Raw genomic sequence first — 57,671 nt, 5'->3', positions numbered from 1 at the left:
TCTGGATGAAGGACATGTTACAGATAGTTTAGGTAGAAAAATTGATTTCAGAAACACGATCATTATTCTTACTTCAAACATCGGAACAAGAGACCTTAAAGACTTTGGGGATGGTGTTGGATTCGGAACTTCTGCTAAGAAGTCAAATACAGACAACAGAGCAAGAAGCACAATTGAAAATGCCCTTAAGAAAGCATTTGCTCCTGAATTCCTGAACAGAATTGATGACATCGTGATCTTTAACTCTCTTGAACAGACTGATATCAAGAAAATCATTGATCTGGAATTAAATAAGCTTTACACCAGACTTGATAAATTAGGATATAAAGTTGATTTAACTGAAGCAGCTAAAGATTTTATTTCTGAAAAAGGATGGGATAAAGATTTTGGTGCAAGACCATTGAAAAGAGCAATCCAGAAATACATTGAGGATTTATTGGCAGAAATGCTGGTAAACAAGCAATTAAATGAAGGAGAAACAATTGTTCTTGATGTAAATGAAGCTAAAGACGGATTAACCGGCAAGGCTCAAAAGACCAAAAAGACGACTGAAAAGTCTTCTCAATAAATAAATAATTTTGTTAAAATAAAAAGCACGGAAGTATTTTCCGTGCTTTTTTATTATTTAAAATTTTATTAGCTGTCATTCAATAATATCTGAAAGCTTTTTATTCTTCATTTTTAAAAGACGCTTTAAAGAAATAAAATGGGTAAAGCCGGAAAGAGGAACTCCAAATAGCGGAATCATGATTAACGGTAACTGAATAATCGGAGCCATTTCATTATTTTCTGTAATGGTAAGAAAAACCCCCGTTCCTACAGCAATAATAAAATCTAGCGAGCCAATAATATTGAAAATATAATAGCTTAGCTTGGTACGTCCGAAAACAAAAACGGTGGCAGCAAGGATTCCTGAAATAATATCTCCATAAGCCGCATTATTAATAAATGTTTCTGACAGTTTTCCAGTATATGAAATAAAAATCCAGCCCGCAAAAATTCTCCAAACATGAAAAAGAGCAATCCCCTTTAAAGGAATAGAGTCGGAGAAAGTTCTAAAAGAAGGTTTGGACTGATAAATAATAATCAAGACCAAAAGTATTGAAGCAATTAAGACGCCAAAAAGCAGGCGCGGAATAAGGCTGAAAATATTAAAAAAACCTAATAAAAAACTTCCTGCTCCCCAAAAGATCAGAATAAGCGCGATACGCTTTTCCAAGCCCGTCTGTTGAATGTTTTCTGTTTGCATAATGTATCATTTATTATGCAAATTTCAGCTTCATACTTTATAAAAAAATTACCAATTGGCAATTTTTTATATTATTTTCTCAACCGGCTTAAAGAAGTATTTGTAATTCCAAGATAAGATGCAATAAATTTTAAAGGAACATTCCGGAAAATATCTGGCGATTCTAATAATAAATTTTCATATCTCCTTTCGGATTTTTCTTTAATCATGGAAACGGTACGTTGTTTAAGCTCCGTAAATCCTTTCACCAAAATAGCTCTTCCAAATTCTCTAAACTCTGGTAAGGTATGAAAAAGTCGTTGGCATTTTTCGTATTTTCCAATCCAGACAATACATCTTGTAATTGTTTCAATATTTTCATTTGACGGTTTTCTTTGAAAATAAGATTCTACTTCAAAAACCATTTCATTGGGCTTGAATATATTCGTTGTTACCTCATTTCCATCAATATCCAACACATATGAACGCATGTAGCCTGTCTCGAGAAAAATATAATCAGAATTAATACTTCCTTCTCTTAAGGTAAGCTGATGTTTCGGTAAAATTACAGGTTCAAAATTGTCGGCAATAAGATTGGCAGTAAAATCTGATACAGGATAAGTATTTTTAATGAAACTTATCAAACCATTATTTGAAAAATTTTCGCCCTTCATTCCTGTAATATTTTAACAATCCATTTTTTGATGTTGATTAAACCACCGCAATAAAACTACAATCCCACAACGAATCCAATGTTCGGAACCAATCCACTTGAAAAAACACTTGAATTCTCTTTCCATAAAACATTGTACATCAATCCCAGCTGCATAAAGGAATTCCCCCCTATCCTTTGCATATATCCTCCTCCCAGATATAGTGCCGTTTCTTCCCGGTTATCTTTATAATCATAAAATTTATCATGATAATTTATAAAATAATGTTGAAGATTCGCCCCTACATAAAAGGATCTTGCGAAATAGTAATTCACAAAAGGACCAACCCCGAACATCGTTGATCTATAATAGTCTGATGTCTGCCAGGAAACACTTCCCAATACTCCCGCTTCAAGATCATCGGTTAACCTGTATCCTACCCTCGGAGCTGCCTGAAGAGAAAATGCGCTGTTGCTTCCAAAACCTAAACCGATCCCGCCTCCGAAAGTCCATCTGTTGTTTTCAGTCATTGAGGGAGCTCCCACTGTGACCTGGGAAAATATTGATATTGAGCACATCAGCATCAATGGAATAATTATTTTTTTCATACTCTGATATTTAATTATTAATAAAGATAATATGCAATTGCTTTCCTGCGAACCCATAATTCCTTAAAATTCCGGGATTCTACATTACCATCGTTTTTATCAATGCTTAAAATTATGTTTTTTTTGCGAATCTTTTTAGTTGTATTTTTGCCGGATCAAACTAAGAACTCCCGTTAAGAGTTTCGTAAAATTGAAATACAATGAAAATAGTAGTAGGCCTCTCCGGAGGTGTAGATTCTAGCGTTACAGCCTATTTGCTGCAACAGCAAGGGCATGAAGTAGTGGCTTTGTTTATGAGGAACTGGAATGATGCTTCCGTAACATTAGAAGATGAATGTCCCTGGATAGAGGACAGTAATGACGCGTTAATGGTAGCTCAGAAGCTTGGAATACCATTCCAGGTTATTGATATGAGTGATCTTTATAAGGAACGTATCGTCGATTACATGTTTGCAGAATATGAAAAAGGGAGAACCCCGAATCCTGACGTACTATGCAACAGAGAGGTTAAATTTGATGTTTTTATGAAAACAGCAATGTCTTTGGGCGCGGATAAAGTTGCGACAGGACATTATGCCAGGGTAACCTCAACTTTTGATGAAAACGGAAAGGAAATTTTTCATTTACTGGCAGGTAAAGATAACAACAAGGACCAATCCTATTTCCTTTGTCAGCTGAGTCAGGATCAATTATCTAAGGCTTTGTTTCCTATTGGTGAACTTACAAAACCCGAAGTTAGGGAAATCGCAAAAGAAATTGGGCTGGTAACAGCGGATAAAAAGGACTCTCAGGGACTATGTTTTATAGGTAAAGTAAGTCTTCCTCAGTTTTTACAGCAGCAACTCAAGCCAAAAGAAGGTGAAATTGTAGAAATTTTCAGCGATTCTCCTTTATTTTCGAAAGAAAAGCCTTCATTTTCCTCGAAGGAAGAAGAACTCCAGTATTTATCACAAAAGATCAGTTATAAAAAATCTGACGGAAAGGTAATCGGAAAGCATCAGGGAGCTCAATTTTTCACGATCGGCCAAAGTAAGGGGCTTGGTATAGGCGGACATAAAGAAAGCTGTTTTATCGTATCCAGAGACATCGAAAACAATATTATTTTCGTAGGAGAAGGTCATAGCTTCCCCGGACTGCATAAAAAAGCTTTAAAAATAAATAATCCTGAACTTCATTGGGTGAGAGAGGACCTAAGACTTTCCAATGGTGAATCCATGGAAGTAATGGCCAGGTTCCGATACAGACAGCCTCTTCAAAAGGCTACGCTATACCAGTTTGAAGATGCTTTTTATATAGAATTTGAAAATCTGCAGTCTGCAATTGCTGAAGGACAGTTTGCATCATGGTATATGGAGGATGAATTGATAGGAAGCGGAGTTATTGCATAATATAAAATGATTTTTAGGATACTCACCAAAAATTAAAACAAAACAGTATATAATAAACCCGGAGCACTTTGTTTCGGGTTTATCTTTTGTTTGAGGAAATGAGTATTAAGAAAATTGTTTAATTGATTTAATATAATCCATTATAAATCATTGCCTTTATTTAAAATCAACGTTGTATTTTAAGGATAAAAAATATCAACGAAGAACTTAAGAATCCAGAATAAAAATTCCATGAATTGCATTTTATAAGTACATGTATTAGTTTTTAATATAAGAGCTTATTGATCTATTCAAAATTCTTCAAAGAAGAAATTTCAACCTGGCTCAAATAGCTTTCCAATTGGTAGTGGCGTCTTGTCTCCTCATATCAAACAACTTGAAGACACTAATTCTAACCTAATAGATTACAAATAGTTAATATTGATAACTGAATATCAAAATCTTTTATTTTAGCCTACCAACCACTCTTTAAAATCTTTCACACGATCCCGGCTTACCGTAATTTCCTCTCCCGGCTGGAATTCCAGATCAACCTTATAATTTGGAGAAGTATGAATATTTTTGATATAATCAGAGTTAACGATAAATTGCCTGTTCACACGGAAGAATTTTTTCTCATCCAATATCTCTTCCAGTTCATCAAGTGTAAAATCTGAAGGGTATGTTCTTTCCCGTGTCTGAAGGTAGACAATCTTATTTTCACTGAAAAAACAACTTACCTCATTGGTCTGAATAATTTTCAGGTTATATCCTATTTTGACCAAAATTCTGGAAAGGGTGGATTTGTCCTTTTTTATCAGCTGTTTAATTTCTTCAGAACTAACCGGGTTCCCGGAAGGAAGAAAAGATTTAAATTTATCTATAGCTCCTGCCAGGTCTTCTTCCAGAATTGGTTTTAATAAGTAATCAATACTGTTCAGTTTAAAGGCTTTAAGAGTATATTGATCAAAAGCCGTCGTATAGATGATGAATCCTTTTGATGGAACTTTTTCAAAAATATCAAAAGACAATCCATCTCCTAAAACAATGTCTGAAAAGATCAGTTGCGGATGTTCATTTTCAGAAAACCAAGAAAGACCTTCTTCTACCGATTCTATTTTTGCAATTACCTGTATATCAGGAAATATGCTCAACATCCGCTCCAATTTTCTTGAAGCTGGTTTTTCATCTTCAATGATGACAGTTTTGATCATAAATAACGGTTTTAGTTTTTCAAATTAAAGCATTAAAAGTAGATAAAAGAATCCGGTTTTGAACTATATTTTCGGCTTACCCTTATGAAGTTGCTTGTCTAAGGTTCTTTGTTCCCATTCGGAGTCAAAAATAAATAGCCTGACTGCTTTCATAGCTAATATTATTCCCCAAATAAGCAAAAGGATCGATCCATGAAAAGGAGAAAAATCAATTGTTCCGTGCTCAAAATAATCATTGAAAAACAAAATCCCTGCGATAACGCAATACCATGCAAGGCTTTTATAAAAACTCTTCAATCTTTTTACGCGTTCGTAGGCCTGGCTATATTCCATTGTATTTTTATTAAAGTACTTTTCCATGATTTCTTTTGCCTGTTTCCATTAATTCTTTTATTTTTCTCTCCTCCCATTCTTTCCCTATTCCAAAGACGTTTATGGCATGAACAATAATACCTATTCCCCATCCAAGCATCGGCCAATAGAACCACAAGTGGTCAGGTGATGTTAAAAGGTTTAAAACAAATAAAAATGGGATTACTAAACAATAGGAAGTCAGATTCCCATAGAATGCCTTTAATTCTTTTACCCGTCTTACTGCTTTTTTATAAGTCAGATTTTCCTTGTCGAATGATAATGTTTCCATACTATTGAATTTTGATTATTTATTTTCTTGAATCAAATGTATCACGAAAACCACCTTCAAATCAACTATATCTTACTGAGTCGTCGAATATCCCTTCTGAGTAGCAAAAATCCCGACTCAATTGAAATCGGGATTTTTTTATCTGGATTACTTATCAGTCTTTTCCTTAATTATAGTCTTCTAAGTAGCAAACTTTATTTTATTCAGCATTTTATCATTCCGTATTTTTATTATTAATAAATAAATGGAATAAGCTTTTTTGTTGCTTTCCTGTATTGTATATAATCATCACCAAACTGTCCAATGAGCACCTGTTCCTCTATTTTAATCCTGGAACTAAATGCTATACATGGAGGAATAAACGCCAGGGCAAAGGAAATCCAGTTATTTAGATATAAGCCTAGTCCCAGGAAAGTTAACAATGCAAAAGTATAGGAGGGATGTCTCACATAATGATAAAGCCCGTCTTTTTTAATTTTATGATCTTCCCGTATTGTCACATCTACAGTAAAATATTTACCTAAAGACCTGATGATAAGATACCGGCATACAATTCCAATGATAATGAGGGCCTGGCCGGTATATACAATCCAGACTGAATCTGTAATCACAAAATCAGATATATGAGACACCATAACAGCACTTCCGATTGAAAAGATGATAACTATCCAAAGAATACTGAGAGTGGATTGATCTTTTTTCTGATCCTTATCTGCTGATTTCAATTTTTGTTTATAGATGATTTCACTAAGAAACCAGACTGCCATAGAAGCGTAAAATAAGATTTGTAGATTCATTTGTTATTGTTTTTATTCTTAAAAGTAGCAAAATGACGATTCGCTTTTAGCGATTTTACAATTTTTTATCCTTGTTCATCAGCTCCCTGATCTTCTTCTCTTCCCATTTTTTAGCAAAGTCCATTCTTGGCAGAAAAACAGAAAGTGCATGAGCGATAAGTCCTACTCCCCAGAATATCGCTGTAAAGAAGTTTTTAAACTGGAAATAGCTTTCTCCCGGGTCCAGGTTGGAATAATTGAAATAAGCAATTATAATATTTACACCAATGTAAGAGAATAAATGAGCATAAAATCCTCTTAGTCTCTCTACCTGTTTTTTAGCCTGCTGATACCGAATATCATTTTCATCAAACGTTTCCATTGTTTTTGTTTTTTTGTTTATCCATAATTTCCTGAATTTTCTTTTCCTGCCAGGATTCTCCAATGCCGAATACCTGGAAGGCATGAGAGGCAACACCAAATCCCCAACCCAGGAGTGGCCACCAAAACCAATGATAACGGCTCTGAGTATAAAGATTGATAAAGATTAAAAAGGAAATAACAAGGCAGTATGAAATAAGATTGGCATAGAATCCTTTGATCTCTTTTACTCTTTTCTGAGCTTTTTTATAGGCCTTATCTTCATCTTCAGGTTTAATACTGACAACGTTCGGTTTATCTGATAGAACCGGAAGTTTCACTTTAAAATAATCATCCGATTTCTCAATAAAAACATTTCTTTTGGTCAGCAGTGAGTACCTTTGTACAATATTGGCAAGTCCAATTCCGGCACTTTCTTTAATCTGTTCCCGAACCTGCAGATTATTTTCAATACAAAGTGTATCATTCTCCGAAAAAACTTTTATGATCAATGGTTTTGAAGAGGTTGCAAAATTATGCTTGATACAGTTTTCAAGAAGCAATTGAAGAGAAAGCGGAACGACATACCTCCTGTAATCTTCTTTCCGGACATCAAAAATAAAATCTACACTGTCCTCAAACCTTGTTTTCAGCAATTCGCAGTATGTTTTTGCAAATTCTATTTCATCTTCTACAGTAACAAGTTCTTTATCTTTTTGCTCCAGTACATAGCGGTAAATCTTTGACATAGAAGCTGTAAACTTCTGTGCCTGCTTTGGATTTTCATCAATCAGGGCACTTAGTACATTTAATGAATTAAAAAGAAAATGAGGATCGAGCTGATTTTTAAGGGTTTCAAACTGTGCATTGGCAGATTTTGCAATCAATTTCTGTTCTACCACTTCTTTTTTAGAAGTTTTTTTGAGCTCTTCCATGAAACCCCTGGCATGAAGAAAAGCTGAGATAAGAAGAGCAATATTCACCATGAACCAGTTGATGAAATTATATTTCCCAGAAAAGAACTCTTCTGACGTTGCATCTTTCTGGAAAAGAACAAAATTGATGTAATTGCAAATATAGACGAGAATAATATTGGCTATAAGGATCGAAATAACGCTTATAACGGCTCTTTTGGTGGTAGCTTCAGACCATGGAACCTTTTTATTTAAATAATCATTGAGCATGCCATTCCCCATCCCCAGCACAAAAGAATAAAGACCAGAAATAAGAAAGGAAAGCATTAGATTGTCAATGGTCTTCTCCTTTGTAAAAAACAGGAAGAAGAATAATGCCGTTCCTATGGTTACCCAAAGCAGAACAATAAGGTTTTTGCGTTTCATGAGTTTATTTCTTGGTTCAAAATTAGCGGATAATAAATGTACCAAAAATTATTTTTCACTGAACCGTCAATTTCCTTTACTGAAAGGCAACAATAAAGTCTTCCTGAATCGGGAAGACTTTATTTTCTTTTATAGGCTGTTATTTTACGGGCTGGCTTATAAAATATTCTGCCTCTCCTCTTCCCCAGTTAGGATCCATGGAAGATTTTGGCTTGTAAGCATTGTACTGCTCCAATGATTTCTTGAACATTTCGAGGCCTTTTGTTTTACTTCCTCCGTATTGTTCCGGAGTGAAATAAGTATCTTCCGCTTTTATCAGAGCTATTCTGGGATTTCCCGGATCTAGCTTTTCAGCGATTTGAAGTTCTTCAGCAGCCTTCATTCCGTCTGTCATATACCTTTGCTGGGGATTGACCATCATTCTTAAAGAATAAGTCATTTTTCTTAATAAATGAATCTCTGCATTATCGGCGCCCGCAAGATTCTGTGCGTTCGCAAGATGCTTTTCTGCCTGGTTAGCCACCTCATCCAGATCCTGGTTTTTTCCTTCTCTCATCATTACCCTACCCTTCTGGATATAAGAAAAAGCAGCATAATAGCTTGGTAGCCATTTCCCGCTTTCCTTACTTTCTATCCTTTGGAAATCATTTGCTAATGCCTGGAAATCTTCTGGCGTTTTGCAGGTTTCGATCTTTGCGATCTTTTCAGACATTATTTTTTCGTAATCAGACTGAGCAAAAGCAGTTAGGCTCATGCAAACTAAAGCAAAACTTAATAAATACTTTTTCATTGTTTCTTAATTTTTTAGTGTTCGTTTTATGTACTGAAAGGTATGTATTTCATCAGTAGGATGTTCCCTTTCGTTATTTATTATAAGTTATTATTGATGGCATCCTGTGTTTTGTCTACTCCAAAGCTGATAAATGCCCCTACAAAAACAAAGGTATTAATTGGTGGGACAATAGCTGAACTTCTGGATCCGTCCTGTGAAAAATTGTATCCATACATATTCTTGGTTCCGAGCACATTGGAAATACTTAATACAAAAACAGTAAATGCTTTAGCATCTTTTTTACCCAGATTCGGAAGATAATTAAAACTTAAATTTAAAGCATTATAATCTTTCAACCTTCCTTCATTTCTGGTAAAATTAACCACATTTCCATTGATATCTTTTGTGGCAATATCATAATACGGGCGTCCTTTGGCATAGGTGTAAGAAAGATTGACTCCTAATTTCCACTCCGGAATGAATCTTTTACCCACTACTGAAAGGGTATGTTCTGATGCAAAGTTGGGCTTTAAGCTTACCGGATAATTCATAAAATCCCTTTTCGAGTCCAAAAAAGAATAGCTGATCCAGTAGTCAATATTTTCAAATGTTTTTTTATCCCTCCAGAAGAGCTCTAACCCTTTTGCATATCCGAATCCTTCATTATTAATCGCAGTCTGGACCGGTTGATTCTGATTCTCAATATTGGCAATGTTTCTCACTTTTATAAGCTGGTCATATTTTTTATAAAAAGCTTCAAATCTTAAACTTCTGCCTTCTGATGCTCTTTGAACCTGTAGAATATAATGTTGTGATTTTTGAAAATCAAGATGTGCTGGTCCGTTAATGTATTTACTTTCAGGATTCTGGTAAAAAAGGCCATAAGCAAATGAGGTGGTCCAGTTTTTTGCCAGGCGATAAGCTAAGGCAAAACGGGGAGCAATGTTACTTTTATTTAGAAAAGAAGAATTTTCTGCCCTTATTCCTATTTTAGCTGAAAACTCATTACTGAATCCCAGATCTGTTTCTGCAAATACAGAAGAAATAAGATCCTGATAATGTTTATTGACTTCTTCAAATTTCAGCTTTTCGTCAGTATTATTCAATTCAAATCCACCCCGAACAGCGCTTATTTTATTAATTTTTCTTTCCAGAACTGCTTTAAAATTAATATAATTACCATCTGTCAATAGCTGCGTTTTATCAGTTTCTATAGTATTGGTCTCTCCAGAAAAATTCAGGTCGGACCTGTTATAAGAATAAGAAGCGCCTGTATTCAGAAGATATTTTCCAAACTTTTGCTTAAAAGACAGGTTATGGTAGGTATTTTTTCCATTTATTCTTACCAATGCATAATCAGATCCCGGTTCAAGACTTTCTGTTCTTACCCCCATTTTATTTGTGTCATACATTCCGTAATACTTTAAAAATCCTCCTGATTTTGTTTTTATCCTGAAATTTGCATCTCCGTTAAATCCCTGGGGAGCATCTATAAAATCTGTATTGAAATTCAGAACTTTTTGCATCAGGCTCAAAAGAGAATATCCCAGAGTAGCACCATAAGAATGGCTCTTATCTCCACTCAGTTTTTGGAAACCTGCATTCAGGAAGATGGGTGAAATCCCGAAATCATAAGAGCTCTGATCTGGAAGATCTACACTTTCCAACATTAAAACTCCGGAAAGAGCCTGTCCGTACAAAGCTGAATATCCCCCACTTGAAAACACATTCCCTTTAAAAAGAGATGTATTGAAACGATCTCTTCCTGCAATACCTGGTACCGAACTGGAGAAATAGTTATTGATAAGGCTTCCATCCATAAAGATCCTGGATTCCGTTCCGGTACCTCCCCTGATAAATAAACCCTCGGATTCCCCTACTTTTTGCACTCCCGGAAGGTAGGTTAATGCAGAGGAGATCTGGCCATCCGCTCCTGCCGTTGTGTAGATATCGATTGGTGTTAATAATGCTGTTGCTCTTTTCCTATCACTTGCTTCTATCGCTCCTGCTGAGATTACTACTGCATCGATTTCATTGATCTGCTCTTTCAGTTCTGCATCCACAGAGATATCCTGATTCTCAATAACAATCTGTTTTTCAATATCATTATATTTCGGATGGGTAAAAGAAAGTGTATGATTTCCTTTTTCTGATGTTTCAAAAGAAAATTTTCCGTTAGAATCTGTAGTTGCCCCATCATAAGTCCCTTTTAGGGTCACATTTATTTCACCAATCCCTTTATTTCTAAACGTTACCCTTCCTGTAATTTTTACCTGGGCATAGCTCAGACAGAATGATAAAAGGGTGATGAGAAATAATAATCTTTGCTGTCGGGTTTTCATTGTTGTTAATTTTCGGATCAAAAATAGGACAGAAAATACCTTTCAGTGAAAAAAATATGACTGAAAGGTATAGATTGTATACTGAGTGGGAAATTAGTGTATCGGAATGCAAAAATCAACATGCATCTTTCCTTCCGGATGTTCCCTGAAATTCGAATGATACACTTCAAATGGGTAAGATTTCCTAAAAGTATAATGGTTTTCATTCATCCACATAAAAAGGGATACCCAGCATTGTTCAAAATCATCTAATGTAAACTCTCCGCTGCCTACAATGATCCTTCCCGCTTCAATGGTTTCCGGGAAAACTTCTCCATCCTGTTCTTTTAGCTTATCATCCAATAGCATTCCTGCGTGGATCCTTACTTTATCCGGAGGTGTCACTTTAAAACTATCATGATATACCGATATCATTTTTACATCATCTCTAGGAAACAGATGTTTTCGCCTGGCCCATTCTATAAGAATGTCATAAGAAGGTTCAACGTTTTTGATCCCAATGCTCATGACTGAAGCCAGGTGCATTTCTTTAAGGGTGGTTACTTTAATTTCTATATTCATTTTTCTCCAGTTTAGCAGGTTTTCTACATTGCAAATGTACTGGTGAAAAATTGTATCAATTTGTCCGTTCTTGCTCTCTATAGGTAAAATCTTGTGAAAATTTTCCGGGACTGACCTTCGAAATTCGGATGGTGATTTTCCGTAATATTTCCTGAATGTTTTATTGAAAGCCGAATGGTTAGAAAAGCCAAGATCCATATAAATATCCTTAATGCCCAATTCCCTTCTTACCGCAAGATACAATGCGCTTTTTTCTGCTTTTTTTCTGATGACATAGCTTTGAAGCGTCTCCCCTGTAATAAGCTTAAAAACCCTGTGAAAATGAAAAGGAGAATACGCTCCCAGTTCTGCTACTTTTTCAAGACTGAGTTCAGAATCAAGGTGATCTTCTATATACCGGATGATCTTTACGATCCTTTTTTTATACGCTTCCAATGGTTGTTTTCTACAAAAATACCGAGATTATACACATGAGACTTGTCTTTTATTGCGGGATTTCCGAAAACAGACCGGAATCATAAAGTGTTTTAAAAAATTATGTCTAAATTTAGGTAATTATAAAAAATCACTTAAAATCATTTCAAAATGAAGCTACAAAAATTTGTATTATTAACAGGACTGGCTTTATTTGCTGTTTCTTGTGGAACAACAAATACCTATATGGTTAACGCAAAAAGCGGAACACAGACAGGAGGTACAGCCAAGTTTACGCAGAAAGGTGATGAAGTTATCATGAAACTTGATGTAACGAATTTAACACCGGGAATCCACGCTGTACACATCCATGAAAAAGGAGATTGTTCAGCTGCTGACGGAACTTCTACAGGCGGACACTGGAATCCTGCGAAAGATGATCATGGAAAGTGGGGAGCTGAACACTTCCATATGGGAGACATTGGTAACCTTGTAGCGGATCAGAGCGGAACAGCAACACTTACGTTTAAAACCAACAAATGGTGTTTAGGATGTACTGATGAATCCAAGAATATTATTGGAAAAGGTCTGATCATCCATGCAGACAAGGATGATTTCCATACCCAACCAACCGGAAATGCCGGTGGACGTGTAGGATGTGTGGAGATCAAGTAAAATGTAAAGCTTGATTATTACAACACAAATAAGCCGTACGGCTTATTAAATACAAACGGAAACCTAATGGTTTCCGTTTGTATTTTTACCAATTTATTTATGGAAATTCATTGAAAGGTTTATAAAAAATAACCCGGCTATCAGAGCCGGGTTATTTTTTATGATTTTACATTCATATCTGCAATAATGTTCATTGCTTCCTGAAGGTAGGTATCTTTTTTAAGATTTTTGATCCACATTTCAGATTTCTTCTTAAATGCTTCATCTTTTTTCTCTCTTTCGATCTCGTTTGGATACATGGTGAATTGTAACCCGTTTACAAATTTAGTGAGTGCCTTGAATTTTTCAATCTGAGCTTTTCTCTGCTTCATGACTTCATTAAACTTCGTAATATTAAGGGTAATGGTTTCCTCTTTATCCAGCTTCTCTCTCCATTGAGCAGATTCCAATAACAACTGATAGTTTGAGTTTTTAGCCATTCTATCGTTACTAGCCTTCTCTAATGCTTTGATATCAAAATAATTTAACTTTTGGAATTGCGTTCCAGGAATTTTATCCCAAGCCAGCGCAAAATCATCATATCTTTCTCCAATTTCAGCATAAGTAAAGAAGTCCTTCATCTGGATATCGGATACAATTCCTTTTCTTTGGGTAGATTCTCCCGTAATTCTGTAAAATTTCTGAATCGTTAATTTCAGTGATCCGAAATCATCTTCAGTATTTAAGAATCTGTTTAGGTCTACGAATGTCTGAACTGTCCCTTTACCAAAAGATTGTGGAGAACCAATAATCATTGCTCTTCCGTAATCCTGCATTACTCCGGCCAAAATTTCTGAAGCCGAGGCAGAAAGCTCATTCTGCATAATCACCAAAGGTCCTGTCCAGATCGGAGTTTCATTCTTGTTTTTTAACGTCTGAATTTTACCGTTCCCATCTTTTACCTGTACGTAAGGTCCTGCATTCATAAATAATCCCATGATATCACCAACTTCTGTTAATGAACCTCCTCCATTATTTCTCAGGTCTAAAACAATTCCTTCAATGTTCTGAGCCTTTAGTTTAATGATTTCATTTTTAATGTCATCTGAAGCGTTTCTTCCCTTAGCATCTTCGAAATCAGCATTGAAGCTCGGCAGATTGATAAAACCATATTTTTTTCCATTTGGAGCATTAACCACAATACTTCTTGCGAATGTATCTTCAATCGCTACTTCCTCACGGATCATCGTAACTTCTTTAATCGTTCCATCTTTTTTCTGTACCGTAAGAGTTACCGGAGTTCCTTTTTCCCCTCTGATCAGTCTTACAGCTTCGTCAGAAAGCATTCCCACTACATTTACGGCATCTTCTTTTGGCTTGGATTTTACTTTCAGGATCTTATCTCCTTCTGAAAGCTGCTTGGATTTCCAGGCCGGAGCTCCTATGGTTAAAGCCCCCAGATAAAGATTCCCTTTTTTCTCCTGGATAATCGCCCCAATACCAATCACTTTTCCTGCAAACTGAGTATCGAAGTCTTCTTTGTCTTTTGGAGAATAATAGTTGGTGTGCGGATCAAAAACTTCAGTATAAGCATTCATGTATACTGTAAACCAATCCATTTTCTTTCTTTTCTTAAACCTTGTAAAAGTTTCTTTTACAAGATCTTTAACTTCATCTGTTGCTTTTATCCTTTTCTGGTCAGGAGTAAGGATCTGAAGCTTGATGGTATCTTTCAGATTATATTTTTGTACAGAATCTTTTTTCTCTTTCTGAGCCTGTTCCTTACTGTTCATCGACTCAATTTCCTGAAGGATATTGTATTTGATGAATTTTCTCCATTCGTTATACTGCTCTTGCTTATTCGCGGGTACCTTTTTAAGTTTTGGTTCCAGTGTAAGGGTTTCATCTTCTTCCAGATTAATAGGCTTGCTGAAAATGTCCTGGGTAATCTGGTCAATTTCATCCACTCTTTGGTATAATCTGTCGATAGTTAATTTATAGAAAGTAAGGTCTCCAAGGTTCAGATAATCATCCAGCTTTGTTTCGTGTTTACTGAATTCATCCATATCCGACTGAAGAAAATATCTTTTTGCAGGATCTACCAATTCAAAATAATGCTTATAAACATCTTTTGAGTAGGCATCATTAATAGGTTTTGGGCTGTAGTGCAAATAAGAAAGTGTATTTTTCACGCTCACCATTATCGTCTGCATCTTTTCATCGTCATTCTTAGGCGAGTTGAAACAAAACATTAGACTTGTCAATGGAATTAGGAGTAAAAATTTATTAAGTTTAAAATTTTTCCACATAAATCTTTAATGTATTTTATTAATTTTTTTCTAAAATATATAAATTAGTAGTAACATTTAAATTACTGTTACAAACTATCAAATTTAATACCTTATTTACAAATATCGGATAGTTTTAAGTATTTTTGTTAAAATAAAATTTTTTTATGGAAAGACCTCTTATTCTGGTTACTAATGATGATGGAATTACAGCACCTGGTATCAGAAATCTAGTCAATTTTATGAATGAAATAGGCGAAGTAATCGTAGTAGCTCCCAATTCTCCACAAAGTGGTAAAGGACATGCAATTACGATCAATTCTACCTTAAGTTATGAAGAAGTAAACCTTGATGGCCCGCAGCAGGATTTTTCCTGTAGTGGCACCCCTGTTGACTGTGTAAAAATGGCCCTTGACAAAATATTGAAAAGAAGACCTGATATCGTGGTTTCCGGCATTAATCATGGAGCTAATTCATCGATTAATGTTATTTATTCAGGGACCATGTCTGCGGCCGTAGAAGCAGGTGTAGAAGGAATTCCTGCTATCGGATTTTCGCTGCTCGACTTTAGCTGGGAAGCAGACTTTACGCAGGCTAAAGAGTTCATTCAGAATATTGTAAAAAGAACCTTGGAAAACCCAATGCCACGAGGGATCGTTCTGAACGTAAACATTCCAAAACTTCCGGCTCAAGAAATAAAAGGGATTAAAGTATGTAAACAGGCACATGCGAAATGGGAAGAAAGCTTTGACGAAAGGGTCAATCCGCACGGAAAAAAATACTATTGGCTGACAGGGTATTTCAACAATATGGACGAGTCTGAGGATGCTGACGAAACAGCTTTGGCTAACGGATATATTTCCATTGTTCCCGTAAAGTTTGATTTAACAGCCTACGAATATATGAAAACCCTGGAAGAGGTAATGAATTTTGACTAATGTACGGTAAGCTAGACAATCCTGTTTATCATTCACTTAATGAATACCATAAAAAGTTTTGCTTAAACTTTGGAAATTCTAAATTTTACAATCCTGAGGTTGCTGCTTTTGGGGGCGCATCCGACATAGGAAAAGAAGAAGATATTGCAGAATATGCAAAAATCTGTGATGATTTTCTTGTTTTTGGCGCTAAACCCACAGTTAACTTTGCAACTGCATTATCTCAGCTTGTCTGTGATCAGTATGTTTTGGAAAATAAAATAGAAATCGACTTTACAGAAGATATTGTCCTTATTACAGAGGAAAATCAGAAGGAACTTAACGATTTTATCCTGAAATTTTATCCTTATTATTTTAAAAAGAGAACACCGGAACTTGGCCGCTATTTTGGAATTTTTAAAGATGAAAAACTGGTTGCCGTAACAGGTGAAAGAATGCAGATGGACGATATGACTGAAGTAAGTGCCGTGATTACCGATACGGATTACCTGGGAAAAGGCTATGCAAAACAACTTGTTGCTTTTGTTTCAGGAAAAATATTTGATGATAACAAAACCCCGTTTCTCCATGTAGCGGAAAGCAATATGGGAGCCAAAAAACTTTACGATAAGTTAGGATTCGGTCACAGGGGAAAGATCAATTTATGGGGTGTTAAACGATAGTTTTTCACCCCTTTTTATTTCTTGCTGATTTTGTTTAATCAAAGTGTATATAACAAGTCAGATTCTCAAAAAAGTACTTTATCCTCTTTTCTCAGTTCTTCAAGGTATTCTTTTTTTCCATCACGGTAGAAAAGATTCATGGTTTCAAAAGGGATTAATTTCAGGTCTTTGTTAACGATGTGCACGCAGGATTTTTTAACCGCACGAACATCAAAATCATGGGCATCCATAAAGTTCATAATAATGATCCTAAAGAGATTATCATAATCGAGATCAGGAGCTGAAACTTCAGGAAGACAGCAGAGTAACTGGTTCACTTTAGGTTTTACTTTATCTACGGAAATTCCTGTACTGAAAATATCCAAAAGCTGCATATGAAGCCCGGCATCCTGTTCATAGACAATCGTGTTTCTGGATTCATTATTCAGTAAATCAGCCGGATTGATATATCGGGTTAAAGGAATAATTTCACCCTCCAGCTTTAAGATATATCCCATTGCCAAGGCATCCGGATTACAGGGAACCGGAATAATATCATCTGAATTAAGCAACGGAAACTGATTCAGGATCTCTTGTCTTACTTCTGTTAACGTAATTTTTTCATAAGCAGAGTCTTCTCTGTTCCTCCCTGCTATCTCAACGGGCTGAAATGTAATTCCCCGCACACATTTCTGTTTTAAGGCAAAATCAATGATCTTTCCTATTTCATCAATATTTTTGTCCTTTTGGAGTACGATAACTAATGTCGTGGAAAGATTTAATTCATTCAGCTTTTCAAGAGCCTTCATTCTGACATCAGTAAGATCTTTCCCTCTGAAATCCATTAAAACCTCCGGTTTAAAGGAATCAAACTGAAGATAAACCTCAAACTCGGGAGCATATGTGGCTAATTTTTCAGCAAAACCAGGATCATTCGCTATCCTTACTCCATTGGTATTTAACATTAAATGCTTGATCGGCTTTGTCTTTGCAATATCCATGATCTTAAAAAACTCAGGATGAATGGTTGGCTCTCCTCCACTGATCTGTACAACATCCGGCTCTCCTTCATTTTTTACAATGATATCAAACATCGCTTCGATTTCTTCCAGGCTCCGGTGGCTTCCGTAATGGGGTGATGACATTGCGTAGCATGTGGGGCAAGTAAGGTTACAACGATCTGTAACTTCTACGATAGAAAGACAGCTGTGCTGTTCATGATCCACACAGAGTCCGCAGTCATAAGGACAACCATATTCTACATCCGTACCAAAATGCAAAGGCATCTCCGAAGCTTTATTATAGTTTCGGATGTTTTTATAGTACTGAACATCCGAGGCAATTTTTGTTTTGAAAAACCCGTGATCAGGACACCGTTTAGTCATGAAAACGGCTTCATCCTCTATAATAACCTTAGCTCCCACTCTTTTAAGGCATTCGGGGCAAAGGCTTATTGTATAATCGTAATAGGTATAATTTCTTACCGGCATAATGTAATTTTAAAGTCCTCCACCACAAATATATCCGCTGATCAGTCCACAGATCAACAAACAGATAACCATGGTCTGTATGAATTGTTTTTTCGAAAATTTCCTTCCATCTTTTAATTCATAAATGATTTTTACAAATAAAGTGGCAATAAAAGAAACAAATAAGGCTCCAAAAATAATGATCGCAATGACCATTATAAAGACACCGGCATAATTGCCCCCTTCCAAAAAAGTTAATGGTATCATTTTCAAATATTTTGATGTGAATTTACACTTTTTGTCTGCTTGATTTTAAAAATGTAATAAATAATTACAAGTATGCACACAATCTGAATTGTTCCCAGGTTTCCAACCAGCTCAACCCTCGGCTTAATAAAATCCAGGAAAAATCTGAATGTGAAATAATTCAGCATAAAAAGCTGGAAAATATATCCGGAAGGATATTCCCCAGTACTTTGCTTAATCCTTAAAACAACCCAGAGGCTGATTAAGAAAGCGATCTCGTAAAGCGCTACGGGATGTCGCAAATACCCATCCCCCAGATGCATTCCAAAAACAGAACCTGTAGGAAGACCATATGTTTCTTCATAGATTCCGGTCAGAAAACATCCTATCCTACCAATGATGATGGCAAGTAATAGAGGATACACAATCAGATCTCCCGTACTTTCCTTATGCCCCACAATTTTCTTAGCGAGCTCCACTCCTATCAATCCAAAGGCAAGTCCTCCGACAATCGTATTATTCGACCATATATTTTTAAAGCTGAAGTCATTAAAAAGCTTGTAAGGATTTTCAAGATTCCCGATCAATTTTGACCCGATCAAAGCTCCTGCAGTAGCACCGATGAGAATCGCCGCTGAAACATTGAAGGATAACTTTTCCGGGGATTTTCTTTTTAGGTAAAAGTAATAACGCATTCCCATGAACATTCCCAACGCTTCAAAAAGAGGATGCGCCAGCATTGTTTTACCAAAGATTTGAAAAGTAACAGGAAAATCCATGCTTTCAAAAATACTATATTTAATATTATTTGCTAATTTTAATATTTTAAATAATCACAATGCGTATAGAATATGACATAAAGTTAGGGTTCAAGGATGTAATGTTCCGCCCGAAAAGATCTACTTTAAAATCAAGGTCCGAGGTTGATTTGGAAAGGGAATTCACATTTCGCCATACAAAAAAAAAGTGGAAAGGAACACCTATCATTGCAGCAAATATGGACACTGTAGGTACTTTTGAAATGGCTGTTGAATTGGCAAAAGATAAAATTATTACGGCTGTGCATAAACATTATTCCATACAGGAATGGGATGAATTCCTGCATAACCAGCCGGAAAGTATTCATCAATATATAGCTCTGAGTACCGGAACAGGTAAGAATGACGAGGAGAAACTAAAACAAATCCTCGAAAGGCACCCAAAAATCGAGTTTCTATGCATCGATGTAGCCAATGGTTACTCTGAACATTTCGTAAGCTTTGTAAAGCAGGCAAGGGCCAATTTCCCGGATAAAGTCATTATGGCCGGTAATGTGGTTACGGGTGAAATGGTTGAAGAGCTTCTTTTAGTAGGTGCAGATATCATTAAAGTAGGTATAGGACCTGGTTCGGTATGTACTACCCGTGTAAAAACAGGAGTAGGATATCCTCAGCTTTCAGCGATTATTGAGTGTTCTGATGCAGCTCATGGATTAGGCGGCCATATTATTGCCGATGGAGGATGTAAAGTACCGGGAGATGTTGCCAAAGCATTTGGTGGCGGTGCGGATTTCGTTATGTTGGGAGGTATGTTTGCCGGCCACGATGAAAGTGGTGGTGAGATGATTGAAGAAAATGGAAAGAAATACCGGCTTTTTTACGGGATGAGCTCAAAAACAGCAATGGATAAGCATTCCGGTGGTGTTGCTGAATACCGGGCTTCGGAAGGTAAGACGGTAAAAGTAGCTTATAAGGGACCCGTTTCAGATACGGTAAAAGATATTTTAGGGGGTGTTCGCTCCACATGTACTTATGTGGGGGCTTCCAAACTTAAAGAACTTTCCAAAAGAACCACTTTCATCAGGGTTCAGGAACAGGAAAATCAGATATTTAAAGATTAAAACAAAAAAGCCGGATCGTTGATCCGGCTTTATATTTCTAATTAAGTTTTTTCTATGTCAGCATTCCTCCGTCAACATGTAAGGTTTGTCCTGTGATATAAGTTGACATTTCGCTTCCTAAAAATACACATGCATTAGCAACATCCTGAGGCTGTCCTCCTCTTTTCATTGGAATTCCGTCTCTCCATGCTTTCAGGGTTTTCTCATCTAACGAAGCCGTCATTTCAGTTTCGATAAATCCGGGAGCAATAGCATTGCAACGGATGTTTCTTGAACCTAATTCCAAAGCAATAGACTTTGTAAAGCCAATCACTCCTGCCTTTGAAGCAGCATAATTGGATTGTCCTCCGTTTCCTTTCACTCCTACTACCGAAGTCATATTGATAATAGATCCTGCTTTTGCTTTCATCATAGGCTTAATAACCGCCTTTGTAAGGTTGAATACAGAATCAAGGTTTACTTTGATAATGGTATCCCAATCGTCTTTAGACATTCTCAGCAATAAATTATCTCTGGTGATCCCAGCATTGTTGACCAAAATATCGATGTTACCAAAATCAGCCATTACATCGTCCACTAATTTTTGAGCAGCATCATAATCCGATGCGTCTGATTGATACCCTTTGATCTGAGTTACAGAACTTAAAGTTGCTTCCAATTCTTTTGCTTTGTCTACAGAACCGGCATAAGTAAATGCTACTTTTGCTCCGTGTTGAGCAAAAACTTCAGCAATTCCTTTTCCGATCCCTCTTGTAGCTCCCGTAATTAGCGCTACCTTTCCTTCTAATAGTTTCATATCTATGACAATTATTTTCTTTCTGTTTTCTAACCTGTTGATTGACGGCTAATTTAAGATATTTATTTTTGTAAATAAACAGCCGCAAAGATATTATAATTTGTTATTCAACGCATTATTAATTGCAAATTACTTCAATATTTCCCGTTCTTTTTGGTTAGTATGCAATTAATCCCAAGCAGTTTTATCCTCTGAATGAGTAAAATACAAATATTCGGAATTCTTTCCTTTGATAAGTTTTAATCCTTTTCTATCAGAAGAATAGCTATCGTACACAACCTCTTTAAGAGGTTCATTCTTATGATTGGTAACACCGAATTTACCATTCTTTTTTACAACCATCTCTTTGGCAGAAAGAAAAGTGACCATATCGTCGTAGATGGCAGGAATTACCTCTTTTCCGGTTTCATCAAGCATTCCGTATTTATCTTCTTTATTTTTGTAGATCAATCCGGGTAAAATTTCAAAAGGTTTTATGGAAACAACATCTGCTAATTCTTTATACTGCTTGTCTTTGGGTGAAAATCTATAAAATTTATTATCTTTCTTAACAATCAGATAATTGGCAAATATTTTTTCTATATCATACCCCTCCTCCAAAACATTTTTTAAATTTTTATCCAAAAGTGTTTCGGTATTGTTTTTCCGGAGATACATAAAATGATCTCCCGCAATTTTCAAGGCATCCACATCATCATACTCTTGTGGCAGTACGATTTCACCATTAGTCATAATTACCGCAACTTTAGGATTTTTATGTTCAGGAACAGTCCTGAATAAACCTCCGAATAAATGATTCACATATTCAAAATCCGTTGAGTATACTTTTTTCTCTTTTTTAGAAAAGATGCTTACTTTATCATCCTTTTTAAGATAAATGTATTCAGTTCCTACAAAAGCCTGGTCATAAATTTCCTCCGCAAGAACATTTTCCTGGGCATCTATAATTCCATATTTATCTTTGGGGATATTTTTGGTCACCATAAAAGGGTAAGAAACAATTCCATCAATATAATGATCCGAAATAGAGCTGATTGTCTTACCATTCTCATCAATCACCTCTCCTTTTCTGAATCCTGTAATGACATAAACCCTTCCTTTGTAAAAATGCAGATTTTCATCAAATTCCCTGTCAGAAACCAGGCGACCATCAAAATCATAAATCTTCCATACCTTTTCTGTTTTTACAAAAAGTCTCTTTTCGTTGGCAAACTCAATTTTATCAGAAAAAGGGATGATCTGTTTTCCGTTGTAATCATAAAGACAGTCCTTTCCGCCTTTAGAATAAATAAGCCTTTCTTTGTTCTCCCAAGTTCTGAATTTAAAATTATCCAGGGGGATCAGCTGGTTTCCTTTGGTATCAATTAAAGCCATTTTTCCATTGGAAGAACCTTCTTTAACCTTTAATATAAACCTTTCCCTGGCTAACCTGGAGATCTCATTTTTATATGGGAAAGCGGCTGTAACAGTTCCAAGGGAATCTATAATGCCTGATTTTCCTGCCTCAGAAATTATTCCATAGCCTTTTGAGTAAAGGCGTACTTCTTTACCCAATTGTTTTGATAATAAGATCTGTTTATATTGATCGGTTTGCTGCGCGATACAAGCCGATGAAAGTAGTATAAAAAATAGCTTTTTCAATTAAATAGAATTATTCACGATAAGAACAATTTCTCCTTTTAAAGTTTTACTTTTGGAAAATTCAATTAATTCATTGATAGTTCCTCTTTTAGTCTCTTCAAATTTCTTGGAGATCTCCCGGCTCAGGCTTACTTTTGTATGCTCACCGAAGAACTTTTTGATCTGTTCCAGTGTTGTGTTTATTTTGTGAGGACTCTCATATAAAACGATTGTCTTTTTCTCTTCAGCAAGTTGCTTCAACTTCGTTTGTCTGCCCTTTTTCTGGGGAAGAAACCCGGCAAATAAAAATTCATTATTCGGGAGCCCGGATACCACAAGAGCAGGAACAAATGCTGTAGCACCAGGTAGACAGATCATTTCAATATGATGATCAGCTCCCGCTTTTCCCAATAAATATCCGGGATCAGAAATTCCAGGTGTACCGGCATCAGTAATTATGGCTACATTCTGGCCACTTTTAAGGTCTGAAATTACCTTTTCTGTTGCCTGATGTTCATTATGCAGGTGATAAGATTTTAAAGGTTTAGAAATCTCAAAATGTTTTAAAAGAACACCGGATGTTCTTGTATCTTCACATAAAATGTAATCCACTTCTTTCAGTACATTTACTGCTCTGAAGGTCATATCTTCCAAATTTCCTACAGGTGTAGGAACAAAATATAGGGTTCCGCTCAAAATTAGAATTATAAAAATTTATTTTCCACCAGTACCCATAACCTCTGGGCATATTCATCTACTTTTCTCCAGTTTTTGGAGTAATACAAATCACTTAAATACTCTTTTGCTTCTTCCAGTGTTCTGAAGCTGTTCAATTCGAAAATTACCTCATTAAGCTCGGACTGGCTTCCGTCAAAAAGCATTTTTGAAAATGCAATTCTGTCATTGAGATCCAATTTAAATTCAGGCTTTGACTTCTCAGCCTCCATAAAATTCGTTGGAATATTCGTTTTAAGCAAACTTCCACTGTCTTCTTTGATGTTTGTTTCAGTCTTTTTCTTCGAAATTTCCCTCTCTAACGGGTCATCATCAAACAGTGATTGAATGGATTTAAGTCCCTTGATATTAGCAAGCTTGATTTTCTTCTCCTGATTATAGGCATCCAGATTTTCAAAACTTTCGTCAGAAGGATGTCTTTCCTTTTCAGGATCATGGTACCCATGATCTATATCAACGATTTTTCTCTTGTTATTTTCCTCTGAAGCTGTTTGTTCTTCCCTCTTTTCTTCGGTCTGAGCATCGCTTTTAATCTCTGTAACAATATTTTCAACATTAGACGTTTCCATTGCCATTTCTCCCTGCTCTATTGAAATATTAGAAGAAATAAACTGTGAATCAACCTCTTCTATTAGCATTTCATCATCTTCCAAAACCTCTGTGTCAAAAATACTAGGGATTTTTTCATTCACCTCAGAAAAATTGCTGGTATCATTTATGAAAGCTTTTGCCCTGTCTGTCGCTTCATCGTTTTCTATGCTATTCTGAATATTTTCTTCTTCGTCAAAGGAGTTATTACTAGATTCCTGATAATCAGAAGGCTCATTTTCAAATTCATTAATCTCATTCAGCTGGTTGGTAAAAATTACTTCTTCCTCTATCGGATCATCAAACGATTCTTCCGCTTTAAGATCAGCAGCTTTTTCTTCAGCAAAATGCACCATATTTTCATGGTATTCATTTTCAACTATTTCTGTCAATTGATTATTGAATATTTCCTCCTGTTCAGTCCCGTTTTCATCCGCCTGTTCATCATCATATTCCATCCCTTCATTTTCATCAATTTCATTCAGCTCGTTATTGAAAATCGCTTCCTCTTCCGTCACTTCGTGATTTGAATCCTGATTTTCAAATTCTTTCTGTACAGAAGATGTATGGTTTGGACTTTCCGAACTCTGTGATGAAGTATGGGGGATAAAATATTCAATATTTTTCTCTACCATTCTTAAAAAAGAAATCCTATTAGCAAGTTCATCCACAAGATCCTGCTTGGAAAGTAATTCATCCACGTTATTTATTTTTTCCAGTATATCGATGATATTCTTGGATTCGAAAAAAATTTTTTCCTTTAAATCTTGGATATTCTGCATATAAGATTCTTGTTAAAAATTGCGTACTTTTGATGTTAAAATATTACGGCTAATTTAACAAATGTTTTTAGAAAATACAATTAATCACTCCAAACAAAGCGGTTGGATGGAAGTTATTTGTGGCTCAATGTTTTCCGGAAAAACCGAAGAGTTGATCAGAAGGCTGAGAAGAGCAGAAATGGCAGGGCAAAATGTGGAAATTTTTAAACCGAAAACGGATACAAGATATTCTGAAGAAGATGTGGTCTCACATAATAAGAATAAAATTCGGAGTACAGCAGTAGAAAACCCAAACGAAATTCTCTTATTGGGTTCTAATTGTGATGTGGTGGGAATTGATGAAGCACAATTTTTTGATGAAAGCATTGTTGAAATTGCTAATGAATTGGCAAATAGCGGTATAAGAGTTGTTATTGCAGGATTGGATATGGACTTTTTAGGACGTCCGTTTGGGCCGATGCCTAATCTTATGGCAACTGCGGAATATGTAACCAAAGTTCATGCTATTTGCAAAAGAACAGGGAATCTTGCCAATTACTCGATGAGAACATCTCAGGGAGATAATCTGGTAGAGCTCGGAGAAACGGAAAGTTACGAAGCGGTAAGCAGAAGAGTCTTTATTGATGAAGTCCTGTTAAAAAAGAAGAAATAATTAAAATATATATTGGCGGAAACGCTGAAAAGACAAAGTTGTAAAGTCATTAAACTGTTGAATTGTAAAATTGGCTTTTCTTGTAGTTTTAAAAACCTACCGGAACCTTTTTACAATTTTCAGATTCTTTGATTTTGTAATTTTACACCTTTGCAGTTTCCTCACAAAGAGAAGAAAGAGCACCAATGAACTATACAGCAGACCAAATTGCACATATCACCAATTCAAAAGTAATCGGAGATGGTAATGCCATCATCAAAAATATTGCTTTTGACAGCAGAATCATCTATTCCATTAAAAACACTGCATTTATAGCTATTAATACCCAAAAAAATTCTGGTGAAAAATTCATTGAATCGGCGATTGACAGAGGTATAAAAATTATTATTTCCGAACATCAGTATCCTCAGTTTGAAAATATAACGTGGATCATCGTCAGCAATTCTGTTGACTTTCTTCAAAAGCTGGCCAAATATCATTTTGAACATTCTCATCTGAAATCCATCGGAATTACCGGAAGTAACGGGAAAACTATTTTAAAAGAATGGTTATATCAGTGTCTTTGGAATGAGTTCTCCACTGTAAAGAGCCCTAAAAGCTTCAATTCACAGATCGGTCTTCCCCTTTCTTTACTTCAGATCAACAATTCCTATGAGCTTGGGATCTTTGAGGTTGGAATTTCCAAACCTCATGAAATGGAAAAACTGGAGGATATTTTCAGCCCCGAAATTGGACTTCTTACTCATATTGGAACCGCTCACGCTGCAAATTTCGATTCCGAAGAGGCCTTAATTAATGAAAAGATCAAACTTTTTAAAGATTCCGGGGTTATCATTTACAATGGTGACAATTCCCTTGTTGATCAGAAAATAAAAACATTATACGCTTCTAAAAAATTGATTTCCTATGGCTTTAGAGATAATAATCAGGTATTTATTAAAAGTAATATTTCAAGAGAAGAAAATATAATTGTACAGTACTTTAATGATGAAATAAGTTTTCCTGTACACCAAAGGGATGAAGCCACTTTAACCAATGCCATGGCTCTTATTGCCGTTTTAAAGGAGTTGAATATCGACAATAATAAAATTGTCGAAAAGATCAATGCCTTGAAGACTATTGAAATGAGGCTTGAAGCTATTGAGGGAAATAAAAATAACATCATTATTAACGATTCCTTTAATCTTGATCTTGATTCCCTGAAAACTGCACTGCAGTTCCTGAACGAATATAATAAGCCGAAAAAATCTTTGGTTTTAACAGATATTGTAGGAGTAAATTCGAATTCACAGGAATTGTATGAGGAAGTTTCTGAACTTGTCAATGAACAGAATTTTGACTCTCTGTTCCTTGTCGGAAATGAAATTACTGCATTCAGCCATCTTTTTAAATCTAAAACTTTTACTTTCATTAATACTCAGGAATTAATTGAAAGCAAACACCTTACAGATATTGAAAATCAGATTATCCTGTTAAAAGGTGCGAGAAAATTCGAGATAGAAAGGCTTAAAGATATCCTTGAACTCAGAAAACATGATACTGTTCTTGAGATCAATTTAAATGCGATTCTTCACAATATTAATTATCACAAATCCCTGCTAAAACCTGAAACCAAAGTAATGGCAATGGTAAAAGCAAATGCATACGGATTAGGAAGCTATGAAATATCGGAATTTCTGCAGCACCATCATATCGATTATCTTGGTGTAGCGTACACTGATGAAGGAGTAGAGCTCCGAAAAAAGGGAATTACAACTCCTATTGTAGTAATGAATGCAGCTCAGCATAGCTATGATGCTATCATACAATACAACCTGGAACCTGAAATTTACAGCTTCAGGGTGCTGGAACTATTTAATGATGCGGTTCAGAAATCAGGATACGATCAAAAATTCCCTATTCACATTAAACTGGAAACAGGTATGCATCGTCTTGGTTTTAAAGGTTTTGAACTGGATCAATTAAGTGAAAACTTAAAAAATATGAATGTCCGGGTTCAGAGTATCATGACGCACCTTTCTTCTTCTGATATGCCGGATGAAAGAGAATTTACTTTAAACCAGTTCGATACTTTTGAAAAAAATTCCGGATACCTGATCGAAAAGTTGGGATATCAGCCGATAAGACACATCCTGAATTCATCAGGAATAACAAACTATTCTGAATACCAGTATGATATGGTAAGAATTGGGATCGGAATGTTAGGTGAATCACCAAATAGTGAAATACAAAAACAGCTGCAATCAACGGTTAGTTTTAAAACAGTCATTTCTCAAATATCGAATGTAGAAAACGGAGAATCCATTGGCTACAGCAGAAGATATAAAACAGATCACCGTACAAAAATAGCTACTATACCTGTAGGGTATGCGGATGGAATTCCAAGACTAATCGGAAATCAGATAGGTAATGTAGGAATACACAAAACATTAGCTCCTATCGTCGGAAGTATCTGTATGGATATGATGATGATCAATGTAGATCACATTCCTAATGTAGAAGAAGGTGATACAGTGACTATTTTTAATGCAAAGCCAAGTTTAAAAGAATTCGCAGATTACTGCAAAACCATCACTTACGAAGTATTAACCTCCATTTCGCCTCGGGTGAAACGGATTTATATAAAAGACTAATCCTATGAGAAAACTCCTGGTCCTCCTGTTCATATTCCAATTACTTTTGCTGCAATCGCAGGTAAGAAAAGGACTCGTGATTCCAAAAAATCCAAGGATAGGACTTTCACTTGCCGGCGGAGGAGCTAAAGGATTTTCTCATGTTGGAGTATTAAAGGTACTCGACTCCCTGGGAGTAAAAGTTGACTATGTTGCAGGAACCAGTATGGGAGCTATTGTTGGAGGACTATATGCTTCAGGATATTCCGGAAAAGAAATAGAAAAAATCGTTATGGATACCGATTTCTATTCTCTGATCATGGATCCTAAATCCAGAAAGGAAAGCACATTCTTTAATAAATCTGTTGACAAATATCTTCTTTCCATTCCCATTAAGCATGGTAAGATCAATCTCCCCTCTTCTATCAGTACTGGACAGAAAAATGTTTACCTGTTAAAGGAACTGTTTAAAAATGTTTCGAACATTGATGATTTCTCCAAATTACCAATTCCTTTTATGTGTGTTGCTACCAATCTGGAAAGTGGGAATATGCAGATTTTTGAAAAAGGTGATCTCGTAGAATCTATTATGGCAAGTTCCGCATTTCCGTCTTTAATGGATCCGGTAAAAGTTGGCGACAGTATTTACATAGATGGAGCTATGACTGTTAACTATCCATCAAAGCCATTAAAGGACAAAGGAATCGATATCGTTATTGGTGTGGACCTTAACCAGGACTTATCAAAAAGAGAAGATTTAAACAATATTATAGCCATTCTTAACCAGGTTATTGATATGAATATCCACAAGGATACAAAACGTCAGTACAAGTACACTGATATTAACATCAAACCGGACCTTAAAGGAATGTCCGCGACCAGCTATGATGAAAAGAAAAAAATCCTGGATAGCGGATATGTTGAAGGACTCAAATATGTTGATATACTGAATCAGTTACCCAAGCGTTCTTTTGACCGCCTCAGACAGCGCGTAAATCCAATTTATTCCAACGTATATAAGATTGACAGCATTTCTTTAATTGGAAGCAAAATTTACGGTAAAAACTATGCTCTGGGGAAAATGGGATTACACCTTCCCTCTATGGAAACTTACGGTAGCATTAACAAAAAAATAGACCGACTGGTAGCAACTAATAATTACAAGTTCATCAATTATGATATTGTATCGGAAAATAATGCCAATTATCTTAAATTGTATGTAACCGAAGACGATGCCAGACATTTTTTTAAATTCGGATTACACTATGATGATGTCTTCAAAACAGGATTGCTTCTAAACTATTCTGCAAAAAGACTCTTATTCAGAAATTCAAATCTGTCGCTTGACGTTATTGTGGGTGACCAGCCGAGGTATTATCTCAATTATTTCATTGATAACGGATACATTCCGGGATTCGGAATCTACTCTTCGGGAATGAGCATTGATCTTAAAGACATCAATAATAATGTTGTTGACAGCTGGAAATGGTTAAGAAATGAAGCCTATATCCAATCCGTATGGAAAGATAAGTTTGCAATCGGCGGCGGGATCAGCCACGATTATTTCAGTGCTGATATGAACGGATCAAATGAAAGAGTAAGCCGTTTCCTTAATCCCTATGTATTTATAAAAAGCGATACTCAAAACGATAAGGATTTTCCTTCAAAAGGAATTTATATAGCTGCTGAAGGAAAAGTGGTCGATCTGATGAAATCTGAACTTGAAAAAAGAATTGTTCAGGTAAAAGCTGATATCAGAATAAATATTCCTTTGGCAAAACAATTTACTTATCGTCTGAATTTATATGGAGGAATAACAATCGGTGAAAATCTTCCGGAATTCTATAAATATAAACTGGGAGGAATTTTTGAACAGAATGTAGTTAATTTCAGAAGTTTTGCAGGATTTTATTTTGCACAGCTAAGCACTAACAACGTTGTTTTAGTATCTAATGATCTTCAGTTTAAATTCAACAAAAATTATTTCATAAGTGGAAACTTCTCTTTTGCGAACCTTTCCAACGATATAACTTTTGAAAACGCAGCTAAACTTAACTACAGTTCCCTGGGAATAACAGCAGGATATAAATCTCCGTTCGGACAAATTAAAATTAATTTCAGTCACTCTCTAAAAAATAATCAAAAAGGCATATTCAGTGTAATACTAGGACACTGGTTTTAAAAAAATGATACAATTCTTTTACGAAAACTTACCGGAATCTGTGAACACAGATTATACAAAATGGCTGGAAGATATCATTCTTTCAGAAGGAAAAAAATTGGGTGAAATCAATTACATCTTTTGTGATGATGAATATTTACTTAAAATTAATCAGGATTATTTACAACATGATTACTATACAGACATCATCACTTTTGATTATGTTAAAGGCAAAACAATAAGCGCAGAGATTTTCGTATCTTTGCAGCGCATTTCAGATAATGCTTCTACCCTATCAAAAAATTATGAAGAAGAATTAAGAAGGGTTTTAGGACATGGCATCCTTCATCTTTGCGGATATAAGGACAAGACCGAAGAAGAAGAAAAAGAAATGCGAAGTAAAGAAGATTTCTATTTAGCTAAATACATTGGATAATGTAGTTTGGCATTTGTAATCTTTACACCATGTTTTTTTAATTTATTTTTTTGAATGAAACGAAATAAACATGGCGAAAAACAATGAATACAGGCTTATTAAAGCAGTATTTTAAAATAATGTTTCACGTGAAACATTTAGTAAAAAGATTAAAATTTAAGCCTTAAAACAGGTATAAAAAATGATTTCAGAAATATATGACGTAATAGTAGTAGGTGCAGGCCATGCAGGTTGCGAAGCTGCAGCCGCAGCTGCAAACCTTGGATCAAAAACCCTACTCGTTACAATGAACATGCAGACCATTGGTCAAATGAGCTGTAACCCTGCTATGGGAGGAATAGCTAAAGGGCAGATCGTACGTGAGATTGATGCTATGGGAGGATATTCAGGAATTGTAGCTGACAAATCAGCCATACAATTTAAAATGCTGAACCTTTCAAAAGGTCCTGCGATGTGGTCACCCAGAACCCAGAACGATAGAATGCTTTTCGCTGAAGAATGGCGTTTAGCATTAGAAAATACACCCAATCTTGATTTCTTTCAGGATATGGTAAAGCAGCTTATTATCGAAAATAACCAGGTAGTTGGTGTGGTAACTTCTTTAGGAATTTCAATTAAAGCTAAATCTGTAGTCCTCACAAACGGTACTTTCCTTAATGGTTTGATCCACGTTGGCGATAAACAATTGGGAGGTGGAAGAATGGGAGAACCCAGAGCTTTTGGCATTACAGAACAATTGGTATCTTTAGGTTTTGAAGCCGGAAGAATGAAAACCGGTACTCCACCGAGAGTAGATGGAAGAAGCCTTGATTATTCCAAAATGGAAGAGCAAAAAGGAGATGAAAAGCCACAAAAGTTCAGTTACTTAGATACTCCGAAGTTAACCAAACAATTAAGTTGTCATATCGTTTACACCAACGAAACCGTACACGATATTCTACGCGAAGGTTTTGACAGAAGCCCTATGTTTAATGGTACCATTCAGAGTTTAGGTCCAAGATATTGCCCTAGTATTGAAGATAAAATCAACCGATTTGCTGAACGTACAAGACACCAGTTATTTGTAGAGCCAGAAGGCTGGAGAACAGTAGAAATATATGTAAACGGCTTTAGTTCTTCCTTACCGGAAGATGTACAAATCAAAGCTATGAAACATATTCCAGGATTCGAAAATGTAAAGGTTTTCCGTCCAGGCTATGCCATTGAATACGACTACTTCCCCCCTACCCAGTTAAAGCATACCTTAGAAACAAAACTAATTGATAATTTATATTTTGCCGGACAAATTAATGGTACTACAGGATATGAAGAAGCGGCCGGTCAAGGTTTAATGGCAGGTATTAATGCCCATAATAAAGTACACGGTAAAGAAGAATTTATTCTTAACAGGGATGAAGCATATATAGGAGTTTTAATTGATGATCTTATTACCAAAGGTACAGAGGAACCTTACAGAATGTTTACCTCACGTGCCGAATACAGACTCCTTTTAAGACAGGATAATGCGGATATCAGATTAACTGAAAAAGCGTATCAACTAGGACTTGCAAAAGAAGAAAGATTAAGAAAAGTTGAGCAAAAAATAGCTAAAAGTGAGGAACTTGAAACATTCTTGCGAGAAACTTCTTTAAAACCCGGAATCATCAATCCTATTCTAGAAAGTGAAGAAAGTAATCCTGTAGATCAAGCCTACAGAGCTTCTCAGTTTCTTACCAGACCTAATATTACATTAGAAAAGCTTGAAAATATTGATATCATTAAAGAAGTAGCCTCTCAATTTGACGATGAAGTAAGGGAACAGGCTGAAATTAATATCAAATACAAAGGATATATTGAAAAGGAAAAAGAAAATGTTGCAAAACTGAATCGTTTGGAAAACATTAAAATTCCTGAAGATTTTGATTATCTAAAACTCTCAAGCTTATCATCTGAGGCTAAACAAAAAATGAATAATGTAAGACCAAAAACAATTGCCCAAGCAGGAAGAATCAGTGGTGTATCCCCTGCTGATATCAACGTTTTACTGGTCTATTTAGGACGATAATTACATTATGTTTCACGTGAAACATAATTAAATTTAAAACAAAAATTAAGGTATTTATGAGCTTTATATAAACTCTAAATATCATAATTTTTACTATAAAAGAATATTTTAATGAAAATTAAAGATCACTTTCTGACTCAGGAAATATTTGAAATTAAAGAAACAGAAACTAAAGGAGTTTTCAAAACCTCCCCTATTCCATCCAACATTTCAAAATACTACGAAAGCGAGGATTACATTTCACATCATCAGGATTCAGGAAGCCTAAAAGAAAAAGTATATAAATTCCTTCAGTCTTTCAATCTTCAGTATAAGAAAACAATTCTCATAGATCGTATTAATAAGAATTCAAAAGTTCTGGATTATGGTTGTGGCGCCGGAGAATTTGTAAAATTTATAGAAAATGATTTTCAGACGTTTGGATATGAACCTAATCCAGATGCAAGAAAAGCTGCCCAGAGCAAAGTAACAAAAGCTAAAATAATAGATAACATTACTTCCTTAGAAGATAATAGTCTTGATGCAATTACATTATGGCATGTTTTTGAACATATTGAAAATCAGTCAGAGATCCTGGAAATCTTTCATAATAAATTAAAAGAAAAAGGACTTCTGATCATTGCCGTACCCAACCCTACTTCGTATGATGCAAAACACTACAAAGAATATTGGGCTGCTTATGACGTTCCAAGACATATCTTTCATTTTTCAAAAAAAGGGATGGAAAATTTAATATCAAAAAATCCAGATTGGAAATTAAGAAAAATCAAACCGCTTGTCCTGGATTCATATTACATCTCAATGCTAAGCGAAAAATATAAAAAATCACCACTTTTTTGGCTAAAAGCTATCATCTACGGAACGATTTCTAACGTAAACGCCATTTTTTCGAACGAATTTTCAAGTTTGATATACATTATCGAAAAAAGATAGAAAATCGATTTTTGATATATTTCTGAAGGTCAATTTTTGACAAATTTGGCTCCAAAATAAAAAAGTGAAGAAATTAATAATTAAAAATTCAAGATAATTTGTAAAATTATCTTGAATAAAAGGTCTGATATTTTATCAGACCTTTTTTATTTATTTACGTTTACTATTCAAAATATAAAATGTAATAAGAATCGACAAAACTTAAATCAATAAATAATTTTTATCTCCCATTCTCATTTAACATTATTTCAAACTCTGCAATAGATCGTTAAATCAAAATGAAATATACATTTCCAAATTTCTCTCCTACCCTATCGATTTAAAAATTACCCTTGGATTATTAAAAATCACCAACTTAATAAATCTATAGACAAATACCATCTCTCACTTTTAAACTTAGTATTTTAATTAATAAAATCAACCATATTAGAAATAATAAAAAACATATTAATAACACCACTAATTCACTAGAGATATTTAAAAAATTACCAAAAAGAAACATTTAACACCATTTTTTTCATTTCAAAAAGGAAAAATTATGAATAAAATCAAAATTTCAGGTTAAAACTTGAAAAAAAATATAAATATTTTAAATTATATAAAATAAATTATTTAGTTAAATAATTTATTTAAAGAAAAAAAATAAACAAAATAACTTAATTAGTAATAAAAACACACTAAATATTAAAATATTTAAAACAAATGATAAAATATAAAAATAAAATAAACAGAAATAAAAATAATTAAGTAAAAAATATTAATAAATGCATTTTGTTTATCAATTCTTATGTTTTACATAAAATAAATCATTGATATGTGAAAATAATTTATACATTCACAGAACCATTTTAAATATTAATCAATGAAAAATTTTAAACTCGTAATGATAGCAATAGGAATGCTATCCATTACAGCATGCGAAAAAAGAGACGAAGATTTAAACACGCAATCTTCAGAAAAACAGCAACTTCACTCATTGGGAGCAAAGCTGATTGATCAAACTACTTACAACAATTTCGCTAAAGTAAACATCAATGAGCTAACCTTAAGACTAAAGGGTAAGACCGAAAAAGCAGCAAAAAATGCACTTGCTTCAAGTTATTTAATTCCCGGTCTTCCAGCAATTGGAGACCAGGGAGCAGAAGGTTCTTGTGTTGCCTGGGCAACAGCTTATACCACAGCTAGTGGTCTGGAATCTAATTTCAAAGGAGTTACTGCCAAAAGAAGCCCCGAGTACGTTTATAATCAAATCAAGCTCGGATCTTGTGATGCAGGTGCTTATGTAAGTGATGGATTAAATCTGATTAAAAATCAGGGTGTTTGCAGTTGGGCGGAAATGCCTTATACAGATACAGGATGTTCTACTCAGCCAAATTCCTCACAGAAAAATGCCGCAAGCACTCACAAATTTACCACCTGGGCAACGGTTGATAAAACAGATATCAGTAATGTAAAAACACTTCTAAGCATGAATTTACCCATAGTTATCGCAGTAACAGTAGATTACAGCTTTGATCATTTAAGTTCATCTAACGGATGGATCTGGAAGTCACATTCAGGTAGCAGCAGAGGTGGCCACGCCATTGCGGTAATAGGATATGATGATGCCAAACAGGCATTTAAAGTACAAAACCAATGGGGAACAAATTGGGGGAACAATGGATATTTCTGGATCGATTATTCATTCTTTGCCAAAACAACTAATGGTGCGATTAACGAATGTTACGTAGCATATGTTCAATAAATAATGATTTCAAAAAAAATAACCTTCTCACATTGAGAGGGTTATTTTCTTTATATACAATAACAGTTTTTATTTATTGATCGCAGCAATACCAGGAAGTTCCAGTCCTTCAAGACTTTCAAGCATCGCTCCCCCACCGGTAGATACATAGCTCACTTTATTTCCGTAACCAAATTGCTTAACAAAAGCAACACTGTCACCTCCTCCTACTAAGGAAAAAGCCCCCAGCTTTGTTGCCTCAGCTATACTGTCTCCAAGTGCAATAGTTCCGGCAGCGAAATTTGACATTTCAAATACTCCGATAGGACCATTCCATAAAATAGTTCTTGAATTCAATAGAACGTCATTAAACTGATCTCTTGATTTTGAACCTGCATCCAATCCCATCCATCCTTCAGGAATAGCATATATATCTACTTCCTTCCTATCAGCATCATTATTAAAACTTTCTGCAATGATCGTATCAGATGGCAGATAAACTTTCACATGATGGTCTTTTGCTTTAGCCAAAATTTCCAGTGCTAAAGGTAACTTGTCCTCTTCCACCAAGGAATTACCTATTTTACCTCCAAGAGCTTTAATAAATGTAAATGCCATTCCACCACCAATAATTAAATTATCAATGGCAGGTAGAATATTTTCTATAATGGTAATTTTAGTTGAAACCTTTGATCCTCCAAGTATCGCAGTTACAGGCCTTTCACCATTCTTTAAAACTTTATCAATAGCTGTAAGCTCATTAGCCATCAGTAAACCGAAAAATTTAGTTGAATCAAAAAACTTAGCGATTACCGCTGTAGAAGCATGTGCACGGTGTGCAGTACCAAATGCATCATTCACATAGGCATCTCCTAATTTAGAAAGCTGCTCGGCAAAGCCTTCATCTCCTTTCTCTTCTTCATTATGAAATCTAAGATTCTCCAATAATAAAATTTCACCAGGTTTAAGCTCGGAAGCAGCCTGCTCAGCTTTTGGTCCTACAGATTCTTCTACGAATTTTACCTCTTTTCCTAAAACATTGGATACTTCCTCAAGAATATGCTTTAATGAAAACTCGTCTTTCACCTCTCCTTTAGGTCTTCCCAGGTGAGTCATTAAAATCACAGATCCTCCATCATTAAGAATTTTATCAATAGTTGGTTTAACCGCAGCAATTCTTGTATTATCCGTAACTTTAAGCTGATCATCTTGCGGAACATTAAAATCCACCCTTACTAAAGCCTTTTTGTCTTTAAAATTGAAATCATTCACTGTTTTCATAAATATCTTAGAATTTTCGTTTCACAAATGTAAGATTTTAAACTTTTGAAAAAGATCGAATAAAAAAAAGTTTTCAAAAAACTTCCCACAAGCCCAACACTCACTAACCAACAATTTTTTTTTTTTGATAAAAGAATAATGAGTATTGTTGTTGAGTGTTGTGAGTTTCGGGGATAACTTTACCCTAAAAAGTTGATAACACTAAATTTTTATGTAATTCATATTTAATTCACAATATAATTTCTTGTAAATCTGATTATTTAGAGGGTTACTAACAAAAATCGTTTAGTTGTTAACAATTTTAATTATTAATTACTCATTTATGGAAAAGCTAATGAATTCTTCCAAAAAAGATTTTTGAAATTTTCCGTTGGCTTTCCAAAGATTTTTCTCATTAGTAAATTTTAGTATTGGAAAAATATTTAGTTTATAAAAGTTTTCCACAGTTATTCACAATGCTTTTCACAATTAACCAATGATCAACTAACAATTGATATTTAATACTTAAATTTGTAAGGAAATAAATCTATATAAAGTTTAATATAACTACTATGAAAAGAAAAATTGCGATCGCAGCCGATCATGCAGGCTTTGAATATAAGGAGATTGTTAAAAACTATTTTTCAGAACAATTTGATATTCAGGATTTTGGAACGTTTTCCACAGACAGTGTGGATTATCCTGACTTTGTACACCCTGCAGCAACTTCCGTAGAAAATGGGGAAAACGAATTAGGAATTCTGATCTGTGGAAGTGGAAATGGTGTACAGATCACTGCTAACAAGCATCAGAAGATCCGTTGTGCTCTTTGTTGGATGCCGGAGATTGCAACGTTGGCAAGACAACATAATGATGCCAATATGATTTCAATGCCTGCAAGATTTATCTCAAAAGAACTGGCGATAGAAATTGTAGAAAAATTTCTCTCTACTAATTTTGAAGGTGGCAGACACCAGACAAGAGTTGATAAAATAGCAGTTTGCTAAAAAAAAATATAAAGGCTTGTAAATCAGATTACAAGCCTTATTTATTTTAAATTACTTATCTTTGTGACCATAAATAGAAACATATTCTATATTCTTCTCCAAGAACCTACACTATTCATATTAAATATATTTATAATAGGTTTTTTCTCCTCTTCTCCTTTTTTGTATTAAATTTATACGAACTAAAGCTCCCATTATTAAAAGATTGGAAGAAAAAATGATACAATTTAATTAAAGGGACGATATTGAAATTTGAATGAAAGTAAAGTTATTTATAGTATTATTATTTACAATAAACTTTTTCCATGCCCAGGATATAGATAATGATGGAGTTTTAGATGTAGATGATGCCTGTCCAACCGTCTTTGGTTATGCCTCTGATATTCCTTCAAAAAATGGGTGTATGAAACAAGATTGTAAAAAACTGGAAGAAGAAAGACAAGCAAGGTTAAAAATATTTCAGGATGAATCAAAACATGTTGACTATAATAAATTAGTAGAAAAAATAATAGATGATATAGATTTGAAATTATTTACTTCTGATAATGTAATAATCTTTAATAAAATTACAACCCTCACTTGTGGAACAGGAAGTGCATATTATTGCCCGGTTAATTATAATTTTGAATCACCCGTTTTTTCGACAGATGATTTACTGACCGAAGAGACAAGTAAAAAACTATATAATAAGATCCCAAAAAATATAATTTTTGCAAAACGAATTTTTGGAGAAGCAGCTGGAATAGAATTTGAAAATGAACCTATACTGAATAATATAAGTAAAAAAGTCAAAATTTTTTATGGAATTGAAAAGGATGCTATTATATATCCCAAACATAAAAAAATACAAACAAAAATAAATAGATATAATGGTTTACTATTAAGTATCATCAAGAATGATTTTGAAAATAAAGTTGAAGTAAGAAAAGTATATACTGATTCTGATTTTAGAAATAGTAAAACTTTTTTAAATACATATCAATACATTGACAATCATTGGATACTGATAGAAACAAAACAAGATAAAGAAAATTAAAATGCCAAAAAAAAGAAAATATATAAGTCAAAAAAATGACCATAAATTAATGGAGATCGGTAGATTGATCCTGAGATTTATGAACGAAAATTCATCAAAGATCTATAACTATAAGCAGATCGCTGATGGAATTGATTACAAAAACCCAAGACAAAGGGAACTTGTGATCCAGGCTTTGCACAAGCTGCAGGCTTCTGAAAAAATAAAAGAGACTGATAAAGGAAAATACATTATCAATTTAAAAATCGCCGGAACACTTACCGGTGTGATTGATTTTAACCAATCCGGCAACGCCTACGTAAATGTGGAAGGAATGACAGATGATATTTTTATCCATTCAAAAAATGTGAAGGATGCTTTACAGGGGGATAAAGTACTGATTGTTACTTACACTTACAAAGGGAAAAAATTAGAAGGTTCTGTTCTTGAAGTTCTGGAAAGAACACGTACAGAATTTGTGGGGACCCTACAGGTGGTAAGCCATAAGGATTTCGGATTTGTAGTTTGTGATAAAAAGACGATCAATACAGATATATTTATACCGAAAGGAAAATTTGGAGGTGCTGAAGATGGTGACAAGGTTGTTGTGAAAATGACCGAATGGAAACCAGGAGATAAAAATCCCGAAGGGGAAATTATTAAGGTTTTAGGTTCTCCTGGAGAACATGAAACTGAGATCCACTCTATTCTTGCAGAATACGGCTTACCTTATGAATTTCCTGAAGAAGTAGAACAGGATGCAGATAAGATTAACAGAGAGATTACAGATGATGAAGTTGCAAAACGTCGTGATATGCGTGGGATCTGTACTTTTACCATAGACCCTAAAGATGCAAAGGATTTTGATGATGCGTTATCCATCCAGAAACTAAAGAATGGTAACTGGGAAATCGGTGTCCATATTGCGGATGTTTCCCATTATGTAGTTCCCGGAACTATTTTAGATGACGAAGCTTATCAGAGAGCAACCTCTGTTTATCTGGTGGATCGTGTGGTTCCGATGCTTCCTGAAGTTTTAAGTAATGATGTATGTTCACTTCGTCCGAATGAGGATAAATATACATTCTCTGCGGTTTTCGAATTGAATGATAATGCTGAGATTCAGAAACAATGGTTTGGAAGAACAGTTATTCATTCCGACAGAAGATTTACCTATGAAGAAGCTCAGGAACGTATTGAAACACAGCAGGGAGATCTTGCTGAAGAGATTCTGGTACTGGATAAGCTGGCAAAAATTATGCGTGAAGGACGTATTAAAAACGGTGCAATTACTTTTGACAGAAGTGAAGTACGATTTAATCTTAATGAAAACAATGAACCCATCGGCGTTTATTTTAAGATAAGCAAGGATTCAAATCACCTGATTGAAGAATTCATGCTTTTGGCCAATAAAAAAGTTTCTGAATTTGTTTCTTTAACGAATAAAGGAGGAATGACCAATAATACCTTTATATATAGGGTTCACGATGATCCGGATCCGGCAAAACTGGAAGCATTAAGAGATTTTGTTTCCACATTCGGATATCAGATGAATCTTGCCAATACGAAGAAAGTAGCTGAATCCCTGAATAAGCTATTGTACGATGTAAAAGGGAAAGGAGAAGAAAATATGATCGAAACGCTAGCTATGCGAAGTATGAGCAAGGCAGTCTACTCTACTGAACCTATTGGACATTACGGTTTAGGATTTGAGTACTATTCCCACTTTACTTCTCCGATCCGTCGTTATCCCGATTTACTTGCACATCGTTTACTCCAGCATTATCTGGATGGTGGAAAATCTCCGGACAGAGCTGAATTGGAAGAAAAAGCAAAACACTGCAGTGCCATGGAAAGACTGGCAGCAGATGCTGAAAGAGATTCTATTAAGTTTATGCAGGTGAAATTCATGGAGAAACATCTTGGAGAAAACTTCAAGGGAGTGATTTCCGGAGTTGCGGAATTCGGATTCTGGGTAGAAATTCCTGAAAATGGAGCTGAAGGACTTATTAAACTAAGGGATCTTGTAGATGATTCCTATGTGTATGATAAGACAACCCATGCTGTTTATGGTTCACGAACAGGTAAAAAATATCAGTTGGGAGATGAAGTTCACATCAAAGTAGTGAAAGCTAATCTGATTCAGAAACAACTGGATTTCAAGATTGTTGATTAATTAAATCATAAAGTCTAAATTTGTACAAAATGAGATGGATTTTTTTCCGTTTTAAAGCCATATTAAATGTTTGAACTTGTACTTTCTGCTGTCATATTAGGATTCATGTTAAGCCTGGTTTTCATAGGACCTATTTTTTTCCTTTTAATTGAAACCAGCTTCTCAAGAGGTCCCAGACATGCTTTAGCGCTTGATCTTGGTGTAATTACGGCAGATTTGCTTTGCATTGTGGCCGCCTATTATGCGAGTGCGGATCTTGTGAACCTGATTGATAAGCACCCTGGATTTTACAGGATTACATCCATTCTTATTTTTGTATATGGGGTTGTTATGCTGGTTACCAAAACCAAGATGCATATGCCCGGTGAAGAAAGAATCATTGGTCAAAATTATTTTAAGACTTTTATTAATGGTTTTTTCTTCAATCTTTTAAATGTAGGTGTTATTCTTTTCTGGTTGGTTACTGTTATTTCGGTAAGAAACCAGTACCCTGACATCAGTAATTTTATTCTTTATATAGGGATTGTAATAGGCACCTATTTATGCATTGATCTTGCTAAAATTTTCCTTGCCAAACAATTCCATGACAGGCTTACTCAAAAGCTGGCCAATAAGATCAGAAGAATCGTAGGTGGAATTCTTATTATTTTCAGTTTTTTCATCTTTTTACAGAGCTTTAAAAAATTTAATCAGTTTGATAAACGTCTGGAAGAAGCAGAGAAAAAAGAAGTCAAATATCAAAAATCAAAATGAAAAAAAATATCTTTCCAAAGTCCCTTAAAAAAGGAGATAAGATAGCTATTATTTCTCCTGCAGGAGCAGTTGATGAATCCCAGCTCGAAAAAGGAATTTCCATGATTAAAGCGAAAGGTTTTGAACCTGTTTTAGGAAAACATTTGTATACCAGATATTCTAACGGATACAACTATGCCGGAACAGAAAAGGAAAGATTGAAAGATATAAACTGGGCCTTCAATGACCCCGAAATTTCTGCGATCTGGGCCTCCAGGGGCGGATACGGGTGCCAGCATCTTATCCAGCGCATAAAACTTACACAGTTTTTAAAAGATCCAAAATGGTATATCGGATATTCAGACAATACAGTAATCCAAAGTTATTTACTGAAAAAAGGATTTGTATCTATTCATGGCCAGACAATTAAAACTTCCAGTTTCGGAGTTACAGAAGAAAGCTATGATTTAGTTTTTGATATTCTGAAAGGAAAAGCTCCAAAATATGGTTTACAGACCAATCAATTGAATAGAGAAGGCAATATTGAAGGCGAATTGATTGGGGGAAATTTAGCTCTGATCTATGCACTTTTAGGAACTCCCTACTCTTTTGATTTTAAAGGTAAAATATTATTTATTGAAGATATCGGAGAAAATTACTATGCCCTGGATCGAATGATCATGAGTTTGGAATTAGCCGGAGTTTTTAAAAAAATCAAAGGACTTATTGTTGGTGGAATGACCAATATGGGTGATGAAAAAGAGAATAAAAATTATGAGGAAAGTTTCGATGAATTTGCCTATAAACTAATCTCTGAAAGAATTTCAAAATATAAATTTCCCGTTATTTTTGGTTTTCCAAACGGACATATCAAAAACAACAGACCATTGATTATCGGTGGAAATGTGAAAATGAAAGTTGGAAGTAAAGTTAAGATAGAATTTTAATCAGGCATTAATTTTCACTTTTTTAATCTTTTAAATGTAAAAAAGACAGATGGCATCTCACAATGATTTTGGAAAAATAGCAGAAGATTTTGCCGTAGAACATTTGCAGAGAAACGGATATAAAATTCTTGCCAGAAACTATCGGTTTCAAAGAGCCGAGATTGATATTATTTCGGAAATAAAAAATCTGATTGTAGTTATTGAAGTAAAAGCACGTTCTACAGATGCTTTTATGCTGCCTCAGGAAGCTGTTACAAAAACAAAGATCAGATCTATTGTTAATGCTGCTGATCATTATCTCGAAGAGTTTAATCATGTGAAGGAAGTACGCTTCGATATTATTTCAGTTTTGCCGGATGAAAAAGGAAAATTGGTTCTTGAACATATTGAAGATGCATTTCAGGCATTTGACGCCAACTAAAATTTAATTCAAAATGTACCGTGATTCACTGATCGGGTTACTAAGAAATTGCTACAATAAGATATGAAAACAATATTAATAACCGGAGCAACTTCCGGGATTGGAAAGTCAACAGCAGAGCTTTTTGCAAAACAAGGAAACAGGGTTATTATCTGTGGAAGAAGAAATGAAGTACTGGAGTCTGTACAAAGCGAATTATCAGCTTTTACAGAAGTACTCAGCTTAAAATTTGACGTTAGGAACCTGGAAGAAGTACAAAATGCAATCAATTCTCTTCCTGAGGAATGGAAAAATATTGATGTTTTGGTTAATAATGCCGGAAATGCGCATGGTTTAGATCCTCTTTCGGCTGGAAAAACGGACGACTGGGATTCTATGATCGATGGAAATGTAAAAGGACTTTTATATGTTTCTAAAACGATTATTCCAGGAATGAAAGAAAGAAATTCCGGACATATCGTTAATATCAGCTCAGTAGCTGCCAGACAGACCTACGTCAATGGTGTTGTATACTGTGCGACCAAAAAGGCAGTTGATGTCGTTTCCGAAGGAATGCGTTTGGAGCTCACTGAATTCGGAATAAGAGTAACTAATATTCAGCCGGGAGCTGTAGAAACAGATTTCTCTTTGATACGATTCAAAGGGGATCATGAAAGAGCTTCTACCGTATATGCTGGTTATGAGCCTTTAAAGGCTGAAGATATAGCAGATGCTATTGCCTATTGTGTAAATGCTCCAAAACATGTGAATGTGTCAGATATGACAATCTATCCGAGTGCACAAAGTGAACCGAGAACAATCTACAGAAAATAGATTTAAAAGGATTAAATTTGCAGATATTATTTAAGTGTATTTAAACCTGCCTATAAGCTTACAAAAATGAAAATATTATATCTAGAAACCTCTTCTAAAAACTGCTCAGTTGCCATTTCAGATAATGATAAACTCCTGTGTGTATGTGAAGAAGTTTCTGAAAACTATAAACAATCCGAAAGCTTGCATACCTTTGTAGAGTGGGCATTGGAAGGGGCAGGAATTTCCATTAAAGAGATTGAAGCCATATCCTTGGGAAAAGGCCCCGGCTCTTATACTGGATTAAGGATTGGTGCAGCTTCTGCAAAAGGATTTTGTTATGGTTTAAAAATTCCTCTGATTGCGGTGAATTCTCTCGAAAGCATGAAAGAGCCCTTTTTAGGACAAAACTATGATGTCATCATACCCTTAGTTGACGCAAGGAGAATGGAGGTTTATACGGCAGCTTATGACGGTATTACGGGAGATGAGATTTCTTCTACGGAAGCTAAAATTCTTGATGAACAATCTTTTAGTGAATGGTCGGATAAAAAAATACTTTTTGTAGGAGACGGCGCTAAAAAGGCAAAAGAAATACTGCAGTTACCCAACGCAGAATATAATGAAGAGATATATCCTTCCGCACAACACCTGATAAAGAAGACGCTTGAAAAAACAGAAAGTAAAGACTACGAAGATATTGCTTACTTTGAACCTTTTTATGTAAAAGATTTTCATGGAGTAAAGAAAAAGAAAAGCGAAGATTAAATCTTCGCTTTTTTATTTATTTTGGCCTAGGAGGCTGTGAATTCGGATTCTGCATTTGAAGATCCTGCTTATTCTGATCAGGATTCCCAAACCTTTTTGATTTTTTCTTTACAGGTGGCTGGCCGTTAAAGTCCTGTATTTTTTGAGCATCGTTATTATCCGGGCTGGTAGGAACATTATTCTGTGAAGCAGGTTGTACTGGTACATTATTCTGGTTCTGAGGTATCGTATTTCCTTTGTTGTCCGTTGCCTGGAACGCAAGATCACTCTTCAGGTAGTTCAGCATTTCCTTAGCTTTAATACCTTCAGGTGTTTTGGCATAATTTAATGCAATCTGTTCCAATTGTAGAATCATTACTTCTTTACCACTGGACTTTCCGGTATTGAAAGCATTCAGTAAATACAATTTTGGGACTAATGCATCTTTCGGATACTTCTCAATAGTCTGGTCAATGACATTCTTACTATCACTGAATTTTTCTGCTTCATATAATGCATATGCTCTTTTATACTCATTTTCAACATCTTCAGAGGATTTTACAAATGAATTATTTTTAGGATTTCTTGCAAATTCCGCATACGAAGTATAAGGATAATCTGTCAACAGGATCTGTTTTGCCTTCTCTGATGCCTGTGGGTTTTTCTCATAATTCATTGCAAAAATTTCATACAACGCCTGCAATAGTACTTTTTCTTCCGGCTTTACATCAACGAGATCATACAGTGTTTTAGTAGCTAAAGGGGTGTTGGTAAAATAGTTCTGGTACATGATCCCTAATCCTAAAGAAGCCGTATCTCTATCCTTTTTCAGTTGTCCTAGTTTACCCGCATCCGTTGGAATCTGTTCAATATAGAAAGCAGGTTCAAAACGTCTCGGATCAGGAGCTGATGTTACTCCCAGAGCTTCATTCTTCATATCATCAATAGAAGACATTTTTTTAGAATAACGCCAGTTATCACTTAATGCCCTGTCACCCCAAACCTGTTTAAATGAGGAAGTACCCTTGCTTACAGTTCCCGTATTGCTAAAATAAAATCCTTTAGGAGCTGTTCCGAAATCTTCAAAAGAAGTTGAACTATTGGCGAAAATAGAGTTGGAATTATAATCTCCCGTGTCAAAACCTTTACTTCTTTCAGCACGTCTTCTTTCCAATTCTTCTTTTTCTTCCTTGGCTTTTAATTTGGCAATATGCTTGGCAAAAAATTCAGTTTTTTGAGCATCGGTCATTTTTGCTAATGAAAGAATACTGTCATTTTTTTTGATCAGGTAATAGTTTCTTGAGATCTTTTTAATATTCTCGGACTGATCTTTTAAAAGAACTTTAGATGGTTCATAGGTCATAACGGCAAGCGCAGAGTCATAATATGCTCCGGCACCGATGTAATCATTTTTGTCCAGGTAATTTTTTCCTATCTCGTAATAAGCAAGACCGCGAACCTGCGGATCAGATACCTTTTCCGTCAAAGATTTTCTGAAAAACTGTTGTCCCTCTTCTTTTTTACCCGCCTTGTTGGCCATAAGTCCTAAAGCATAATAAAATTCATTCTTTCTAGACATGTAAGTTCCCTTGTTACTGATCTTCTCCAGATAATTCTTAGCACCATTATAATCCCCTTTTCCATTGAAGGTTTTTGCGATTTCAATCTGCGATTTAACTTCAAATTCAAAATCATTCGCATATTTATAAGCTGCTAAAAAACTTTCTCTGGCCTTTTCATTCTGGCCCAGTCCTTCCAGGATCTGTCCTCTTAAGTATGAAATTCGGCTTTTTAATTTACTGTTATTGTTAAGTTCAAATGCTCGGTCAAGCTCTTTTACTGCCTCTTCTTTTTTACCTGCATCCAAAAGAGTTTCCGAATTATAAATGCTCAACAATTTATCATCATTTTTACTGATCCCCTCTCCTTTCAGCTTAGTGAAAATCTCCTGAGCTTTATGATAATCTTTCATCTGGGCATAAGCCTGTCCCTGATAAACCTTAGCTAATGGTAATCTTTTGTCTTCTTTCATATGAGTGAAAACATAATTTAAGGCATCAAGGGCTTCTAAAGGTTTGTCCTGATAGATCCGGGATTGAACAAGGATCATATAGGCATCAAAAATCTGTTTATTCTTTTCTTCCCCATTTCTCACTACCGAATACTTATTGATAGCTTTTAAAGCCTTTGATTCTGCAATTTGAAGCGCGGTAGCTCCTTTTACCTCAGGCTGATTGGAATCATTTCCCGTTAGACCTGCAACAGCGGAATTAACTTTGTCTTTTACCATACCGGGAATATCCTGGAGACCAGGCTTACCCGGAGGCCCGCTTGCTCCCCTTCCTGAAGAATTAGAAGGCTTATTGACTTCGGCCATTTTCATAGAATTTTCTGCAAAGGCCGTTGATTGTCCAAGATCACTTCCCAAGGGCTGATTTTCGTAGGTAAGTATAGGAATATAAGGAGCATAAAAGTTATCTTTATGCCCCTTATCTCTGGTCGTAAATTCACTGTTCAATGCATCTTTTGCATTAAATAAAGTGTTATAATATGTGGAAAAACCTTTTAAGAACTTTGATCGTTGCTCCGGTTTTTTTACCTTGGTGGCACAGGATACAACAAAACATGCTGCTAAAAGGAATAAAATATTCTTTTTCATTATTTCAATATAACTAGCTAATCTACTTTTTATTATCAAAAGTTTGATGATTTTGTAAAAATAATAAAATTTTATATTGGAAAAATTTATATTTCTTTCAATATTTTGTAAACCAGATGGGTTGGAAGCCCCATTATTGTATAAAAACTACCGGATAATTTTTTGATCTTTGCCATTCCCAGCCATTCCTGGATACCATAACTTCCTGCTTTATCAAAAGGTTTGTAATGGGTAATATAATAATCAATTTCCTCATTGGAAATTTCATCGAGTTCCACATCTGCAACATCCGTTTCTGTAAAAACGTGATCAACCGTCTGTATGGTAATTCCTGTATATACCTGATGCGTTTTTCCGGAAAGCAATCGCAGCATATGCTGAGCATCGGCTTCATCTTTCGGTTTTCCAAGAATTTGATTATTTAAGGCAACAACGGTATCTGCAGTGAGTAAAACTTCACCCGCCTCAAGTGGACGGAATGAGTTTGCCTTTAATTGAGAAAGATAGGCAGCCGCATTTTCAATAGCCATATCATCAGGAATGATTTCTTCACAATCTATTGTTACTACTTCAAAATCAAATCCAAGGCTGGAAAGCAATTCCTTTCTTCTGGGTGATTGTGATGCTAAAAGTAATTTCATATCAAGTATTTATACAGATTGTGTGTTGTCATCATGCCAGTTTCCCTGCACCTTCATTACCTGCTCGATGACGTCACGTACAGCTCCACTTCCACCCTGCTTTGTGGAAATATAATCAGCGATGCCTTTGATTTCGGGAACAGCATTTTCTGGACAGGCTGCGATGGCTGAACTTTCCATAATATGCAGGTCAGGAAGATCATCACCCATTGTCAGGATCTCTTCATTTTTAAGATTGTATTTCTTTTTAAAATCTTCAAAATCAGCCATTTTATCATGTGATTTGGCATAATAATCTTCTATACCCAGATAATTGATGCGATGTTTTACCATTTCATCATTTCCTCCGGTAATCACCCCTATTAAATAATTATTTTTTAAAGCTTTTACTACTGCATAGCCGTCCAGAACATTCATCACTCTGCTCATATTTCCACCCGGCATCAGATACACACTTCCATCGGTAAAAACACCGTCCACGTCAAATACGAATGCTTTAATATCTTTTAATTTCTCTTTATAACCCATACATTTTTTTAATAGAATGATTCATTACTTTATATATTTCAAGGCTTTCATCCTTTAGCAATTGCTCATGAAGTTCCAATATCCTTACATCATTTCTTACAGCCGGACCCGTTTGCGCAAGCCTGGGTTCAATTTCATGAATTTTTTGAACGGTTTCATCAATTAACGGAAGAAAATAGTCGAACGGAATCTCCTGGGAATCCGATATTTCTTTGGCTTTAGAAAAAAGGTGATTCACAAAATTACAGGCGAAAACCGCTGTAAGATGGATATATTTTCTTTTGTCATGGCTACTTTCCATTACATGATCAGATATTTTGGATGCCAGCTCAAAAAGAATCTCTTTGTCTTTTTCGGTTTCTGTCTCTATGAAAAAAGGGATTTTCTTGTAGGTGAGATCTTTAGATTTGGAAAATGTCTGTAAAGGATAAAAACTTGCTTTCCTGTACTCCCCTGCTAAAATCTCCTTAGGAAGCGAGCCTGAAGTATGAGCAACAAGTGAATCTTTTTTAGTGATCATTGCTGAAACATTCTGTACAGAGTTATCACTTACACAGATAATATATAAATCGGCATCTTCCAGCTTTTCCGTAGAATAAGGAATATGTAACTCCGCAGCTATTTTTTCCAAATCCTTTTCATTTCGTCCAAAAATCTGAGCTAACGGAATGTTATTCAGAACAAAGGCTTTTGCCAGATGGTATGCGACATTTCCGGAACCTATAATTACAATTTGCATATAACAAAGATAATATTTTATGAGTTTTGGACTGAAAATTGAACAAAGTATTTAACTTTTAGATATTTTTGTAATCCAAAACAGTGAAAGCATCTATGAAGATTAAGGACGCGGAAATTATTACGCTGATGCAAAATCCCCGAACTCAGGATAAAGGAGTTCGTGCCTTGATGGATGCTTATCAAAGTAGATTATATTGGCATATACGAAGAATTATTGTAGACGGAGATCTTGCTCAGGATACGTTGCAGGATACTTTTATAAAAGCCTATCAGAATTTTCATCAGTTCAAAAATGATAGCCAGCTGTATACTTGGTTGTACAGGATAGCTACCAACGAAGCATTACAGCAAGTTAATAAAATGAAAAAAATGCAGAAAACTGATGAAGATGCTGAGTATCATATGCAAAATCTTGTAGCGGATAATGCTGAAAAAGATGCCGATGAAATACAGGTTTTATTACAGAATGCTATACAGAGTCTGCCTGAAAAACAGAAACTCGTATTTATGATGCGGTATTATGATGATTTGCCTTACGAAGAGATATCAAAGATTGTTGATATGTCCGTAGGAACCTTAAAAACAAATTATCATTATGCCAAACAAAAGATAGAAGAATATATTAAAGAAAATTACGAGAATAATTTTTGATTAACATAATAAGATGAAAGAGTTCGATATAGAGAAATTAGAACGTAAAAACATTTACAAAGCTCCTGATGATATGTTTAATATGATCCAGGAAAGAGTGATGAATGACGTGAAGGCAAATAAAAAAGCACCCATATTTAAATTAAATTGGATGTATGCGGTTGCTGCGTCATTAGCTTTGATCTTTGGAAGTATTTTTGTTTTCAATTCCGATCAAAATACAATAAAAGATTCTGGTATTTCTGAAGTAAGTTATGCAAAGAATGACCAGGCTCCAAAGAGTGAAAGCGAGCTTGCCTACGAAACTTTGAAATCTGATTTAATTTCTGTGGAAAGCACGGATCAAATAGTTCAAAACAAGAAAAGTGCAGAGATAGACGATTCTCAGGATACTGAAGCAGAAACAGTTTCAAAACCCCAGAACGGAGTCGCTGTTTCAAAGCAGACTGAAACTAAAATGAACGAATATCTGGATTCATTTTCTAATTCTGAGATTGCAGAACTAGCCAAGAATTCAACAGAAGACGTTTATTTAGATTTATATAATTAAAAGAAGAGATGAAAAAGATATTATTTACCCTTTTTATTATTTACGGCTTTTGTTTACATGCTCAAAGGACGGATTATGACTGGAAAAAGATGGACCCTAAACAAAGAAAGGAGATCATCAATAACCTTTCTCCGGAAGAGAGAAAAGATCTTTTGAAAAAATTCAGAGATAATATGATGCTGGACAATCTGAATGTAGATGAGAAAGATAAAGCAGAATTTACGGCTATTTATAATGAATACATAGATAATCAGAAACAAATAAAAAGCCAGTTTAATCCTGATTTTGATCCTGATAAAATGTCTGATGAAGAAGCCAAAGTCAAGCTACAGCAAAGCTTTGAGCTGGGACAAAAATTACTGGATAATAGAAAAAAATATGCTGAGAAAATGCAGCGGGTAGTTCCCTGTCAGAAAGTACTGAAATTGTTTCAATCGGAGTGGAGGATGAGAGATAAGATGAATGACAGAAAGCCTCACGATCATAACAATTCGGGAACGCCGAAACAAAACCCATAATAGTTTATTTTTTTAATGTTGGACGACTCTTACGAATCTTTTTGTAAGAGTCGTTTGATTTTATGTTTGAAATGATATTTTGTGGGAAGCATTGTAAGAACAATTATCGTTACGGGAGACTACATTTTTTCAAAATAAGATTTAAAATAATATAGAGATTAATAACTTTTATGAATGTTTTTTGTTTGGTGTAGTTGGTTTAAAACTAATCTTTACTTTTGCAAAAAATATAAAAAAGATGAAGAAATTACTTCAGACTGCAAGCCTTTTTATTGCAATCACCGTATTATCTCAGGGAAAAGAATACATCAAATTCAAAGGGAGTATTCCAAATTACGGAAAAGAAACTTATAAGACTTTAACGGTTATTGATCAAAGAGAAGACAAAAAAATAGGAATTCTTCCTTTTGGAAATCAAAAAGAAGAGAAGGAAGTTGTTTTCCTTACAAGCCCGGGAAATGATTTAGGAAACTGGTATAAAAAAGGAAATGATGAGGGAGGAAGTGCAGACCTGGTTCTGATTTTAAAAAAGCTTAAATTAAGTGTTGGAGAAACAATTGGAAAAAATACAAGCGGGAGCATTGATTTTTCAGCCCAGACTTTTTCAAAGGAAGGGGATCAATATCGTTTCCTATATAAAAAAGATACTGTAGTTACATTCAATAATAAGGAAATTGCAGAACTTTTAGTTAAGAATGTTCCTAATGTTTTTTTTGATTTATTCATGAGAACATACAGAAAGAGACCTTTTGGAAATGCTGTATCTATCAACGAGCTTTCTGATTATGAATCATTTGTCAGGAACAATTATGCAGTATATAAGAGCGATCAGTTAAAGGATGGGATTTATTTGGATCACGTTTCATTCTTTAACCAGACTCCCGAGCCCGGAAATTATCTACTTGAAAGGAATGAAAAAGGGGAGGTGACAAAAGCACTCAAAGAGGAAAATGGTAAAAAGAATAAGATCCCTGCCTACAAAATGTTTGCTTACGTGGAAAACGGAAAGGCTTATAAAAAGGGATTGTCAGGCTTTCTGGATTTAAATAGAAATGAAAAAGGATTTTATGTGGTAAGCAACAGAGGATATCTTTTTCCTGCAGCTTCTAATAATACATTAGGAATGTTTGGTTTAATTGGAGGTGTTGCTGATGCAATTCAACAGGGAGCAGAACAAAAGAAAATGAAAAAAGGGGATAAGTTTGAAATCTATATTGATCCTTTAACGGGAGAATACGATTTTCCTTCGGAATTATAAATTAATTTCACTGATTAAAATTAACAGCAATGAATTGTCTTGCTTTTTTTTATCTTTGCAAATTACAAGGTTCTTAAATGAAAAACATACGAAATTTTTGCATAATCGCTCATATTGACCACGGTAAAAGTACTTTGGCGGATCGTTTATTGGAATATACCAATACAGTTACCCAGAGGGAATTACAGTCTCAGACGCTGGATGATATGGATTTGGAGAAAGAACGTGGGATTACGATTAAATCTCACGCGATCCAGATGGATTATGAATATAAAGGGGAAAAATATATTTTAAATCTGATCGATACCCCGGGACACGTGGATTTCTCTTATGAGGTTTCCAGATCAATTGCTGCCTGCGAAGGAGCGCTTCTTATTGTAGATGCTGCTCAAAGTATTCAGGCACAGACTATTAGTAATCTTTATCTTGCATTGGAGAATGATCTGACGATCATTCCTATTCTTAATAAAATCGATTTACCTTCAGCCAATCCTGAAGAGGTGACTGATGAAATCATGAATTTAATTGGTTGCGAATATGAAGATGTATTAAGGGTTTCCGGGAAAACCGGTGAAGGGGTTCACCATCTGCTTGAGCAGATTGTGGAAAGAATTCCTGCTCCTGTAGGAGATCCTGATGCGCCACTTCAGGCTTTGATCTTCGATTCCGTATACAATCCTTTCCGTGGTATAGAAGCCTATTTTAAAGTAGTAAATGGAAGTATTTCCAAAAATGAAAAAATAAAATTTTTTGCCACTGGAAAAGAATATGGAGCTGACGAAGTAGGGACTTTAAAGCTGAAGCAGGTTCCTAAAAAGACAATTGGATGTGGAGATGTAGGATATTTGGTTTCTGGAATTAAAGATGCCAGAGAAGTTAAAGTAGGAGATACCATCACTTCTTTCGATAAACCCGCAAGTGGACCGATTGAAGGATTTGAGGAAGTTAAACCGATGGTATTTGCAGGGATTTATCCTATTGATTCTGAGGATTTTGAGGAGCTTAGATTTTCATTAGAGAAATTAAGGCTTAACGACGCTTCTTTAGTTTTTGAACCGGAAAGTTCTGCTGCTCTGGGCTTTGGGTTCCGATGTGGTTTCTTAGGAATGCTGCATATGGAAATTGTTCAGGAGCGATTGGACAGGGAATTCAATATGAACGTTATCACTACGGTACCGAACGTTTCTTATTTCGGATATACTAAAAAAGAACCGGATGTTCCTATTTTGATTAATAACCCGTCTGAAATGATGGATCCATCTACAATGGATAGAGTGGAAGAACCGTTTATTAAAGCTTCTATTATTACCAAATCTGATTTTGTAGGATCGGTAATGACTTTATGTATTGAGAAAAGAGGAGAGATCGTTAACCAAAGTTATTTAACTTCTGAAAGAGTAGAGCTGATATTCAATATGCCTCTGGCAGAAGTTGTATTCGATTTCTACGATAGACTGAAATCCATTTCTAAAGGATATGCATCATTTGATTATCATCCGATCGGATTCAGAGCTTCCAAGCTTGTAAAAATGGATATCCTGATCAATGGCGATATGGTAGATGCCCTTTCTTCATTGATTCACGATAGTAATGCCTATCATATCGGTAAGAAGATGTGTGAAAAACTTCGTGAACTGATCCCTAGACAGCAGTTTGATATTGCGGTTCAGGCGGCATTGGGAACGAAGGTTATCGCGAGGGAAACCATTAAAGCTCTAAGAAAAGATGTTACAGCGAAGTGTTACGGGGGAGATATTTCCAGAAAACGTAAGCTTTTGGAAAAACAGAAGGAAGGTAAGAAAAAGATGAAACAGATTGGTAGGGTAGAAGTACCGCAATCTGCATTTATGGCGGTATTAAAGCTAAACGATTAATATAAAAAAGACCGATATCATATCGGTCTTTTTATTTTTATAGATTTCTCTGCTTATCAATCAGGTTTCTCTGCACGACCAGCGCTCCTAATCCCAGAATAATTTCAACGATACCAAGCATGGTTATCAGTTTAGTACCACATACAATACATTCAGGCTCAGGAAATGGTTTTTTGCCTATTACAATAATAATAACTCCGCCAATAATGACGATAATTACAATAAGTACTCTTAATAAATTTTTTGCATTCATGATAATGTTAGTTTGTTTTATGCCTACTTTTAAAGGTTTTCGGCCTGGACCTTTTTACTATATCAAATTTCTATAATAAAATAAGGTGTAGAATCAGGAAAATCACTGAAAATGAGGTGTGTTTTTTACTGTTGTTAATGTTTGCTGATACGTATGATCATAAATATATGTTTTCAACTCCACAATGAAGACATGGAGCGGGCAGGTCTACAACGTTAATTATTTAAACAATAATTTCAGCGTTCCGGTAACAAGTGCATCAGAAACCAATTAGCATAAAAAACCGCTTCAGAGGAAGCGGTTTTTTTATTTTCTATTTTTTACGGGTGAATTTTATTTCCATTGTTTTCATTTCCTTACCGGTTTTGGAGCCGGGACCATACATTTCCATGATTTGAGTGTTATCATCCACGAATGTAAAAACTTCCCTTACATCGCATTCTTTTCCAGGTCTTGCAATGTCAGGCATTTTACCTTTAAATTCAATTGATTTCTTTGAAGCGTTCCAATCTCCTGTAGTATACATTATTCCTGTTCCCATATTATCCATCCATGTACTTACAAATTTTTTAGTCGCATTATCGTATCCAACAATGCTCCTTCCTTCAAAAGGCATTCCCCACATATTACCGGTGTGTACGCTCTCCTGATAGCGTCCGCCAAAGATCATTTTATTGGTACACTCAGATGTACTTTTGATAGGTTTTCCTCCTTCTTCCATCCACATAGTCGTTTCTCCGGTCCACTTCCCATCTGATTTAGCAAGCATTTTGTGCATCTCTCCGGGAGTAGCATATTCAGTCCATGCCTTTACAGCGGTAGCAGAATCTACAGGTTTCCATGCTGCAGAATCAGATCCTGTGGATTCCTTACCCATATTGGGTTTTCCTTTTTCGCAAGCCGTCAATAGAAAAGCTGCGATTACAATGAACATTAGATTTTTCATAAATGTTTAGTTTTAAGTTGGTTATAATTTTAATTTAAAGGTAAGAAATTTTATTTTGTTGGTTTTTGCCTTTTTAACGGTGGAGTTTTTAATTCAAAACATTAACTTTGTGTATTCACAACGCAAACTATATTATGCAGAATATTAAAGTAGCAGTAGATGCAGTTATATTTGGATACTTTGATAAGAAGGATCTTCAGGTTCTTTTGATAAAAAGAAAAATTGATCCTTTCAAAGGAGGATGGGCATTACCGGGCGGATTGGTTCTTGATGATGAAAATCTTGATGATGCTGTAAAAAGGGAACTGTATGAAGAGGCTGGCATAAAGCCCGATTTTCTGGAACAACTTTATACTTTTGGTAATGTGGGTAGGGATCCCAGGAACAGAGTAGTTTCTATAGCTTATTTGGGCCTGGTAAACCCTTCTTACTATGAACTATTTGCAGATTCCGATGCCGAAGACGCACAATGGTTCAGTGTTAATCAGCTTCCAAAGCTTGCTTTTGATCATAAAGGAATACTGGATATTGCGTTAAAAAGACTTCGTACGAAAATTCAATACCAGCCGATTGGTTTCAATCTTCTTAATGAGGAATTTCCGTTTTCTGATCTGGAAAACCTCTATAAAACAATCATTGGCCAGGAGATAGACCGCAGAAATTTCCGTAAAAAGATCATGAGCTATGGTCTTCTCAATGAAACCAACAACCTTAAAAAAGAAGGGAGCGGAAGACCGGGAAAACTATTTACTTTTAATCAGGAGAAATATAAGGAACTTGAGGAGCAAGGATTTTATTTTGAAATCAAATAGGAGTATAAACCATATATTTCTAAGTAAATACATAATAACAAATGATCATCATATCAAATGAAAAACGGGCTTTAGCCCGTTTTTTTATAAAACTATTCGATGGATTATTTAAAATAAAAATGTACAGTAATAAATTAATGTAATTGAAAATCAATGTTTTAAAGATATTAGTGTAAAATTAACGCAAATAAATTTGGAGGGAAATAAAGTATTCTCTTACATTTGTGTAATAATAACGCAATCATGAAATATAATCTGCAAAATATCATCCAAAAGTTTCAAAATAAAGAGGAGTTGGAATTCTTATTTTTCTGGGGTCATACAGCCAAAGATCAGATCACGAAGGCGTGTTTCAGTCAGTGGTATCCGGCTGAATTTGAAGAAGGAGGAGTTATTTATAAAACGGCAGAGCATTATATGATGGCAGAAAAAGCAAGACTATTTAATGATAAGGATATCGAAGCTCTTATCATTGAAGCACATGACCCAAAGGAGGCAAAGGGATTAGGAAGAAAGATTAAAAACTTTGATCATCATATCTGGGATGAGCATAAATATGAAATTGTAAAGAGAGGAAACTTTTTTAAATTTTCGCAAAACGCAGAGCTTAAAAAATTTCTGTTATCAACGGATGATAAGCTTATTATTGAAGCAAGTCCTTATGATAAGATCTGGGGAATAGGGATGCTGGAATCAGATCCTGAAGCAAAAAATCCGCTTCATTGGAGAGGAGAGAATCTTTTAGGGTTCGCTTTAATGGAGGTCAGGGATGATCTAAAAGAATGATATGGTCCGGGACAGGGATTTATTATCCGTTAAGGCAATAATGTAAAATATTAATCAGCAGTGAAAATATGCATTCGGGAAGGATGTTATGTTCATCAATGAAGAATACATTCTTTTAAACAAGATAAACTTATGTCCTGTTTAATTAGCGTAAAAACAACACAAATATTAACTCTTAAAAACGTCAAGCTATGTTTGGTTTCAGACACATCAAATTCGATTCAATGACTTACGTTCTTCATTTTAAAAATGGGAAAACCGTAAGAGAAGGAAGAGGGCTATCATTTTTTTATTTTGCTCCAAACAGTTCTATTGTAGCAATTCCGATGGGAAGTAATGATCTGCCGTTTATTTTTAATGAAAATACGTTTGATTATCAGACGGTAAAAATCCAGGGACAGATCAGCTATAAAATTATTGATCCAAAAGCTTTATCGAATACATTGGATTTTACGGTTAATGAATCAGGAGTATATAAGAAAAATGATATTGAGAAGCTTAACCAAAGAATCATTAACCTGGCACAGACTTCTACTTCATCATTTATCCATGAAATGAGTTTAAAAGATGCCATCCGCTCCGCTAAAAAGATCGAGGAACATATTTTAGTGGGACTTAAGGCTTCAGAAACAATCCAAACGATGGGCATTGAAATATTGGGAGCCAGTATTCTGGCGGTCCAAACCACTCCGGAAATGGCCAGGGCATTAGAAACGGAAACCAGGGAGAAACTCCAGCAGCAGGCAGATGAAGCCATTTATGAGAGAAGAAACTTTGCCGTGGAGCAGGAAAGAAAGATCAAAGAATCTGAGCTGAATACAGAGATAGCAGTTGAGGAAAAACAAAAACAGATCGAAGAAAAAAGAATGGAAACAGAGATCC

General features: G+C 35.1%; 56 protein-coding genes (2 of these 56 only partly in view). 29 read left to right on the top strand and 27 right to left on the bottom strand.

Translation table 11 applies throughout. The features are described 5' to 3' along the window. Positions 1-568 carry the end of an ATP-dependent Clp protease ATP-binding subunit gene (locus PFY10_13520; GenBank protein WBV55249.1) on the top strand. 1,964 nt of this gene lie to the left of the window's left edge, so 568 of the gene's 2,532 nt are visible here — the last part of the coding sequence; its start codon lies beyond the left edge, outside the window; it ends in the stop codon at positions 566-568. A gap of 75 nt (positions 569-643) precedes the next feature. On the opposite strand, the gene PFY10_13515 is transcribed toward PFY10_13520, so the two are convergent. From PFY10_13515 to PFY10_13505, 3 genes are all read right to left on the bottom strand, one after another. After that, entirely contained in the window at positions 644-1,249 is a 606-nt protein-coding gene (locus PFY10_13515; protein ID WBV55248.1) for a hypothetical protein, read from the bottom strand. Between the two features lie 71 nt (positions 1,250-1,320). Further along, entirely contained in the window at positions 1,321-1,902 is a 582-nt protein-coding gene (locus tag PFY10_13510) for a Crp/Fnr family transcriptional regulator (GenBank protein ID WBV55247.1), read from the bottom strand. Between the two features lie 56 nt (positions 1,903-1,958). Beyond that, positions 1,959-2,489 carry a hypothetical protein gene (locus PFY10_13505; protein ID WBV55246.1) on the bottom strand — a complete coding sequence of 177 codons (531 nt, stop codon included), beginning with the start codon at positions 2,487-2,489 and terminating at the stop codon, positions 1,959-1,961. Between the two features lie 200 nt (positions 2,490-2,689). Here PFY10_13505 and mnmA point away from each other — a divergent pair, with 200 nt between their 5' ends. Then, positions 2,690-3,877, top strand: a complete 1,188-nt coding sequence (mnmA, locus tag PFY10_13500) for a tRNA 2-thiouridine(34) synthase MnmA (protein WBV55245.1) — start codon at positions 2,690-2,692, stop codon at positions 3,875-3,877. Positions 3,878-4,326: 449 nt separating this feature from the next. Here the strand turns inward: mnmA and PFY10_13495 are convergent, their stop codons facing one another. The 9 genes from PFY10_13495 to PFY10_13455 all read right to left on the bottom strand — a co-directional run bounded on the left by PFY10_13495 (position 4,327) and on the right by PFY10_13455 (position 12,299). Continuing rightward, complete coding sequence (locus PFY10_13495) at positions 4,327-5,070, bottom strand: LytTR family DNA-binding domain-containing protein (protein WBV55244.1); 744 nt, start codon at positions 5,068-5,070, stop codon at positions 4,327-4,329. A gap of 63 nt (positions 5,071-5,133) precedes the next feature. Continuing rightward, positions 5,134-5,430, bottom strand: coding sequence for a 2TM domain-containing protein (locus PFY10_13490; GenBank protein ID WBV55243.1), 297 nt, complete (start codon positions 5,428-5,430; stop codon positions 5,134-5,136). Beyond that, entirely contained in the window at positions 5,414-5,713 is a 300-nt protein-coding gene (locus tag PFY10_13485; GenBank protein WBV55242.1) for a 2TM domain-containing protein, read from the bottom strand. The genes PFY10_13490 and PFY10_13485 overlap by 17 nt, the downstream gene beginning before the upstream one ends. A 233-nt stretch (positions 5,714-5,946) precedes the next feature. Further along, positions 5,947-6,510, bottom strand: a complete 564-nt coding sequence (locus tag PFY10_13480; GenBank protein ID WBV55241.1) for an isoprenylcysteine carboxylmethyltransferase family protein — start codon at positions 6,508-6,510, stop codon at positions 5,947-5,949. 55 nt (positions 6,511-6,565) lie between these two features. Continuing rightward, positions 6,566-6,871 carry a 2TM domain-containing protein gene (locus PFY10_13475; GenBank protein WBV55240.1) on the bottom strand — a complete coding sequence of 102 codons (306 nt, stop codon included), beginning with the start codon at positions 6,869-6,871 and terminating at the stop codon, positions 6,566-6,568. Further along, entirely contained in the window at positions 6,858-8,189 is a 1,332-nt protein-coding gene (locus tag PFY10_13470; GenBank protein ID WBV55239.1) for a 2TM domain-containing protein, read from the bottom strand. The genes PFY10_13475 and PFY10_13470 overlap by 14 nt, the downstream gene beginning before the upstream one ends. A gap of 139 nt (positions 8,190-8,328) precedes the next feature. Further along, positions 8,329-8,979, bottom strand: coding sequence for a hypothetical protein (locus PFY10_13465; protein ID WBV55238.1), 651 nt, complete (start codon positions 8,977-8,979; stop codon positions 8,329-8,331). An 80-nt stretch (positions 8,980-9,059) separates the two neighbouring features. Continuing rightward, a complete protein-coding gene (locus PFY10_13460; protein ID WBV55237.1) occupies positions 9,060-11,303 on the bottom strand; it encodes a TonB-dependent receptor in 2,244 nt (747 codons plus the stop codon). 93 nt (positions 11,304-11,396) lie between these two features. Then, complete coding sequence (locus PFY10_13455; protein WBV55236.1) at positions 11,397-12,299, bottom strand: AraC family transcriptional regulator; 903 nt, start codon at positions 12,297-12,299, stop codon at positions 11,397-11,399. Between the two features lie 150 nt (positions 12,300-12,449). Here PFY10_13455 and PFY10_13450 point away from each other — a divergent pair, with 150 nt between their 5' ends. Beyond that, positions 12,450-12,953 carry a superoxide dismutase family protein gene (locus PFY10_13450; GenBank protein ID WBV55235.1) on the top strand — a complete coding sequence of 168 codons (504 nt, stop codon included), beginning with the start codon at positions 12,450-12,452 and terminating at the stop codon, positions 12,951-12,953. Between the two features lie 158 nt (positions 12,954-13,111). Here the strand turns inward: PFY10_13450 and PFY10_13445 are convergent, their stop codons facing one another. Further along, positions 13,112-15,241 carry a carboxy terminal-processing peptidase gene (locus tag PFY10_13445; protein ID WBV55234.1) on the bottom strand — a complete coding sequence of 710 codons (2,130 nt, stop codon included), beginning with the start codon at positions 15,239-15,241 and terminating at the stop codon, positions 13,112-13,114. A 146-nt stretch (positions 15,242-15,387) separates the two neighbouring features. Here PFY10_13445 and surE point away from each other — a divergent pair, with 146 nt between their 5' ends. Beyond that, entirely contained in the window at positions 15,388-16,158 is a 771-nt protein-coding gene (gene surE, locus PFY10_13440) for a 5'/3'-nucleotidase SurE (GenBank protein ID WBV55233.1), read from the top strand. Then, entirely contained in the window at positions 16,158-16,820 is a 663-nt protein-coding gene (locus tag PFY10_13435) for a GNAT family N-acetyltransferase (GenBank protein ID WBV55232.1), read from the top strand. Before surE ends, PFY10_13435 begins: the two co-directional genes overlap by 1 nt. A 65-nt stretch (positions 16,821-16,885) precedes the next feature. Here PFY10_13435 and PFY10_13430 read toward each other — a convergent pair whose 3' ends face one another. The 3 genes from PFY10_13430 to PFY10_13420 are packed head-to-tail and all read right to left on the bottom strand — an operon-like array spanning position 16,886 to position 19,293. Next, a complete protein-coding gene (locus tag PFY10_13430; protein ID WBV55231.1) occupies positions 16,886-18,289 on the bottom strand; it encodes a radical SAM protein in 1,404 nt (467 codons plus the stop codon). 9 nt (positions 18,290-18,298) lie between these two features. After that, entirely contained in the window at positions 18,299-18,535 is a 237-nt protein-coding gene (locus tag PFY10_13425; protein WBV55230.1) for a hypothetical protein, read from the bottom strand. 2 nt (positions 18,536-18,537) lie between these two features. Next, a complete protein-coding gene (locus PFY10_13420; GenBank protein WBV55229.1) occupies positions 18,538-19,293 on the bottom strand; it encodes a prolipoprotein diacylglyceryl transferase in 756 nt (251 codons plus the stop codon). A gap of 59 nt (positions 19,294-19,352) precedes the next feature. Between PFY10_13420 and PFY10_13415 the strand changes: the two genes are divergently transcribed. Next, positions 19,353-20,393 carry a GMP reductase gene (locus tag PFY10_13415; GenBank protein WBV55228.1) on the top strand — a complete coding sequence of 347 codons (1,041 nt, stop codon included), beginning with the start codon at positions 19,353-19,355 and terminating at the stop codon, positions 20,391-20,393. 52 nt (positions 20,394-20,445) lie between these two features. Here PFY10_13415 and fabG read toward each other — a convergent pair whose 3' ends face one another. From fabG to PFY10_13395, 4 genes are all read right to left on the bottom strand, one after another. After that, entirely contained in the window at positions 20,446-21,189 is a 744-nt protein-coding gene (gene fabG / locus PFY10_13410; protein WBV55227.1) for a 3-oxoacyl-[acyl-carrier-protein] reductase, read from the bottom strand. 168 nt (positions 21,190-21,357) lie between these two features. Then, the gene (locus PFY10_13405; protein ID WBV55226.1) at positions 21,358-22,830 is read right to left on the bottom strand and encodes a WG repeat-containing protein; all 1,473 of its coding nucleotides are present in this window, start codon (positions 22,828-22,830) and stop codon (positions 21,358-21,360) included. Then, entirely contained in the window at positions 22,831-23,505 is a 675-nt protein-coding gene (gene rsmI / locus PFY10_13400) for a 16S rRNA (cytidine(1402)-2'-O)-methyltransferase (GenBank protein WBV55225.1), read from the bottom strand. Positions 23,506-23,513: 8 nt separating this feature from the next. Continuing rightward, a complete protein-coding gene (locus tag PFY10_13395; GenBank protein ID WBV55224.1) occupies positions 23,514-24,914 on the bottom strand; it encodes a hypothetical protein in 1,401 nt (466 codons plus the stop codon). Positions 24,915-24,975: 61 nt separating this feature from the next. On the opposite strand from PFY10_13395, the gene PFY10_13390 reads away from it, so the two are divergent. The 7 genes from PFY10_13390 to PFY10_13360 all read left to right on the top strand — a co-directional run bounded on the left by PFY10_13390 (position 24,976) and on the right by PFY10_13360 (position 35,496). Further along, positions 24,976-25,566: a thymidine kinase gene (locus PFY10_13390; GenBank protein ID WBV55223.1), complete on the top strand. Its 591-nt coding sequence runs from the start codon at positions 24,976-24,978 to the stop codon at positions 25,564-25,566. Positions 25,567-25,751: 185 nt separating this feature from the next. Then, the gene (locus PFY10_13385; GenBank protein ID WBV55222.1) at positions 25,752-28,199 is read left to right on the top strand and encodes a bifunctional UDP-N-acetylmuramoyl-tripeptide:D-alanyl-D-alanine ligase/alanine racemase; all 2,448 of its coding nucleotides are present in this window, start codon (positions 25,752-25,754) and stop codon (positions 28,197-28,199) included. A gap of 4 nt (positions 28,200-28,203) precedes the next feature. Continuing rightward, positions 28,204-30,360 carry a patatin-like phospholipase family protein gene (locus PFY10_13380; GenBank protein WBV55221.1) on the top strand — a complete coding sequence of 719 codons (2,157 nt, stop codon included), beginning with the start codon at positions 28,204-28,206 and terminating at the stop codon, positions 30,358-30,360. A gap of 4 nt (positions 30,361-30,364) precedes the next feature. Then, positions 30,365-30,775, top strand: coding sequence for an rRNA maturation RNase YbeY (gene ybeY / locus PFY10_13375; GenBank protein ID WBV55220.1), 411 nt, complete (start codon positions 30,365-30,367; stop codon positions 30,773-30,775). Between the two features lie 181 nt (positions 30,776-30,956). Continuing rightward, positions 30,957-32,819, top strand: a complete 1,863-nt coding sequence (mnmG, locus tag PFY10_13370; protein WBV55219.1) for a tRNA uridine-5-carboxymethylaminomethyl(34) synthesis enzyme MnmG — start codon at positions 30,957-30,959, stop codon at positions 32,817-32,819. A gap of 111 nt (positions 32,820-32,930) precedes the next feature. Beyond that, entirely contained in the window at positions 32,931-33,752 is an 822-nt protein-coding gene (locus PFY10_13365; GenBank protein WBV55218.1) for a class I SAM-dependent methyltransferase, read from the top strand. An 862-nt stretch (positions 33,753-34,614) separates the two neighbouring features. Next, positions 34,615-35,496 carry a C1 family peptidase gene (locus PFY10_13360; GenBank protein WBV55217.1) on the top strand — a complete coding sequence of 294 codons (882 nt, stop codon included), beginning with the start codon at positions 34,615-34,617 and terminating at the stop codon, positions 35,494-35,496. A gap of 69 nt (positions 35,497-35,565) precedes the next feature. Here the strand turns inward: PFY10_13360 and PFY10_13355 are convergent, their stop codons facing one another. After that, on the bottom strand, positions 35,566-36,756 hold the full coding sequence (locus PFY10_13355) for a phosphoglycerate kinase (GenBank protein ID WBV55216.1): 1,191 nt from the start codon (positions 36,754-36,756) through the stop codon (positions 35,566-35,568). Positions 36,757-37,307: 551 nt separating this feature from the next. Between PFY10_13355 and rpiB the strand changes: the two genes are divergently transcribed. The 8 genes from rpiB (at position 37,308) to tsaB (ending at position 44,593) form a co-directional block, all read left to right on the top strand. Beyond that, positions 37,308-37,742, top strand: a complete 435-nt coding sequence (gene rpiB, locus PFY10_13350; protein ID WBV55215.1) for a ribose 5-phosphate isomerase B — start codon at positions 37,308-37,310, stop codon at positions 37,740-37,742. 256 nt (positions 37,743-37,998) lie between these two features. Further along, positions 37,999-38,778, top strand: a complete 780-nt coding sequence (locus PFY10_13345) for a hypothetical protein (GenBank protein WBV55214.1) — start codon at positions 37,999-38,001, stop codon at positions 38,776-38,778. A 1-nt stretch (position 38,779) separates the two neighbouring features. After that, complete coding sequence (gene rnr, locus PFY10_13340; protein WBV55213.1) at positions 38,780-40,933, top strand: ribonuclease R; 2,154 nt, start codon at positions 38,780-38,782, stop codon at positions 40,931-40,933. Positions 40,934-40,999: 66 nt separating this feature from the next. Beyond that, complete coding sequence (locus PFY10_13335; protein ID WBV55212.1) at positions 41,000-41,686, top strand: LysE family transporter; 687 nt, start codon at positions 41,000-41,002, stop codon at positions 41,684-41,686. Beyond that, the gene (locus PFY10_13330; GenBank protein WBV55211.1) at positions 41,683-42,612 is read left to right on the top strand and encodes an LD-carboxypeptidase; all 930 of its coding nucleotides are present in this window, start codon (positions 41,683-41,685) and stop codon (positions 42,610-42,612) included. The genes PFY10_13335 and PFY10_13330 overlap by 4 nt, the downstream gene beginning before the upstream one ends. Positions 42,613-42,661: 49 nt before the next feature. After that, positions 42,662-43,033, top strand: a complete 372-nt coding sequence (locus PFY10_13325; protein WBV55210.1) for a YraN family protein — start codon at positions 42,662-42,664, stop codon at positions 43,031-43,033. 63 nt (positions 43,034-43,096) lie between these two features. Further along, a complete protein-coding gene (locus tag PFY10_13320; protein ID WBV55209.1) occupies positions 43,097-43,846 on the top strand; it encodes an SDR family NAD(P)-dependent oxidoreductase in 750 nt (249 codons plus the stop codon). A gap of 66 nt (positions 43,847-43,912) precedes the next feature. Further along, complete coding sequence (gene tsaB / locus PFY10_13315) at positions 43,913-44,593, top strand: tRNA (adenosine(37)-N6)-threonylcarbamoyltransferase complex dimerization subunit type 1 TsaB (protein WBV55208.1); 681 nt, start codon at positions 43,913-43,915, stop codon at positions 44,591-44,593. 16 nt (positions 44,594-44,609) lie between these two features. Here tsaB and PFY10_13310 read toward each other — a convergent pair whose 3' ends face one another. The 4 genes from PFY10_13310 to PFY10_13295 all read right to left on the bottom strand — a co-directional run bounded on the left by PFY10_13310 (position 44,610) and on the right by PFY10_13295 (position 49,139). Beyond that, complete coding sequence (locus PFY10_13310; protein WBV55207.1) at positions 44,610-47,231, bottom strand: tetratricopeptide repeat protein; 2,622 nt, start codon at positions 47,229-47,231, stop codon at positions 44,610-44,612. Positions 47,232-47,317: 86 nt separating this feature from the next. Continuing rightward, positions 47,318-47,872, bottom strand: a complete 555-nt coding sequence (locus PFY10_13305) for a Maf family nucleotide pyrophosphatase (GenBank protein ID WBV55206.1) — start codon at positions 47,870-47,872, stop codon at positions 47,318-47,320. A 9-nt stretch (positions 47,873-47,881) separates the two neighbouring features. Continuing rightward, entirely contained in the window at positions 47,882-48,400 is a 519-nt protein-coding gene (locus PFY10_13300) for an HAD hydrolase family protein (protein ID WBV55205.1), read from the bottom strand. Further along, positions 48,390-49,139, bottom strand: coding sequence for a DUF2520 domain-containing protein (locus PFY10_13295; GenBank protein WBV55204.1), 750 nt, complete (start codon positions 49,137-49,139; stop codon positions 48,390-48,392). Before PFY10_13295 ends, PFY10_13300 begins: the two co-directional genes overlap by 11 nt. A gap of 95 nt (positions 49,140-49,234) precedes the next feature. Between PFY10_13295 and PFY10_13290 the strand changes: the two genes are divergently transcribed. The 5 genes from PFY10_13290 (at position 49,235) to lepA (ending at position 53,992) form a co-directional block, all read left to right on the top strand. Next, on the top strand, positions 49,235-49,792 hold the full coding sequence (locus tag PFY10_13290; GenBank protein WBV55203.1) for a sigma-70 family RNA polymerase sigma factor: 558 nt from the start codon (positions 49,235-49,237) through the stop codon (positions 49,790-49,792). Between the two features lie 13 nt (positions 49,793-49,805). Next, positions 49,806-50,342: a hypothetical protein gene (locus tag PFY10_13285; protein ID WBV55202.1), complete on the top strand. Its 537-nt coding sequence runs from the start codon at positions 49,806-49,808 to the stop codon at positions 50,340-50,342. An 8-nt stretch (positions 50,343-50,350) separates the two neighbouring features. Next, positions 50,351-50,860 carry a hypothetical protein gene (locus PFY10_13280; GenBank protein ID WBV55201.1) on the top strand — a complete coding sequence of 170 codons (510 nt, stop codon included), beginning with the start codon at positions 50,351-50,353 and terminating at the stop codon, positions 50,858-50,860. Between the two features lie 238 nt (positions 50,861-51,098). Then, a complete protein-coding gene (locus tag PFY10_13275; protein ID WBV55200.1) occupies positions 51,099-52,118 on the top strand; it encodes a hypothetical protein in 1,020 nt (339 codons plus the stop codon). 77 nt (positions 52,119-52,195) lie between these two features. Continuing rightward, positions 52,196-53,992, top strand: coding sequence for a translation elongation factor 4 (gene lepA, locus PFY10_13270; protein ID WBV55199.1), 1,797 nt, complete (start codon positions 52,196-52,198; stop codon positions 53,990-53,992). Between the two features lie 37 nt (positions 53,993-54,029). Here the strand turns inward: lepA and PFY10_13265 are convergent, their stop codons facing one another. Further along, the gene (locus PFY10_13265; GenBank protein ID WBV55198.1) at positions 54,030-54,245 is read right to left on the bottom strand and encodes a hypothetical protein; all 216 of its coding nucleotides are present in this window, start codon (positions 54,243-54,245) and stop codon (positions 54,030-54,032) included. A gap of 313 nt (positions 54,246-54,558) precedes the next feature. Then, positions 54,559-55,191 carry a DUF1579 domain-containing protein gene (locus PFY10_13260; protein WBV55197.1) on the bottom strand — a complete coding sequence of 211 codons (633 nt, stop codon included), beginning with the start codon at positions 55,189-55,191 and terminating at the stop codon, positions 54,559-54,561. 134 nt (positions 55,192-55,325) lie between these two features. Here PFY10_13260 and PFY10_13255 point away from each other — a divergent pair, with 134 nt between their 5' ends. The 3 genes from PFY10_13255 to PFY10_13245 form a co-directional block, all read left to right on the top strand. Further along, positions 55,326-56,003, top strand: a complete 678-nt coding sequence (locus tag PFY10_13255; GenBank protein WBV55196.1) for an NUDIX domain-containing protein — start codon at positions 55,326-55,328, stop codon at positions 56,001-56,003. Positions 56,004-56,246: 243 nt separating this feature from the next. Then, the gene (locus PFY10_13250) at positions 56,247-56,789 is read left to right on the top strand and encodes an NADAR family protein (protein ID WBV55195.1); all 543 of its coding nucleotides are present in this window, start codon (positions 56,247-56,249) and stop codon (positions 56,787-56,789) included. Positions 56,790-57,013: 224 nt separating this feature from the next. Continuing rightward, on the top strand, positions 57,014-57,671 hold the 5' portion of the coding sequence (locus PFY10_13245; protein WBV55194.1) for an SPFH domain-containing protein. 317 nt of this gene lie beyond the right edge of the window; 658 of the gene's 975 nt are visible here — the first part of the coding sequence; the start codon lies at positions 57,014-57,016; its stop codon lies off the right edge, out of view.

This window comes from Chryseobacterium daecheongense (genome assembly GCA_027920525.1).
Classification (GTDB): Bacteria; Bacteroidota; Bacteroidia; order Flavobacteriales; family Weeksellaceae; genus Chryseobacterium; species Chryseobacterium proteolyticum.
This window is presented reverse-complemented; position numbering and strand designations above follow the sequence as displayed.

Coding starts and splice junctions, on each gene's coding strand:
- lepA (WBV55199.1), top strand. CDS start 52,196: ATGAAAAACATACGAAATTTTTGCATAATCGCTCATATTGACCACGGT.
- PFY10_13385 (WBV55222.1), top strand. CDS start 25,752: ATGAACTATACAGCAGACCAAATTGCACATATCACCAATTCAAAAGTA.
- tsaB (WBV55208.1), top strand. CDS start 43,913: ATGAAAATATTATATCTAGAAACCTCTTCTAAAAACTGCTCAGTTGCC.
- PFY10_13300 (WBV55205.1), bottom strand. CDS start 48,400: ATGGGTTATAAAGAGAAATTAAAAGATATTAAAGCATTCGTATTTGAC.
- ybeY (WBV55220.1), top strand. CDS start 30,365: ATGATACAATTCTTTTACGAAAACTTACCGGAATCTGTGAACACAGAT.
- PFY10_13345 (WBV55214.1), top strand. CDS start 37,999: ATGAAAGTAAAGTTATTTATAGTATTATTATTTACAATAAACTTTTTC.
- PFY10_13445 (WBV55234.1), bottom strand. CDS start 15,241: ATGTGGAAAAATTTTAAACTTAATAAATTTTTACTCCTAATTCCATTG.
- PFY10_13460 (WBV55237.1), bottom strand. CDS start 11,303: ATGAAAACCCGACAGCAAAGATTATTATTTCTCATCACCCTTTTATCA.
- PFY10_13275 (WBV55200.1), top strand. CDS start 51,099: ATGAAGAAATTACTTCAGACTGCAAGCCTTTTTATTGCAATCACCGTA.
- fabG (WBV55227.1), bottom strand. CDS start 21,189: ATGAAACTATTAGAAGGAAAGGTAGCGCTAATTACGGGAGCTACAAGA.
- PFY10_13260 (WBV55197.1), bottom strand. CDS start 55,191: ATGAAAAATCTAATGTTCATTGTAATCGCAGCTTTTCTATTGACGGCT.
- PFY10_13510 (WBV55247.1), bottom strand. CDS start 1,902: ATGAAGGGCGAAAATTTTTCAAATAATGGTTTGATAAGTTTCATTAAA.
- PFY10_13430 (WBV55231.1), bottom strand. CDS start 18,289: ATGCCGGTAAGAAATTATACCTATTACGATTATACAATAAGCCTTTGC.
- PFY10_13480 (WBV55241.1), bottom strand. CDS start 6,510: ATGAATCTACAAATCTTATTTTACGCTTCTATGGCAGTCTGGTTTCTT.
- PFY10_13435 (WBV55232.1), top strand. CDS start 16,158: ATGTACGGTAAGCTAGACAATCCTGTTTATCATTCACTTAATGAATAC.
- rpiB (WBV55215.1), top strand. CDS start 37,308: ATGAAAAGAAAAATTGCGATCGCAGCCGATCATGCAGGCTTTGAATAT.
- PFY10_13495 (WBV55244.1), bottom strand. CDS start 5,070: ATGATCAAAACTGTCATCATTGAAGATGAAAAACCAGCTTCAAGAAAA.
- PFY10_13450 (WBV55235.1), top strand. CDS start 12,450: ATGAAGCTACAAAAATTTGTATTATTAACAGGACTGGCTTTATTTGCT.
- PFY10_13420 (WBV55229.1), bottom strand. CDS start 19,293: ATGGATTTTCCTGTTACTTTTCAAATCTTTGGTAAAACAATGCTGGCG.
- surE (WBV55233.1), top strand. CDS start 15,388: ATGGAAAGACCTCTTATTCTGGTTACTAATGATGATGGAATTACAGCA.
- PFY10_13485 (WBV55242.1), bottom strand. CDS start 5,713: ATGGAAACATTATCATTCGACAAGGAAAATCTGACTTATAAAAAAGCA.
- PFY10_13325 (WBV55210.1), top strand. CDS start 42,662: ATGGCATCTCACAATGATTTTGGAAAAATAGCAGAAGATTTTGCCGTA.
- PFY10_13265 (WBV55198.1), bottom strand. CDS start 54,245: ATGAATGCAAAAAATTTATTAAGAGTACTTATTGTAATTATCGTCATT.
- PFY10_13505 (WBV55246.1), bottom strand. CDS start 2,489: ATGAAAAAAATAATTATTCCATTGATGCTGATGTGCTCAATATCAATA.
- PFY10_13465 (WBV55238.1), bottom strand. CDS start 8,979: ATGAAAAAGTATTTATTAAGTTTTGCTTTAGTTTGCATGAGCCTAACT.
- PFY10_13380 (WBV55221.1), top strand. CDS start 28,204: ATGAGAAAACTCCTGGTCCTCCTGTTCATATTCCAATTACTTTTGCTG.
- rnr (WBV55213.1), top strand. CDS start 38,780: ATGCCAAAAAAAAGAAAATATATAAGTCAAAAAAATGACCATAAATTA.
- PFY10_13470 (WBV55239.1), bottom strand. CDS start 8,189: ATGAAACGCAAAAACCTTATTGTTCTGCTTTGGGTAACCATAGGAACG.
- PFY10_13395 (WBV55224.1), bottom strand. CDS start 24,914: ATGCAGAATATCCAAGATTTAAAGGAAAAAATTTTTTTCGAATCCAAG.
- PFY10_13390 (WBV55223.1), top strand. CDS start 24,976: ATGTTTTTAGAAAATACAATTAATCACTCCAAACAAAGCGGTTGGATG.
- PFY10_13355 (WBV55216.1), bottom strand. CDS start 36,756: ATGAAAACAGTGAATGATTTCAATTTTAAAGACAAAAAGGCTTTAGTA.
- PFY10_13415 (WBV55228.1), top strand. CDS start 19,353: ATGCGTATAGAATATGACATAAAGTTAGGGTTCAAGGATGTAATGTTC.
- PFY10_13255 (WBV55196.1), top strand. CDS start 55,326: ATGCAGAATATTAAAGTAGCAGTAGATGCAGTTATATTTGGATACTTT.
- PFY10_13475 (WBV55240.1), bottom strand. CDS start 6,871: ATGGAAACGTTTGATGAAAATGATATTCGGTATCAGCAGGCTAAAAAA.
- PFY10_13285 (WBV55202.1), top strand. CDS start 49,806: ATGAAAGAGTTCGATATAGAGAAATTAGAACGTAAAAACATTTACAAA.
- PFY10_13280 (WBV55201.1), top strand. CDS start 50,351: ATGAAAAAGATATTATTTACCCTTTTTATTATTTACGGCTTTTGTTTA.
- PFY10_13310 (WBV55207.1), bottom strand. CDS start 47,231: ATGAAAAAGAATATTTTATTCCTTTTAGCAGCATGTTTTGTTGTATCC.
- PFY10_13425 (WBV55230.1), bottom strand. CDS start 18,535: ATGATACCATTAACTTTTTTGGAAGGGGGCAATTATGCCGGTGTCTTT.
- PFY10_13330 (WBV55211.1), top strand. CDS start 41,683: ATGAAAAAAAATATCTTTCCAAAGTCCCTTAAAAAAGGAGATAAGATA.
- PFY10_13295 (WBV55204.1), bottom strand. CDS start 49,139: ATGCAAATTGTAATTATAGGTTCCGGAAATGTCGCATACCATCTGGCA.
- PFY10_13360 (WBV55217.1), top strand. CDS start 34,615: ATGAAAAATTTTAAACTCGTAATGATAGCAATAGGAATGCTATCCATT.
- mnmA (WBV55245.1), top strand. CDS start 2,690: ATGAAAATAGTAGTAGGCCTCTCCGGAGGTGTAGATTCTAGCGTTACA.
- PFY10_13290 (WBV55203.1), top strand. CDS start 49,235: ATGAAGATTAAGGACGCGGAAATTATTACGCTGATGCAAAATCCCCGA.
- PFY10_13305 (WBV55206.1), bottom strand. CDS start 47,872: ATGAAATTACTTTTAGCATCACAATCACCCAGAAGAAAGGAATTGCTT.
- mnmG (WBV55219.1), top strand. CDS start 30,957: ATGATTTCAGAAATATATGACGTAATAGTAGTAGGTGCAGGCCATGCA.
- PFY10_13490 (WBV55243.1), bottom strand. CDS start 5,430: ATGGAAAAGTACTTTAATAAAAATACAATGGAATATAGCCAGGCCTAC.
- PFY10_13365 (WBV55218.1), top strand. CDS start 32,931: ATGAAAATTAAAGATCACTTTCTGACTCAGGAAATATTTGAAATTAAA.
- PFY10_13515 (WBV55248.1), bottom strand. CDS start 1,249: ATGCAAACAGAAAACATTCAACAGACGGGCTTGGAAAAGCGTATCGCG.
- PFY10_13320 (WBV55209.1), top strand. CDS start 43,097: ATGAAAACAATATTAATAACCGGAGCAACTTCCGGGATTGGAAAGTCA.
- PFY10_13250 (WBV55195.1), top strand. CDS start 56,247: ATGAAATATAATCTGCAAAATATCATCCAAAAGTTTCAAAATAAAGAG.
- PFY10_13335 (WBV55212.1), top strand. CDS start 41,000: ATGTTTGAACTTGTACTTTCTGCTGTCATATTAGGATTCATGTTAAGC.